55 protein-coding genes (1 of these 55 only partly in view) are annotated in these 45,570 nt (G+C 68.4%); 16 read left to right on the forward strand and 39 right to left on the reverse strand.

What is annotated here, in order from left to right:
• The 10 genes in view from AC1ROC_RS10140 to AC1ROC_RS10185 are tightly spaced (each overlapping or abutting the next) and all read right to left on the reverse strand, a layout consistent with a single transcriptional unit that may run on beyond the window.
• On the reverse strand, nt 1-581 hold the start of the coding sequence (locus tag AC1ROC_RS10140) for a flagellar hook-length control protein FliK (protein ID WP_492999935.1). It extends 997 nt beyond the left edge of the window; 581 of the gene's 1,578 nt are visible here — the first part of the coding sequence; it begins with the start codon at nt 579-581; the stop codon falls past the left edge of the window.
• Nucleotides 578-1,378 carry a C40 family peptidase gene (locus AC1ROC_RS10145; protein ID WP_492999937.1) on the reverse strand — a complete coding sequence of 267 codons (801 nt, stop codon included), beginning with the start codon at nt 1,376-1,378 and terminating at the stop codon, nt 578-580. The genes AC1ROC_RS10140 and AC1ROC_RS10145 overlap by 4 nt, the downstream gene beginning before the upstream one ends.
• Entirely contained in the window at nt 1,375-1,809 is a 435-nt protein-coding gene (locus tag AC1ROC_RS10150; protein WP_168690672.1) for a flagellar FliJ family protein, read from the reverse strand. The genes AC1ROC_RS10145 and AC1ROC_RS10150 overlap by 4 nt, the downstream gene beginning before the upstream one ends.
• Nucleotides 1,809-3,137 carry a FliI/YscN family ATPase gene (locus AC1ROC_RS10155; RefSeq protein ID WP_492999939.1) on the reverse strand — a complete coding sequence of 443 codons (1,329 nt, stop codon included), beginning with the start codon at nt 3,135-3,137 and terminating at the stop codon, nt 1,809-1,811. Before AC1ROC_RS10155 ends, AC1ROC_RS10150 begins: the two co-directional genes overlap by 1 nt.
• Nucleotides 3,134-3,730 (reverse strand): FliH/SctL family protein, encoded by a 597-nt coding sequence (locus tag AC1ROC_RS10160; RefSeq protein WP_492999941.1) that lies wholly within the window; start codon nt 3,728-3,730, stop codon nt 3,134-3,136. Before AC1ROC_RS10160 ends, AC1ROC_RS10155 begins: the two co-directional genes overlap by 4 nt.
• The gene (gene fliG / locus AC1ROC_RS10165; protein ID WP_085367388.1) at nt 3,720-4,739 is read right to left on the reverse strand and encodes a flagellar motor switch protein FliG; all 1,020 of its coding nucleotides are present in this window, start codon (nt 4,737-4,739) and stop codon (nt 3,720-3,722) included. Before fliG ends, AC1ROC_RS10160 begins: the two co-directional genes overlap by 11 nt.
• Entirely contained in the window at nt 4,736-6,331 is a 1,596-nt protein-coding gene (gene fliF, locus AC1ROC_RS10170) for a flagellar basal-body MS-ring/collar protein FliF (protein WP_085367389.1), read from the reverse strand. Before fliF ends, fliG begins: the two co-directional genes overlap by 4 nt.
• Nucleotides 6,331-6,645 (reverse strand): flagellar hook-basal body complex protein FliE, encoded by a 315-nt coding sequence (gene fliE, locus AC1ROC_RS10175; protein WP_085367390.1) that lies wholly within the window; start codon nt 6,643-6,645, stop codon nt 6,331-6,333. The genes fliF and fliE overlap by 1 nt, the downstream gene beginning before the upstream one ends.
• Entirely contained in the window at nt 6,645-7,037 is a 393-nt protein-coding gene (locus AC1ROC_RS10180; RefSeq protein WP_055897381.1) for a flagellar basal body rod protein FlgC, read from the reverse strand. The genes fliE and AC1ROC_RS10180 overlap by 1 nt, the downstream gene beginning before the upstream one ends.
• Nucleotides 7,037-7,378, reverse strand: a complete 342-nt coding sequence (locus tag AC1ROC_RS10185; protein ID WP_085367391.1) for a flagellar basal body rod protein FlgB — start codon at nt 7,376-7,378, stop codon at nt 7,037-7,039. The genes AC1ROC_RS10180 and AC1ROC_RS10185 overlap by 1 nt, the downstream gene beginning before the upstream one ends.
• 441 nt (nt 7,379-7,819) lie before the next feature.
• Here AC1ROC_RS10185 and AC1ROC_RS10190 point away from each other — a divergent pair, with 441 nt between their 5' ends.
• Nucleotides 7,820-8,245: a hypothetical protein gene (locus AC1ROC_RS10190; protein WP_492999945.1), complete on the forward strand. Its 426-nt coding sequence runs from the start codon at nt 7,820-7,822 to the stop codon at nt 8,243-8,245.
• Here AC1ROC_RS10190 and AC1ROC_RS10195 read toward each other — a convergent pair.
• Both AC1ROC_RS10195 and AC1ROC_RS10200 read right to left on the reverse strand, forming a co-directional pair.
• Nucleotides 8,232-8,621 (reverse strand): type II toxin-antitoxin system death-on-curing family toxin, encoded by a 390-nt coding sequence (locus AC1ROC_RS10195; RefSeq protein ID WP_492999947.1) that lies wholly within the window; start codon nt 8,619-8,621, stop codon nt 8,232-8,234. The two genes, AC1ROC_RS10190 and AC1ROC_RS10195, sit on opposite strands and share 14 nt — an antisense overlap.
• Entirely contained in the window at nt 8,618-8,845 is a 228-nt protein-coding gene (locus AC1ROC_RS10200) for a hypothetical protein (RefSeq protein WP_085367394.1), read from the reverse strand. Before AC1ROC_RS10200 ends, AC1ROC_RS10195 begins: the two co-directional genes overlap by 4 nt.
• Nucleotides 8,846-9,083: 238 nt before the next feature.
• Between AC1ROC_RS10200 and AC1ROC_RS10205 the strand changes: the two genes are divergently transcribed.
• The 3 genes from AC1ROC_RS10205 to AC1ROC_RS10215 all read left to right on the forward strand — a co-directional run bounded on the left by AC1ROC_RS10205 (nt 9,084) and on the right by AC1ROC_RS10215 (nt 10,797).
• Nucleotides 9,084-9,368 carry a hypothetical protein gene (locus AC1ROC_RS10205; protein ID WP_492999949.1) on the forward strand — a complete coding sequence of 95 codons (285 nt, stop codon included), beginning with the start codon at nt 9,084-9,086 and terminating at the stop codon, nt 9,366-9,368.
• A 69-nt stretch (nt 9,369-9,437) separates the two neighbouring features.
• Nucleotides 9,438-9,995: a vitamin K epoxide reductase family protein gene (locus AC1ROC_RS10210; protein WP_179150689.1), complete on the forward strand. Its 558-nt coding sequence runs from the start codon at nt 9,438-9,440 to the stop codon at nt 9,993-9,995.
• Between the two features lie 22 nt (nt 9,996-10,017).
• The gene (locus AC1ROC_RS10215) at nt 10,018-10,797 is read left to right on the forward strand and encodes a DsbA family protein (protein WP_085367396.1); all 780 of its coding nucleotides are present in this window, start codon (nt 10,018-10,020) and stop codon (nt 10,795-10,797) included.
• Here AC1ROC_RS10215 and AC1ROC_RS10220 read toward each other — a convergent pair.
• From AC1ROC_RS10220 to AC1ROC_RS10240, 5 genes are all read right to left on the reverse strand, one after another.
• Entirely contained in the window at nt 10,794-11,120 is a 327-nt protein-coding gene (locus tag AC1ROC_RS10220) for a hypothetical protein (protein ID WP_085367397.1), read from the reverse strand. The genes AC1ROC_RS10215 and AC1ROC_RS10220 overlap by 4 nt on opposite strands.
• On the reverse strand, nt 11,107-11,523 hold the full coding sequence (locus AC1ROC_RS10225) for a flagellar export chaperone FliS (protein WP_085367398.1): 417 nt from the start codon (nt 11,521-11,523) through the stop codon (nt 11,107-11,109). The genes AC1ROC_RS10220 and AC1ROC_RS10225 overlap by 14 nt, the downstream gene beginning before the upstream one ends.
• Nucleotides 11,520-12,905 (reverse strand): flagellar filament capping protein FliD, encoded by a 1,386-nt coding sequence (gene fliD / locus AC1ROC_RS10230; RefSeq protein WP_085367399.1) that lies wholly within the window; start codon nt 12,903-12,905, stop codon nt 11,520-11,522. Before fliD ends, AC1ROC_RS10225 begins: the two co-directional genes overlap by 4 nt.
• A gap of 108 nt (nt 12,906-13,013) precedes the next feature.
• Entirely contained in the window at nt 13,014-13,847 is an 834-nt protein-coding gene (locus AC1ROC_RS10235) for a flagellin N-terminal helical domain-containing protein (RefSeq protein WP_210723993.1), read from the reverse strand.
• 113 nt (nt 13,848-13,960) lie between these two features.
• Entirely contained in the window at nt 13,961-14,776 is an 816-nt protein-coding gene (locus tag AC1ROC_RS10240; protein WP_085367401.1) for a sigma-70 family RNA polymerase sigma factor, read from the reverse strand.
• Between the two features lie 394 nt (nt 14,777-15,170).
• On the opposite strand from AC1ROC_RS10240, the gene flgN reads away from it, so the two are divergent.
• Genes flgN through AC1ROC_RS10260 form a run of 4 tightly spaced genes read left to right on the forward strand, consistent with a single transcriptional unit; the run spans nt 15,171 to nt 18,369 of the window.
• Complete coding sequence (flgN, locus tag AC1ROC_RS10245; protein ID WP_085367402.1) at nt 15,171-15,665, forward strand: flagellar export chaperone FlgN; 495 nt, start codon at nt 15,171-15,173, stop codon at nt 15,663-15,665.
• A 12-nt stretch (nt 15,666-15,677) separates the two neighbouring features.
• Nucleotides 15,678-17,102, forward strand: a complete 1,425-nt coding sequence (flgK, locus tag AC1ROC_RS10250; RefSeq protein ID WP_085367403.1) for a flagellar hook-associated protein FlgK — start codon at nt 15,678-15,680, stop codon at nt 17,100-17,102.
• A gap of 2 nt (nt 17,103-17,104) precedes the next feature.
• On the forward strand, nt 17,105-17,989 hold the full coding sequence (flgL, locus tag AC1ROC_RS10255; RefSeq protein WP_168690682.1) for a flagellar hook-associated protein FlgL: 885 nt from the start codon (nt 17,105-17,107) through the stop codon (nt 17,987-17,989).
• Nucleotides 17,986-18,369 carry a flagellar assembly protein FliW gene (locus tag AC1ROC_RS10260; protein ID WP_492999956.1) on the forward strand — a complete coding sequence of 128 codons (384 nt, stop codon included), beginning with the start codon at nt 17,986-17,988 and terminating at the stop codon, nt 18,367-18,369. Before flgL ends, AC1ROC_RS10260 begins: the two co-directional genes overlap by 4 nt.
• 16 nt (nt 18,370-18,385) lie before the next feature.
• Here AC1ROC_RS10260 and AC1ROC_RS10265 read toward each other — a convergent pair whose 3' ends face one another.
• Nucleotides 18,386-19,648, reverse strand: coding sequence for a serine hydrolase domain-containing protein (locus AC1ROC_RS10265; protein ID WP_492999958.1), 1,263 nt, complete (start codon nt 19,646-19,648; stop codon nt 18,386-18,388).
• 85 nt (nt 19,649-19,733) lie between these two features.
• On the opposite strand from AC1ROC_RS10265, the gene AC1ROC_RS10270 reads away from it, so the two are divergent.
• The 4 genes from AC1ROC_RS10270 to AC1ROC_RS10285 all read left to right on the forward strand — a co-directional run bounded on the left by AC1ROC_RS10270 (nt 19,734) and on the right by AC1ROC_RS10285 (nt 21,862).
• Nucleotides 19,734-20,033 (forward strand): DUF2470 domain-containing protein, encoded by a 300-nt coding sequence (locus AC1ROC_RS10270; protein WP_492999960.1) that lies wholly within the window; start codon nt 19,734-19,736, stop codon nt 20,031-20,033.
• A gap of 82 nt (nt 20,034-20,115) precedes the next feature.
• A complete protein-coding gene (locus tag AC1ROC_RS10275; protein ID WP_085367407.1) occupies nt 20,116-20,529 on the forward strand; it encodes a DUF4383 domain-containing protein in 414 nt (137 codons plus the stop codon).
• A gap of 31 nt (nt 20,530-20,560) precedes the next feature.
• Nucleotides 20,561-21,103 (forward strand): hypothetical protein, encoded by a 543-nt coding sequence (locus AC1ROC_RS10280; RefSeq protein WP_085367408.1) that lies wholly within the window; start codon nt 20,561-20,563, stop codon nt 21,101-21,103.
• A gap of 114 nt (nt 21,104-21,217) precedes the next feature.
• Complete coding sequence (locus tag AC1ROC_RS10285) at nt 21,218-21,862, forward strand: biliverdin-producing heme oxygenase (protein ID WP_492999963.1); 645 nt, start codon at nt 21,218-21,220, stop codon at nt 21,860-21,862.
• Here AC1ROC_RS10285 and AC1ROC_RS10290 read toward each other — a convergent pair.
• On the reverse strand, nt 21,859-22,218 hold the full coding sequence (locus AC1ROC_RS10290; RefSeq protein ID WP_085367410.1) for an FHA domain-containing protein: 360 nt from the start codon (nt 22,216-22,218) through the stop codon (nt 21,859-21,861). The genes AC1ROC_RS10285 and AC1ROC_RS10290 overlap by 4 nt on opposite strands.
• Before the next feature lie 38 nt (nt 22,219-22,256).
• Nucleotides 22,257-23,546, reverse strand: coding sequence for an ATP-dependent DNA helicase (locus tag AC1ROC_RS10295; protein ID WP_085367411.1), 1,290 nt, complete (start codon nt 23,544-23,546; stop codon nt 22,257-22,259).
• A 91-nt stretch (nt 23,547-23,637) separates the two neighbouring features.
• Between AC1ROC_RS10295 and AC1ROC_RS10300 the strand changes: the two genes are divergently transcribed.
• On the forward strand, nt 23,638-24,708 hold the full coding sequence (locus AC1ROC_RS10300) for a hypothetical protein (RefSeq protein ID WP_492999966.1): 1,071 nt from the start codon (nt 23,638-23,640) through the stop codon (nt 24,706-24,708).
• A gap of 26 nt (nt 24,709-24,734) precedes the next feature.
• On the opposite strand, the gene AC1ROC_RS10305 is transcribed toward AC1ROC_RS10300, so the two are convergent.
• The 13 genes from AC1ROC_RS10305 to AC1ROC_RS10365 form a co-directional block, all read right to left on the reverse strand.
• Nucleotides 24,735-26,645: a bifunctional copper resistance protein CopD/cytochrome c oxidase assembly protein gene (locus tag AC1ROC_RS10305; protein WP_493000017.1), complete on the reverse strand. Its 1,911-nt coding sequence runs from the start codon at nt 26,643-26,645 to the stop codon at nt 24,735-24,737.
• Between the two features lie 163 nt (nt 26,646-26,808).
• Entirely contained in the window at nt 26,809-27,096 is a 288-nt protein-coding gene (locus AC1ROC_RS10310; protein ID WP_085367412.1) for an HU family DNA-binding protein, read from the reverse strand.
• A 255-nt stretch (nt 27,097-27,351) separates the two neighbouring features.
• Entirely contained in the window at nt 27,352-27,657 is a 306-nt protein-coding gene (gene rpsN / locus AC1ROC_RS10315) for a 30S ribosomal protein S14 (protein ID WP_492999968.1), read from the reverse strand.
• A gap of 4 nt (nt 27,658-27,661) precedes the next feature.
• Nucleotides 27,662-27,829: a 50S ribosomal protein L33 gene (gene rpmG, locus AC1ROC_RS10320; protein ID WP_085367414.1), complete on the reverse strand. Its 168-nt coding sequence runs from the start codon at nt 27,827-27,829 to the stop codon at nt 27,662-27,664.
• On the reverse strand, nt 27,829-28,065 hold the full coding sequence (rpmB, locus tag AC1ROC_RS10325; protein ID WP_018188988.1) for a 50S ribosomal protein L28: 237 nt from the start codon (nt 28,063-28,065) through the stop codon (nt 27,829-27,831). Before rpmB ends, rpmG begins: the two co-directional genes overlap by 1 nt.
• Nucleotides 28,066-28,246: 181 nt before the next feature.
• A complete protein-coding gene (locus tag AC1ROC_RS10330) occupies nt 28,247-28,636 on the reverse strand; it encodes a Fur family transcriptional regulator (protein ID WP_085367415.1) in 390 nt (129 codons plus the stop codon).
• Nucleotides 28,637-28,642: 6 nt separating this feature from the next.
• On the reverse strand, nt 28,643-29,524 hold the full coding sequence (locus AC1ROC_RS10335) for a metal ABC transporter permease (protein ID WP_492999972.1): 882 nt from the start codon (nt 29,522-29,524) through the stop codon (nt 28,643-28,645).
• The gene (locus tag AC1ROC_RS10340) at nt 29,521-30,393 is read right to left on the reverse strand and encodes a metal ABC transporter ATP-binding protein (protein ID WP_492999974.1); all 873 of its coding nucleotides are present in this window, start codon (nt 30,391-30,393) and stop codon (nt 29,521-29,523) included. The genes AC1ROC_RS10335 and AC1ROC_RS10340 overlap by 4 nt, the downstream gene beginning before the upstream one ends.
• The gene (locus AC1ROC_RS10345; RefSeq protein ID WP_492999976.1) at nt 30,390-31,301 is read right to left on the reverse strand and encodes a metal ABC transporter solute-binding protein, Zn/Mn family; all 912 of its coding nucleotides are present in this window, start codon (nt 31,299-31,301) and stop codon (nt 30,390-30,392) included. Before AC1ROC_RS10345 ends, AC1ROC_RS10340 begins: the two co-directional genes overlap by 4 nt.
• Nucleotides 31,302-31,398: 97 nt before the next feature.
• On the reverse strand, nt 31,399-32,871 hold the full coding sequence (locus tag AC1ROC_RS10350; protein WP_085367419.1) for a dihydrolipoamide acetyltransferase family protein: 1,473 nt from the start codon (nt 32,869-32,871) through the stop codon (nt 31,399-31,401).
• 60 nt (nt 32,872-32,931) lie between these two features.
• Complete coding sequence (locus AC1ROC_RS10355) at nt 32,932-33,891, reverse strand: alpha-ketoacid dehydrogenase subunit beta (RefSeq protein ID WP_493000019.1); 960 nt, start codon at nt 33,889-33,891, stop codon at nt 32,932-32,934.
• Nucleotides 33,892-34,283: 392 nt separating this feature from the next.
• Nucleotides 34,284-35,423 carry a pyruvate dehydrogenase (acetyl-transferring) E1 component subunit alpha gene (gene pdhA / locus AC1ROC_RS10360; protein ID WP_085367420.1) on the reverse strand — a complete coding sequence of 380 codons (1,140 nt, stop codon included), beginning with the start codon at nt 35,421-35,423 and terminating at the stop codon, nt 34,284-34,286.
• Between the two features lie 4 nt (nt 35,424-35,427).
• On the reverse strand, nt 35,428-36,537 hold the full coding sequence (locus tag AC1ROC_RS10365; protein ID WP_256921816.1) for a pyridoxal phosphate-dependent aminotransferase: 1,110 nt from the start codon (nt 36,535-36,537) through the stop codon (nt 35,428-35,430).
• A gap of 89 nt (nt 36,538-36,626) precedes the next feature.
• Here AC1ROC_RS10365 and AC1ROC_RS10370 point away from each other — a divergent pair, with 89 nt between their 5' ends.
• Nucleotides 36,627-37,013, forward strand: a complete 387-nt coding sequence (locus tag AC1ROC_RS10370) for a phage holin family protein (RefSeq protein ID WP_492999980.1) — start codon at nt 36,627-36,629, stop codon at nt 37,011-37,013.
• A 49-nt stretch (nt 37,014-37,062) separates the two neighbouring features.
• Nucleotides 37,063-38,442: an adenylosuccinate lyase gene (gene purB, locus AC1ROC_RS10375; RefSeq protein WP_085367423.1), complete on the forward strand. Its 1,380-nt coding sequence runs from the start codon at nt 37,063-37,065 to the stop codon at nt 38,440-38,442.
• Between the two features lie 82 nt (nt 38,443-38,524).
• On the opposite strand, the gene AC1ROC_RS10380 is transcribed toward purB, so the two are convergent.
• Together AC1ROC_RS10380 and AC1ROC_RS10385 are read right to left on the reverse strand one after the other, a co-directional pair.
• Nucleotides 38,525-38,845: a hypothetical protein gene (locus AC1ROC_RS10380; protein ID WP_492999982.1), complete on the reverse strand. Its 321-nt coding sequence runs from the start codon at nt 38,843-38,845 to the stop codon at nt 38,525-38,527.
• Nucleotides 38,842-39,429: an HdeD family acid-resistance protein gene (locus AC1ROC_RS10385; protein WP_492999984.1), complete on the reverse strand. Its 588-nt coding sequence runs from the start codon at nt 39,427-39,429 to the stop codon at nt 38,842-38,844. Before AC1ROC_RS10385 ends, AC1ROC_RS10380 begins: the two co-directional genes overlap by 4 nt.
• A 137-nt stretch (nt 39,430-39,566) precedes the next feature.
• On the opposite strand from AC1ROC_RS10385, the gene AC1ROC_RS10390 reads away from it, so the two are divergent.
• On the forward strand, nt 39,567-40,268 hold the full coding sequence (locus tag AC1ROC_RS10390; RefSeq protein WP_085367426.1) for a Pr6Pr family membrane protein: 702 nt from the start codon (nt 39,567-39,569) through the stop codon (nt 40,266-40,268).
• Here AC1ROC_RS10390 and AC1ROC_RS10395 read toward each other — a convergent pair.
• From AC1ROC_RS10395 to dnaB, 4 genes are all read right to left on the reverse strand, one after another.
• A complete protein-coding gene (locus tag AC1ROC_RS10395; RefSeq protein WP_492999986.1) occupies nt 40,265-40,765 on the reverse strand; it encodes a hypothetical protein in 501 nt (166 codons plus the stop codon). The genes AC1ROC_RS10390 and AC1ROC_RS10395 overlap by 4 nt on opposite strands.
• Before the next feature lie 77 nt (nt 40,766-40,842).
• Nucleotides 40,843-42,429, reverse strand: coding sequence for an MFS transporter (locus tag AC1ROC_RS10400; RefSeq protein WP_492999988.1), 1,587 nt, complete (start codon nt 42,427-42,429; stop codon nt 40,843-40,845).
• A gap of 62 nt (nt 42,430-42,491) precedes the next feature.
• Complete coding sequence (locus tag AC1ROC_RS10405; protein WP_492999990.1) at nt 42,492-43,532, reverse strand: cupin domain-containing protein; 1,041 nt, start codon at nt 43,530-43,532, stop codon at nt 42,492-42,494.
• A 137-nt stretch (nt 43,533-43,669) separates the two neighbouring features.
• The gene (gene dnaB, locus AC1ROC_RS10410) at nt 43,670-45,043 is read right to left on the reverse strand and encodes a replicative DNA helicase (RefSeq protein ID WP_085367431.1); all 1,374 of its coding nucleotides are present in this window, start codon (nt 45,041-45,043) and stop codon (nt 43,670-43,672) included.
• Nucleotides 45,044-45,570: the final 527 nt, after the last annotated feature.

Consider the following 45,570-nt stretch of genomic DNA (forward strand, 5'->3'; position numbering starts at 1 on the left):
ACGGCGCCGGTGACATTAGGCGATGTCGGAATGCGGGAGTCGGTGGTGTTCTTGCCCTTCCCGCCAGCGTTCCCCGACGCCGCGGCGGCGGCAAGCGCCTCCGGTGTCCCGGCTGTCGCCGTCGCAGCAGTAGCGTCGGCTGCGGCGACGAGCGCATCGGCGACGGCATCGCCTGCAAGGCTCGCTCCGGCGGTTGCAGCAGACTCCTGAGAACCGGCACCGCCAGCGGCAGCGGTGGCTCCGGCAGCACCGGCCGCGGAACCGGCGGCACTGGAAACGCCCACATCCCCACGCGTCACGGGAGCTGCCGCGTCCACCGGCTTCGCAGAAGCACCCGCATCCGCACCCGCGGCCTTCTCTGCGCCGCTCTTGACCGCCTTGCGGGGCCGCGCGTCGGACGACGACGGCTCGTCCCGCGATGCCGGGCGTGCATCCCGTGCATCCCGCGCATCCCGTGGGTTGGTGTTCGTGGGAGCAGCACCGGCGAGGAACTGCTGGAACGCGTCTCCACCCGTGCCGGGCTTGCGCGCGGCGGCCGGGGCGGACGGCGCCGCGGTCACCGGAGCGATGGTCGGGCTCATTCTGCGCCTCCGCCGAGCATCGAGGAGATGAGCGCCTGCAGCTGGGCCGCCTGCGCCGCGGCAGACGGAACGGAGGAGGACTGCCCGGCCAGCCCGGAGACGCCGGAAAGGGCGGAGAGCCCGGAGAGTCCAGACAACCCGGAAAGGCCAGACAACCCGGAAACACCAGACAGCCCAGAAAGACCGCCGACCCCGCCCATCCCGCTCGCGCTGAACATCGCGGGCGCGCTCGCCAGCGCCGTGCTCGCCTCGGGCACCACGCGGCGGATGGTCACGATGTCGGAGTCGTCCATCCAGTTGTCGACCAGGCTCACGTTGCGGCCTTCGCTCGGCGCGTGGATGACTTTGCCGTCTCCCGCGTAGATGACGATGTGGTCGCCGCCGTTGGTCACGATCAGGTCGCCCGGCTTGGCCTGGGCGAGCGACGGCACCTCGGTGCCGAGCGTCGACTGGCCGGAGACCAGGCGGGGGACGTCGATGCCGAGGTCTTTGAACACGCGCTGCACCAGGCCGGAGCAGTCGAGGCCGCTCGACGTCGTCCCGCCGAAGACGTACGGGACGCCGAGGTACTTCTTGGCGTCGGCCACCACGTCGGCGCCCGTCACCGACCCGCCGCCGGCCGTCCCGCCCACGGCGGACGTCTCGCCCACCGCTCCGGCGAGCGCGTTGGCGAAGTCGGTCGCCGATGCTGCGGAGGCTGCGGACGCCTTGCCCGTCGAGGTCGCCGTCGGCTGGTCGATCTGCACCAGGGTCGCCTGGATCTGGGCGATCCTCGCGAGTGCGTCGGTGACTGTCATGCGTCGTTCCCTTCCCGTTCGCGCACCCAGGCGCCGGTGGCGATCTCGTCGATGGCTGCCTGTTCTGCGCTGAGTTCTCCGGCGAGCACGCTCGCGTTGTGCCGTGCTTCGAGCTTTTCCAGACCGACCGCGCGTGCTTTCGCCTCGCCGAACGCCGTCTGCGCCTCCGCGACCTCTGCGTCGGCCTGGTCGGCGAGCGCTGCGAGGTCGGCGAGCATGCTTCGACTGGATGCGCGGGCGGCCGCCATCGCGAACAGCGTGCTTGCATCCGTCGCTTCGACGGGCACGGCGTGAAGGGCGGCGATGGCTCGGGCCTGCCGCTCCCCCGCATCCCGCCGGAAGGCGTTGGCCGCTGCGAGGTCGCTCGCCGCGTGGTCTTTCTCGATCTGCCGCAGCCGCAGCAGTCCGGCCAGTTGGAACGCCCGTGCCATCAGACACCTCCGAGCTGGTTCACCAGGATGCCGAGGCGCTGCCAGGCTTCGGCGGGGTCGGCGCTTTCGCCGAGGTTCTGGCGCAGGAAGGCGTTGATGGCGTCTTCGTGCGCGACGGCCGCATCCACTCGGGGGTTGGTGCCCGTCTTGTACGCGCCGACGTCGAGGAGGTCCTGGGCCGCGACCTTGGCGGCGAGGATGCTGCGCAGTGCGACGGCGGCTGCGCGCTGCTCCGGCGTCGTTACGCGGGAGGCGAGGCGCGAGATGGAGCCGAGAACGTCGACGGAGGGGAAGTGGCCGACGACGGCGAGGCGGCGGTCCATCACGACGTGTCCGTCGAGGATCGAGCGGGCGGCGTCTGCGATGGGCTCGTTGTGGTCGTCTCCGTCGACGAGCACGGTGTACAGCCCGGTGATCGAGCCGACCTCGCCGGTGCCTGCGCGTTCGAGGAGCTGGGCCAGCAGGGAGAACGTCGACGGCGGGTATCCGCGGGTGGCGGGCGGTTCGCCCACCGAGAGGCCGATCTCGCGCTGCGCCATCGCGACACGGGTCAGCGAGTCCATCATCAGCACCGCGTGTGCGCCTGCGTCGCGGAACGACTCGGCGATGCGGGTCGCGGTGAACGCCGCGCGGAGGCGCATCACGGCGGGCTCGTCGGAGGTCGCGACCACGACGATCGAGCGGGCGAGCCCCTCCGGGCCGAGGTCGTCTTCGAGGAACTCGCGCACCTCGCGGCCGCGCTCCCCCACCAGCGCGATCACCGAGATCTCCGCCTCCGTGCCGCGCGCGATCATCGACAGCAGCGACGACTTCCCCACACCGGAACCTGCGAACAGGCCGAGCCGCTGCCCGCGCCCGACCGTGACGAGCGTGTCCAGCACGCGCACCCCCAGGCCGAGCGGGCTCTGGATGCGCGCCCTGCGCATGGCCTCCGGCGCACGGTTGTCGATGGGGACGAACCCGTCCGGCTCGATCGGGCCCTTGCCGTCGACCGGGCGGCCGAGGGAGTCGATGACGCGGCCGAGCATCCCGCGGCCGGTCGGCACGAGCAGCGGAGCACCGAGCGCGCGGACGGGAGCACCAGCGCCGATGCCGGTCAGCCTGCCGAACGGCATCACCCGGATGCGTTCCGCAGAGGTCGCGACGACCTCCGCGTGAACGCCGGGCCGCTCCCCCACCACGACGACGTCGCCGATCGCGGCGGGAACGCCTTCCACCTCCGCGCCGAGGCCGACGATGCCGACGACGCGGCCCACCTTCTCCACGCGCGCGGCGCGCACGGCGTCGGCGATGCGCGGAAGGGTCGCGGTGTCCAGGGCTGCACTCATCCCAGCGCCTCCCGTGCACGGTCGAGCGCCGAGTGGATGCGCGCATCCAGCCAGCCGTCGGGCAGCTCGCCCACCGCATCCCCCGGCGCGAGCGTCGGATCGGCCACGAGCCGCACGGCGTCTCCGGCGGCCCCTGCGCCGATGGCGGCGAGGTCGTCCGGGTTCAGCCGCACGACGGCGACCGCCCCAGCGACGTCTCCGCCGAGAACGCGCGCCACGGCGGCGCGCGCGGCGGCCGTGCGGTCGGTCAACGCATCCCCCACCACGGCCTCAGCCAGGTGGAAAGCAGCGTTGACCAGAGATTCCTCCGCTTCGGCCAGCACCGGCACCGTCGCCTCGCGCAGCTCGATCGCCGCATTCCGCAGTGCTGTGGCGAGCACCGCGAGCCGTTCCGCCGCCGCCGCGTCGTCCGCCGCACGCTCGGCATCCGCCGCCGCGCGCCACGCCCGCTGCTCCTCCGCCGCCGTCCGCAAGCCGTCCGCGTACCCGGCGGCGTACCCGCGCGAGCGGGCGACGCCGGCCTGTGCGACGGCTTCGGCGGTCTCCGCGATCACCGGGATGGCGACGGGGGCGAACACGGCGTCATTCGACATACGCGTCCTCGTCGTTCCGCTGCACGGTGATCGCGCCCGTGGCCTCCAGGTCGCGGATCGCCCGCACGATCTCGGCGCGGGCGTCCTCCACCTGCGAGAGGCGCACAGGGCCGAGCACGCGGATCTCGTCCGCGAGGATCTCCCTGTTGCGCTCGGACAGGTTGGTCGTGATGGTCTCGATGACCTGCTCGGTCGCGCCCTTCATCGCCACGGCCAGCATGGCTGCATCGATGCCGCGCAGCACCTGCTGCACGTCGCGGTCCTCCAGCTTGACGATGTCGGCGAAGGTGAGCATCCGGGAGCGGACCTCTTCCGCCAGCTCGGGGTTGCGGCGTTCGAGGGCTTCGAGCAGAGCCTTCTCCGTGCTCGCGTCCGCACGGTTGATGATGTCGACGAGCGGCTGCACTCCCCCGACCACGTCGGACGAGTCGCGCGAGCCGACGACGGCCCCCGCGCGCTGCTTGAGCGTGTCTGCGACGACACGGACCGCATCCGGGCTGGCGCTGCCCATCGTGGCGATGGCGTGCGCGACGTCCGCGCGGGCAGTCTCGTCGAGTCCGGCGAGGATGCGGGATGCGTGGTCGGGGCGCAGGTGGGCCAGCACCAGCGCGCTGGTCTGCGGGAGTTCGCCGGTGAGCAGCATCTGCACCTGGCCGGGCTCGACGGCATCCAGGAACTCGAACTGCTTGCCGGCCATGCTCGACGCGACGCGGTTGAGCACGCCGGTGGCCTTCTCGGCGCCGAACGACGCTTCGAGGAGCCCGACCGCGATGTCCCTGCCGCCGCGGGTGCTCATCCCGCCGCGCACGGTGAGGTCGTGGAACTCGCTGATCGCCTTCTCGGCGATGGCGGGGTCGACCCTGCGCAGGCGCAGGATCTCCGCGGTGATCTCGTCTGCCTCCTCCTCGGAGAACTGCTTCATCACCTGCGCCGCACGCTGCTGATCCATGTTCATCAGCACGATGGCGGCCTTCTGCGCCCCACTCAGCGGCGCCTTGAGCTCGTTCATACGCCCTGCCGTTCATCCATCAGGCTGCGCAGGAACTCGGCCGTCTTCTGCGGGTCGCGTTCGGCGAGCGCTTCGATCTCGGCGCGGCGGCGCTCGGCCTCCAGCTCGGGAGCGGTCGGGTCCGGCACCGGATCGAGCTGCATGGGCACGGTGGGCGGCGCCTGTTCGAGGGCGATCGGGAACGCGGCAGCGTCCAGTTCGACGGTGTCGGTGCCCTCGACGGATGCGTTCTCCTCCGCGCGTTTGCGGCTGCGGCGGAAGAGCGCGAACGCGATGATGATCGCTGCGACGATGGCGGCGCCGATGATCGACGAGCGGATGATGCCGGTGAGCTGGTCCGCTGCGGCTGCGTCCTTCGCCTCCTGGATCGCCTTGGCGGCCTCGGTGGCGCTCGCCTTGCTGAAGTTGACCATCTCCACGCTCACGGAGTCGCCGCGGGCCACGTCGATCCCCGCTGCGGCGTTGACGAGGTTGCGGATCTCGTTCGTGCTCACGTCGCCGCCGACCGCATCCTTGTTGAGGGCGACGGAGACGGTCTGCTTGTTCACGGCTCCTGCCGGGATGGTGCGCTGCTCGGTGACCTTGTCGACCGCGTTGTCCTTGGTGCTCGACTGCGAGTTGAACGTGCCGTTGCCGTTGGCCCCGTTGGGCACGGCGATGTTGTCCGGGCCGAGCACGCCCGCCGCTCCTCCCCCGGAGCCGGTGTACGTCTCGGACTGCGTGGTCTCGCTGAGCGAGGGCGCGTTCGTCGGAGTCGTGTACGTCTCCTCCGTGCGCTGCGCGGACTCCGTACTCACGTCCGCGGCGACGGCGACCGTGGCGTTGCCCGGGCCGACGACCTTGTCCAGCATCGCCTGCACGGCCGTCTTCACGCGGGTCTCGTAGTCGCTGGCCTGCTTGTCCGCTCCCCCGACCGCGCCGGTGCCGACGGCACTGAGCACGGTCCCGGATGCGTCGATGACGGCGACATCGGTCGGCTTCATCCCGGTGATGGCCGCGCTGGTGAGGTGAACGATCGCCTGCACCTGGTCGGCGGACAGGGTCACGCCGTTCTGGGTCTCCACGAAGACCGAGGCCGTCGGGTCCTTCTTCTCGGACACGAACACGGTGTCCTCCGGGATCGCCAGGCGCACGGATGCGGTCTTGACGCCCTTCATGGCGCTGATCGTCGAGCCGAGCTCGCCCTCCATCGCACGCTTGTACGTGACGGACTGCTGGAACTCGGACGAGGTGACGCCCATCTTGTCGAGCAGCGAGTATCCGCCCGTCGTCGCCGTCGGCAGCCCGGCGGACGCGGCCTTGAGTCGCTCGTCGTACACCTTCTGCTGCGGCACGAGGATCGTGCCTCCGCCGTCGGTGAGCTGGTACGGGACGCCGTCGGTGCGGAGCTGGTCGACGATGCTGGACGCATCCGTCGCCTGCAGCCCGGAGAACAGCGGGGTGTACGCGGGCTGGGACGCCCACATCGCAAGCCCGGTGACGCCGAGCGCGACCACGGCCACGCCGATGATGGCGATGACGCGCTGCGCGATCGAGAACCCGCGGATCGTGTCGCCGATCCGCCGGAAGAAGCTCGTGACCTGCTGGGGCATCAGGCCTGCATCCGCATGATCTCGTTGAACGCATCCACGGCCTTGTTGCGGACGCCGGCGACGAGTTCGAGGGTGACCTGGGCGCGCGACGACGCGATGGTCGCGTCGTGGATGTCGGTGAGGTCGCCGGTGACGGCCTTGATGGCGAGGTTGTCGCTGGTGCCCTGCAGCTGCTGCAGGTTGTCGATGGCGCCGGTGAGCGAGTTCCCGAACGCCGCTCCCCCGGTGCCGGTGGCCCCGGATGCTGCGGACAGCGCACTGGTGGCGCCGGTGGTGTCGATGGCGCTGACGGCGCCGATGGCGGGAATGGGCATCAGTTGCGTCCGATCTCGAGGGCTGCCTGGTACGACTCTTTGGCGCGGTCGACGACGGCCGCGTTGGCCTGGTAGCCGCGCTGCGCCATGATGAGGGCGCCCATCTGCGACGACAGGTCGATGTCCGGATATCGCACGTAGCCGTTCTCGTCGGCGACGGGGTTGTCCGGTTCGTAGACCATCCGCCCCTCGGCGCTGCCGTATGCGGCGCCCGCGACGTAGACACCGGTGGTGCCTTCGCCCTCCTGGGCGACCACGTAGCGCGCCTGGAAGGCGGCCCCGTCGGTCGGTTTCGCCGTGTTGATGTTGGCGAGGTTGTCGGAGATGGCGTCGAGCCACTTGCGGTGCAGGGTCAGTCCCGTGCCCGCGATGCCGATCGCGTCGAATGTCATCAGCTGGTCCTCAGTGCCGCTCGGATGGACGAGAACTGGCCGCCGGCCGCCTGCGAGGCGAACTGGAAGCGCAGCACGGTGTCCACGTTGGACAGGGTCTCTGTGTCGAGGTTGACGTTGTTGCCGTCTGTCCTGGTCGGCTCGAGCGAGCGGGCGACAGTGGATGCGGCGTGCCCGTCCCCGTGCGCGACGGACCGAGCGAGGGCATCCTCGAACGACACGCGCTCTGCGGTGTATCCGGGCGTGTTGACGTTGGCGATGTTGTTGGCGATAGCGCGCTGCCGGGCGGCGAGGCCGTCGAGGGCACTCGCGAGCGCGGCACTGGTCACGGATTCGAGCACAGCTGCATCCCATCGGAGATTCGTCTGGTGTGGCGGCCGATCCGTGGCCTGATCTGCGAGCTGTCCGTGCTCACTCTCTGCTATCGGCAGGGCTCTCGCGAACGTTAGCTGCTTTGTGAAAATCGGCCTGTGGAAAGGGCTCTGTAACCGTCTTCGTGCACAGGTTCATCCACAGCTCTGCACAGTGGTCGAATTACACGGTGGTAGTTTCGAAGTCCTGTTCGAAACTGAGTCATGGCGTTCAGAAAGCCTGATCAGAGACGGTTTTGAACCTTGAGAACCTCTGAGAGTCCACACATCTCGCGCGTGTCCTCCACACGTTTCCGTACCTCATCCACCTGTTTTGCACAGAGTTATCCACAGGCTGGGGGAGGTGTGTGTGGAAACCGCTGCGGCCTCGCCGGCGCGGCCCGATTGCGGTCGACACGCTACGGTCATGGCATGTGGAATTTCTCATCGGGGCGTAGGCGACTGGCGTGCGCATGCTCGATCCTCGCCGGGCTCTCGCTCACGGCGTGCGTGGCCACCACGCCTGCTCCGTTCACACAGAAACGGGTCTCGTCCGATGCGCTGCCCCCGGCCGCTCGCTCCCTCGACGTGGATGCCGCATCATCCCGGTATCAGGGTCTGGCGAACGGGATGCGCGTCTACCTCACCCGCCAGGCCGACGGCTCAGGGGTCTGCCTCGTGGTCGTGCCCGAATCGGACGGCGCGGCCGCCGCCTGCTCCGCCACCGGTGCTGCGGTGACGCTCACCGTGCCGCAGGGGGAGTTACGGTTCCGCAACGATGGATTCGGCGAGGCGAAGGGGGCGGGGGATAAGGTCTCCGATTACGTGCGGTATTCGCCAGTGGTCAGCGGCGACTGAACCACACGGCTAGCTGCCGTGCGAGTTGCCCGATCTCCTCCATCTCGCCCGCAGATACGGCGAGGATGAAGTCGAACATCGCGTCTTCGTCGTAGCGCTCCTCGTAGCCGTTCAGGTCGAAGAACAGGGCGCACAGGAGCCAGCCCGCGCGCTTGTTCCCGTCGAGCAGCGGATGGTTCCTGGTTATCGAGTGCAGAAGGGCGGCCGCCTTCGCATAGTCGTCGGGGTATGCATCGCGGCCGAAGAGGGTGGCTTTCGGTCGTTCCAGCGCCGATTGCAGCAGCACGGTGTCCCGGATGAAGCCGAGAGGTTCGCGCCCGTGCACCACCTGAATGACGAGGAGCGCCTCGTCCAGGGTGACGAACCGGACGCTCAAGCGTCCCGCAGTCGCTCGAGGAGACCGGCGTTCTTCGTCGCCAGCCGCTCGACGATCTGCTGCGTGGTGCTGTCGTGCGCGGCGATGTACGCGTCGACGGCGTCGAGGACCGTTGCGGTGAAGTTCGAGCCGGTGTCGTCCGCAATGGAGGCGAGAGCCCGGATCTGGTCGTCGCGGAACGCGATCAGCTTCTTGCTCCGGGTCGGCAGTGTGGCGTTGCTCATCGCACTCCTCCTCAACATATATGCCTTTGTCGAGAGAGTATATACGCGTCAGCCGATCACATCGAAGTACACCATGCTCCATCTGAGTCAGCGCGTCCTCTCAGCCGGGTGGGGCAGCGTGCATCGTCTACTGCCGATTAATATATTTAATATATGTACTGTTATCTTCCTTCTGCGGGCGAAGTTGCTCAGCAGAAAGAGATGTAAAATGAATAATCTGACGCGTAGAATCGTGACATTGGCCGGTTCCCTGGCTGTCCTCGGCGGGATGGCCGTGGCTGCCGCACCGGCCGCGAGCGCTGCACCCTCGTGCAGCGGGGTGAATTACAACGGCAGCATCGCCTCAACGAGTTGCAGCGGAAGCGGCGAATTCCGTCTGGGCGTCACCTGCTACGCGGCGTGGCCGTGGGAGTCGACGTGGACGAAATACAGCGGATGGATGAAGGCCCCGCTCAGCGGCGCCCTCGCTGCTTCGTGCAACCTCACGACCAATAACGCGAAGTGGTTCGTCGAGCGCCGCTAACCACCGATCAACGACAAGGAGCGCATCATCAGCAAGCAATCGCACACGTACGGTGGTGCGCTCTTCGTCGTGCTCGGGCTCGTGGGCTTGGCCGCATCCTTTGCGCTCGTGCTCGAGAAGCTCAAGCACCTTGAATCGCCGACCGCGCAACTCACTTGCAGCGTCAACCCCTTCATCACCTGCGCGCCGGCGATGGACTCGTGGCAGGGGGCGCTGCTCGGCTTCCCCAATCCACTGATCGGCGTGGTGTGTTTCGTGGCGCCGATCGTTGTCGGGGTCAGCCTTGTGAGCGGAGCCCGGTTCCCACGATGGTTCGTTCTTGCGTTCGTCGTCGGCGTGTGCCTGGGGATGGGATTCATCGTGTGGTTGATGGTGCAGACGGTGTCGTCGATCGGCGCGCTGTGCCCCTACTGCCTTGTGGTCTGGGCCGTGATGATTCCACTGACGCTCGCCACGGCGGCGTGGGCTGCCTCCAGCGGCGCCCTCGGCGGCGCGGCAGTCCGGTCCGCCGGCGGAGCAGTGCTGCGGGTATGGCTGTGGCCCATCGCTCTCCTCTGCTATTCGGTCGTCTTCCTCGTGTTGCTCGCGAACTTCCCGCTTCTCTGGCCCTTCCTCACCAGCCTGTGACAGACATAACGAAGGAAACACGATGACAGACCTTCACCCGAAGATTCCGAAGCGGGATCGACGCGATGCGGCTCGGATCGCTGCGCGCGCTCTCCGTGAAGAGGAACGTCGCCGCTCCAAGCGGAGGCGGCTGTTCGCAGTCGGCGGTGGAACGGTCGGCATCGTTGCCATTGGGCTCGCAGTCACGATGGGGATCATGGCGGCCATCCAACCTCCACCTGCACCGCGGAACACTCAATCGGGAGCGATCGTCATCGGCGATACCACGAGCGGTGCGGTGCGTGTTGTGATCTACCAGGACTACCTCTGCCCCCACTGCGGCACCTTCGAGTCCACGAACGGACAGCAGCTGGCCTCCCGCGTCGCTGCAGGAACGGCGACGCTCGAAGTCCATCCGTTGGCCATTCTCACGACCATGTCCTCAGGCACCAAGTACTCCCTCCGGGCGGCGAACGCAGCGGTATGCGTAGCCGACCACGCGCCCGCGTCCTTCCTGGACTTCAACCAAGCTCTCTTCGCGCATCAACCGGCAGAGAACACCCCGGGACTCACCGACGCGGAGATCAAAGGCCTGCTTCCTGCGTCCATCACTGGGTCCGGCGTCGTGAACTGCATCGACGACGGCACGTTCAACAGGTGGGTACAGTCCGAAACCAATCGCGCCACGACAACACCCGTTCCTGGAACGGACCTCAAACGCATCGTGTCCACCCCGACGGTCCTCATCGACGGCACGCTTTTCAGCGGCGACATCAGTGACCCCGCAGCACTCGCCGCGCACTTCGGAGACGCGGACCGCTAACCGATCAAATCGAAGTACACCGGATGCGGCCCCACCTCGGCCGACGGCACCGAGCGCACGGCGGCCAGGTGCTTCGCCGTCGTCTGGCGCACGTCTTCCAGGTAGCGGATGGTGTGCATCTGCGCTTCCAGGATGCGCGCCGCGCGCTCCATCAGTTCCGGCGGGATCGGGCCGAGGGCGATGGGTGGGCGCCAAGGCACCGGGTCGATCGTGGCGAGTGCGCCTTGGAGGTCGTGCTCCATCTGGGTGAGCGCGTCCTCCCAGCCGGTGGGGGAGTGTGCGTCGTCTTCTTCCCACTGGGCGAAGTCGTCAGGCTGTGCCAAGGGTGCCGCCCGTCTCCGAGGGGAGGAGTGCCGCGGCTTCGTGCCAGGTCTGGCGGAGCGGCTCGATGAGGTCGATGGCTTCGCGGATCTTGTCCGGGTCGCGTTCGATGTTGCCGAAGACGATGAGGTCGGCCACATAGGTGTAGAGCTGCAGCAGGCCGTCTGCGCCGTCCCAGGCGTCGAGGCGGAGGGAGGAGGCGAGTTCGGCGACGATCTGGTCGGCGTGGCGCAGGTTCTCCCAGGCCACCGGCCAGTTGCCGTCGCGCTGTGCGGTCTCCGCGCGGGTCAGGTCGAGGACCAGCCGGTCGTAGAGCATCGTCAGGAGGCGCACGGGGGAGGCAGAGAGGATCGCATCCCTGTTGTACGCGTTGAGTTTGGCGGCCGTGCCGCTCAGGAGGCTCACGAGGAACTCGATGAGAGCGAGGCGAGCTGGCCGGTCAGCCATGAGGATTGCGATTGCAGCTGCTGCAACTGCACTTCGAGGTTCGCGTAGGTCTTCTCCAGGGTCGAGCGGCGGTCGGCGAGCCTGGAATCCCAGTCGGTGATCTGGTCGTTGAGGCCTTTCACCGTCTTCTGTTCGCCGGCGATCTTGGTGGTGATCGTGCCGTCGTACTTGTCGCTGGTCGCCGTGGCGGCGTCGGCGACGCGGCCGGCGATCGTTTGGACGACCGCCTTCACCTTCTCCGGGTCGGCCGCGAGCGCAGCCCCGAAAACGTCCTTGTCGAAGGTGAGGGTTCCGTCGCGGGTGATGGTGATGCCGTACTTGGACGGCGAGACGCCGTCGATGGGGGCGGATGCGGCGCTCAGCAGTTTCTGGTTCGCGTCCCGCACCGTCGAGTCGCCGGTGAACGCTCCGGCCGTGACGACCGTGCCGCCCGTCGCGTTGGTGGTGGTCGACACCGCCTGCTTCGAGCTGACGTAGCCGAAGATGTCGTTCAGGCTGCTGACCAGGGTGTTCGCCAGGTCGGTGATCGACTTGTCGTCGCGGGCCACTGTCAGCGTGACGGGGGTGGTGGATGCTGCGCTCACGGTGATCGAGACACCGGGGAGCACGTCGGCGAAGGAGTTGGTGGTGGAGGTGACGGCCTGCGCGGCGCCGGTGCCGCTCCAGAGGGTGAGTTGCGCATCCTGTGCTGCACGCACCTGGGCTGCGCCCGGCTCCGTGAGCAGGTTGGTGGCCGCTCCCGCCGTGACGTCGGCCGGGGTTCCGCGGTATGCGGTGAACGCCCCGGTCGAGCCGGTGGCGGTGGAGCTGAGCTGCAGCCGGTAGGTCTGCGCGCCGCTGACCGGGTCGAGGCCGGCCGCGACGCGGGTGGCGCTGACGCCGACGCCCGCCTTGTTGATCGCTGCGGCGACGTCGGCGAGGGATGAGCTCGCCGCGGTGACCTGCTTGGTCGTGCCGTCTGCGGCGACGAAGGTGAGCACGGGCGGCTCGTCCGGCCACTGGGTGAGGGGGCCGGTGACGATCACCTGGGACTGGGCAACCTTGTCCACCGTGAAGTCGATGGTGCCGTCGACGGCACCCACTCCTGCGGTGACGGTCACAGCCGTGGAACTGCTGGACGCGGTGTGCAGGTCTGTGCCTGCCGGCTTCGACGCCTTCGTCGCGGCGTCTGCGAGCGCGGCGACCTTCGTGTTGAGCGCCTGCATCGCGGTGATGTAGCTGGTGGAGTCGCTGACCTTGTTCTTCAGCAGGGTCTGCGGGATGGCTTCCGCCTGCATCAGCTGGTCGATGAGGTCGGTGGTCTTGAGACCACTGATCAGCCCGTCGATGGCCAAGCCCATGAGCGTCTCCCTTCGTGTCTTCTCGCTGTCCTGCCCGCGTGCGGGAAGGGTCAGCCGGTGGTGCGGCCGGGATGCGCTTTGGGGTTGCGCATCCCGGCCGCGGCCCTACTAGCGGAGCAGCTGCAGAACGCCCTGGCCGGACTGGTTGGCCTGCGCGAGCATCGCGGTGCCGGCCTGCGACAGGATGTTCGAGCGGGTGTACTTCACCATCTCGTCCGCCATGTCGGTGTCGGTGATACGCGAGTTCGCGGCCGACAGGTTCTCCTTGGAGACGTTGAGGCTGCGGATGGTGCTCTCGAAGCGGTTCTGGACCGCACCGAGGTTGGCGCGAGCGGTCGACACGTTCGTGATCTGGGTGTCCAGAGCAGCGATCGAGGTCAGCGCGTTCGCAGCGCTGTCGAAGGTGAGCGCGCCGACGGCGGTCGCGACGGTCGCGACGTTCGCACCGGACAGGTCCACCGCGATCTGGTCGTTGGCGGCAACGGAACCCGCACCGACCTGGAAGGTCAGCGTGGCGTTGGAGCCATCGAGCAGCTTGATGCCGTTGAAGTTCGCGTCGCCCGAGATGCGGGTGAGCTCCTTCGTGAGCTGGTCGACCTCGGTCTTGATAGCGGCGCGCGAGTCGGCGTTGTTCGAGTCGTTGCCGGCCTGGACGGCCAGGTCGCGCACGCGCTGCAGGATCGAGTGGACCTCGGTCAGCTGACCTTCAGCGGTCTGCACGACGCTGATGCCGTCCTGAGCGTTGCGGGCGGCGACCGTGAGGCCTCCGACCTGCGACTTCAGGCCCTGCGAGATCGCCAGGCCTGCCGCGTCGTCCGCCGCACGGTTGATGCGGAGGCCGCTGGACAGCTTCTCGAGCGACTTCGACAGGTCGCTCTGCGTGTTGTTCAGGTTGCGGTAGGCGTTGAGTGCCGACACGTTGGTGTTGATCTGCATACCCATGATTGCTATTCCTCCATGATTGGGTTTGTGCGGCCCGTCCGTGGGCTGCAACATCTTCTATCGGCCGTCGCGCCCATCCCGTTAGCGATGATCTGCGACGATCTGCGACGAGTTCAGGATGCGCGTGCCGAGGTGGACGACGGCGGCGGCGAGAGCCGCGCGACGTTCGCCACCGCGTGCTGCGCGAGGCGGGCGAGGTATGCGCTGCGGCGGGCCTGCGAGGTCTTCGCCTCGATGACCTCCGGGTCTCCCTCGTCCGCGTAGTGCGTGGCCATGCCCTCGCGCATGAGGCGGATCGCCTCCGAGCGCTGCTGCGACACGGCCGAGTGGGTGATGCCGAGCTCTTCCGCGACCTCCGTCACGGTGCGGTCGTCGAAGTAGATGGCCTCGACCACGTAGCGCATCCGGTCGGGGAGGGCGGAGACGGCGGCGCGCACGTATGCGGTCTGCTCTCCGGCCAGTAGCGAGTCCTCGGGGGAGACGGCGTCGGAGACGAGGATCGTCTCGACGGTCTCGTCGATGGTGGTGACGGTCCTGGATGCGTCGGACAGCGCAGCGGCCGCCGTCTCGCGGTCGACGCCCAGCGCGTTGGCGATCTCTTCGACACTGGGCGTGCGGCCGAGGCCGGCGGTGAGGCTCTCCTGCACCGCCATCGTCTCTTTGATGCGCTTGCGGGCCGAGCGGGTCGCCCAATCGCTCGCGCGCATCTCGTCGGCGAACGCGCCGACGATGCGGGTGCGGGCGTATGCCCCGAACGGGATGCCCAGTGTCGGGTCGAACGCTCCGGCGGCCTGCACGAGGGCGAGGGCGCCGGCGGAGGCCAGGTCGTCGCGCGACAGGTGCGTCGCTCGTGAACACAGGTCGGAGACGAGGTAGCCGACGAGCGGCAGATTCTCGACGACGAGCGTGTTGCGTTCTGTGCGGTTCACGCGGGCGACCCCTGTCCTGGTTTGCCGAGCGCCCGCGTCCGTCCGGCCTTCGCCGGTGGTTTCGGTGCGGGTGGTGCTCGGGCGGTTCTGTGGAATGTCCGGACTTACTTCGGGTGCCGAACAGGCGCTAGGGGTCTTGCTCGTGTTCACGGTAACAATTGCAAGTAACTCCGCGCGGGGGTGTCGCGCCCCCACTATGGGGCAGTACCTACCCCCAGTACGGGGAATACTGACATTCATGTGAAAAGCGCTAGGCGTCCCAGCCAACTCACTGGCCGCCGCCCCTAACATCGAGGCCAAACCTGCCGATGGTCTCTGGTGACGGCGCAGACCGGCGCCGCGGACACAAGGGGACCATGTGCGCACGACGACTCACGAGGAGGTTGGTAGCGACATGGCGGCGAGTGAACTCTCTGCGCAGCTCTGGAAGGAACGCGAGCTGCTCGAGCTGCTGCTCTTCAAGCTCGAGGAGGAGCAGCTACTGCTCACCGCGGGCAAGTCGCGCTGGATCTCCCACGCGACCCGCGAGGTCGAGCAGGTGATGGAGCGCATGCGCTCCGTCGGGCTCGCCCGCACCGTCGAGGTCGCCTCGCTCGCAGAGGAGTGGGGGATCAGCCCCGATTCCAGCCTCCGCGAACTCGCCACGGCCGCCCCCGACGGCATCTGGTCCGACATCTTCGCCTCGCACCTGGCCGCCATGATCGAGCTCACCGCCCAGATCGCCGAGGTGCGCGACACCAACGAGCGCCTGCTGCGCGAAGCGGCCCGCTCCACCCAGGAGACCATCAACGGCCTCGCCGGCGGCGGGGGAGACCCCGGGGTGTACGGCGCGGGCGGCGAGAGCCGGCCCGGCGCATCCACTGCCAGGCTCTTCGACACGGAAGCGTAGGACAGCGACAGGATGAGCACCTTCAGCGGACTCAACACCGCGTACACCGGGCTGGTCGCCGCCAAGGCGGGCCTGGATGTGGTCGGCCAGAACCTGGTCAACGCCAACACGCAGGGATACACCAGGCAGCGCGTCCAGACGTCCGGCGTGCCGGCGCTCAACCAGGCCGGGCTTTTCGTCGGCGGCGTCCGCCCGGGCCAGGGTGTGAGCGTCGACGGCATCCAGCGTCTCGACGATGCAGCACTGGATGCGCGGGTGCGCACCACCACGGCCCTCTCCGGATACTCGAACACCAGGGCGTCCGCCCTCTCCACGCTCGAAGCCTCCCTCAACGAGCCGGGCACGAACGGCATCTCGGCGCAGCTGCAGAAGTTCTGGTCGGCCTGGTCGGACGTGTCCAACCAGGCGGGGGAGCAGGCGCCGGCCGGCGTGCTGCTCGGCCAGGCGGGAAGCCTGGTCACCCAGATCTCGCAGGGCTACGCGTCCGTCGACAACCAGTGGAGCGCTCTGCGCACCAACGTGGACGGCATGGTCACCGACCTCAACCAGGCCGCGAGCCAGGTCGCAGAGCTCAACGGCCGCATCCGGTCGACGCTGGCCTCCGGGGGCTCGGCGAACGAGCTGATGGACCGCCGCGACGTGCTCACCACGCAGATCGCCAACCTCGCCGGCGGTGTCGTGCGCCCGCGCGACGACGGAACGGTGGATGTGCTGATCGGCGGCAACGCGATCGTCTCCGAGACCTCGTTCAATGCCGTTCAGGCCGCAGGCGCCCGGCTGATGGGGGATGCGACAGGCGACCCCGTCCGCCTTGAGTGGGCGAGCCGTCCGGGCTCCGCCATCGCGATGGAGGGCGGCGCCATCTCCGGCGCGATCTCCACGCTCGCGCCGGCAGACGCATCCGGCACCGGGGGAGTGCTGGCTGAGGCAGCGGCCGGATACAACGCCTTCGCGGTCACGCTCGCCCAGCGGGTGAACGACCTGCACCGCACGGGAGCGACCCCGAGCGGCGCGACCGGCCTCGACTTCTTCGCGATCGACGCCACCAAGCCCGCCGCGCTCGGCCTGTCCGTCGTGCCGACCACCATCGGCCAGATCGCTACCGGGACGCCGGGTGCCGGCGGAAGCGACGGCAGCCTCGCGGGGGCCATCGCCCAGCTCGGCACCGGCCCGAATGCAGTCGACAAGCAGTGGACGGCGTTCGTCGTGCGCATCGGCGTTGCGAGCAAGTCGGAGCAGCAGCAGTCCGCGCTGGCCGACCTCGCCTCCAAGGGCGCGGTGAACGCGCAGCTCTCCAACTCGTCCGTCGACCTCGACGAAGAGAACATGAACATGCTGGCGTTCCAGCATGCGTACCAGGGTGCCGCCCGCGTGATGACCGCGGTCGACGAAGCGCTCGACGTGCTCATCAACCACACCGGATTGGTCGGGAGGTAACCGTGTTCACCCGTGTGACGAACGCGACCCAGACGCTCAACGCGCAGAACAACCTGCAGGCCAGCCTGCAGCGGCAGACCGCGCTCTACGATCAGGCGACGAGCAGGCGCCTCCTGAACCGGCCGTCGGACGACCCGACCGCCACGGCGAGCGCCCTCGGCGTCCGCTCCGACCAGGCGGCCAACGCACAGTATGCGCGCAACGCGGACAACGGGGACGCCTGGCTCACCACCGCCGACTCCACGCTCACCTCCGTCGAGGCGATCATGAACAGGGTCCGCGACCTCACGGTGCAGGGCTCCAACGACGGCGCTCTGTCTCCCGAGGCGAAGGAGGCCGTGGCCACCGAGCTCGACGGCCTCAAGAAGAGCCTGCTCTCGCTCGCGAACACCACCTACCTCGGCCGAACGGTCTTCGCGGGCAACTCGAACGCCGGCGTCGCGTTCCAGCCCGACTACACGTTCACCGGCGTCGCCGGGAGTACAGTCGACCGCAGAGTCGGTCCAGACTCGACCGTGCGCGTCGACTCCGACGGTGCAGCGGTGTTCGGCACGGGGGCGAGCTCGGTGTTCGCGCTCATCGACAACACCGTGAGCGATCTGCGCTCCGGGGTGAACACGGGACCTCGCCTCGGCGAGATCGACAACCGGATGAAGGCCATCGTGGGAGAGCACGCGGAGATCGGTGGGCGCCAGACCCGCATCGACAAGGCGAAGGACACGCTCGCGGTGAACTCGAACTCGCTCGAAGGCCAGCGCGCGAGCCTCGAGGACGTCGACCTCAGCAAGGTCCTCCTCGACCTGAAGACCCAGGATGTGAACTACCAGACCGCGATCGCCGTCACGGCGAAGGTGCTCCAGCCGACGCTGATGGACTTCCTCCGATGAGCGCCGTCAGCTTCCTCGCCCCGCCTCCCGGCCTGGAGCCGCTGGTCGACTTCGAGCTCACCGCCGTCGCCGGCGCGGAGGGCCTGTACACGCTGCAGGCCGCCGAGCGCCCGGAGATCCGCCTGTTCACGATCGACGCGGCCAGGCACCTGCCCGGCTACTCGCCGGAACTCCCGGACGACAAGGCCGCCGACCTCGGCGTCAGCACGGCGGACGAGGTGCTGGCGCTCGTCGTCGTCACCCCGTCGCGCGAGGGCAGCACGGTCAACCTCGCCGCTCCCGTTCTCGTCAACAGGGCGACCGGCGCTGGACTCCAGCTGGTGCTCGACGACGACGTGTTCCCCGTGCAGGCGGAGCTCGCAGCCCTCGCGGGCGCCTGAATTCAGACCCCGCGCACTATTTGGCGGGAGGACACGGCACGGTCTTGCCGATGGCCTCCGTCATCTGCGCCTCCGACCACGGAAGCCCGGCGACGACCTTCGCGCCCTTCACCTTCGCCGGCACCTTGGAGACGATGGAGGCGAGCCGCTGCGCGAGGTACTGCGCGAACGCGGGCCCCGGCGTCGAGTTGTTGAGGGCGACCACGATGGTCAGGCCGGACGACGGGTCGCTGTACATCGCCGACATGTAGCCGGGCATCGCTCCCGCGCTACCGCGCAGCGGGCCGAGGATCTGCACGCCGAGCCCGTACTTCTGCCAGTCCGACCCGTTCGGGATGCCGGCGGCCTGCGCCTTCGCCGACTTCTCCGACACCAGCGAACCGCTGGCGAGGGCCTGCACGTACGACTTGAGGTCCGGGACGTTCGAGACCACACCGGATGCGGTCCAGCCCATCGACGGCGACAGCTGCGTCACATCCCGCATCGGCTCGCAGACCACGGCGCCCGCAGGGTCGATGCCCACCGAGTATCCGGCAGGATGCGGGCCGGGCACGGTGAGCTGCGACGGACCGGGGAACGAGCTCGACGTCATCCCGAGCCTGTCGAAGATGTAGTGGGAGTAGAGGTCCTGCCACGACTTCCCCGCCGCGTTCTCGAGCGCCATGCCGAGCAGCACGAAGTTCGTCATCGACACCCCGAGCTTCTCGCCCGGCTTGCCGAACGGCTGCGTTGCGAGGCCGTCGCTGGCGAGTTCGAGCGCCGGCCACTGCCTGGTGGGGTTGTTGAGGAAGATGTGGTTCAGCTGGCCCTGGAAGTCGCCGATGCCCGAGGTGTTCTGGCACAGCTCCCGCAGGGTGACGCCGTCGACGCCGACCAGCCCCGGCAGCCATTTGGTGAGCGGGTCGTCGAGCTCGACCGTGCCGTCGTCCACCAGGCCGAGCAGCACCGTGCACGTCATCGGCATGGTGTTCTGCGCGATCCGGAAGGTCATGCCGGCGGTGACCGGCTTCGATCCCTTGAGGGTCGTGGTGCCGATGCCGTCGGTCCAGCTGCCCGCCCACGGCGCCCACACGCCGACCATCGCTCCGGATGCGCCTGCCTGCTTCATCGCGTCCGTCACCGCGGTCTTCAGCTTGCCCGTGACCTCGGAGGAGAAGCCGCCGGCGACCTGCTTCGGCAGCGTGGAGCTCGCGCCGGCATTCGGGGTGCACGCGGCCAGAACCAGGGCGAGGACGCTCGCCAGTGCGACGGCGGTGATCCGTCTCGCTCGTCGTCGCATTGCCATCCCCCGATGGGTTCGGTGTCCCTGGTCAAAGGATTCTAACCGCTCACGGGGGACGCACCGTGCAGCATACGATCGTGGCATGCAGAGCTTCCCTCCCGAGATCGTCGACGCCGTCCTCCGCCACATGAACAGCGACCACACGGACGACAACCTCGTGATCGTGCGCGCCAACGGAGTGCCGGACGCCGCGCAGGCGACGATGACGGCTCTGGATGCGCAGGGCGGCACGTGGCGTGTCGCCACGGCCGACGACCACGCGACGGACGTGCGCATCCCGTGGACGATCCCGGTCGCCGAGCGCGCGGACATCCGCAAAGCCGTCGTGCTGCTCTACCGTTCGGCGTGCCGGACGCTGGGCATCGAGCCGCGCACCGAATAGGCGACCAATCCGTTCCCGCCCATCCTCCGAACCAGGAGATGAGGCGCAGCGCCAGCCGCGCCGCACACTAGGAGGGAACATCATGCGCACATCACCGAACCGTCTGGTCGCCACCATCTTCGGCGCCGTCTATCTCGTCGTCGGGCTTCTCGGCTTCGCTTACACCGGCGGCGTCGGCTTCGTCGCCACTAAGGGCGGGCTCATCCTCGGCATCTTCGAGGTCAACCCGCTGCACAACATCGCCCACCTGCTGATCGGCGCTGCGCTGCTCATCGCCGGGCTCACCAGGGTGGCCGCCGCCAAGGCCGTGAACACCACGGTCGGCGCCGTCTACCTGCTGCTCGGCATCGTCGGGTTCTTCCTGGTCGGCACGGGCGCGAACATCCTGGCGCTGAACACGCCCGACCACTTCCTTCACCTGGTGAGCGCCATCGTGCTCCTCGGCGTCGGCCTCGGCGCGGAGAAGACCGTCCGCCGCACGTCGGCCGTCGCCTGACCCGGCTGAGAGACGAGTCACGGTGAGCACCATGACCAGGGCAGTTCAGGGGGAGGCTGTAGGCGTGGCCGTCTCGGCGGCCACCCGCGCCTGGCTCGCCGTGGCTGCGCTGGGAGCAGGGCTGCTTCACGCGGCTCTCGCCGCCAGCGCACCCCTCCCGGCCGCGATCGTCCTCGTGGCGTTCGCGGCAGGGGAGCTCGGGTGGGCGGTCGCGGCTTTCGTCCGCGACCGTCCGCCTTTCTTCCGGGCGGCACTCGTCGCCGCGCTGGTGCCCGTGGGCGCCTGGGCGGTCGTCGCGACCGTGGGAGCGACGTCGGAGGCCGGGACCGTCCTGGCGCTGCCGCCGTTGCCGCTCGCGGTCGCCGCCCTGCTCGACGTCGCGGTCGCGGCCACCATCGCCGTGGTGCTGCGCCGCGGGAAGGCGGCCAACCCGGATGCGGGCGCCCTGCGCTTCGTGCTGGCGCTCCTGCTGAGTGCAGCAGCGGTCAGCGCGGTCACCATCCCGGCGCTCGGTGTCACGGACGCGGGTGTGGCGGCAGTGGATGTGCACCTGCAGCACTCCGGGCACCACTGAGCCGCGCTTCGTCGGACCGGCTTTCGACACCCTGGCGTTTCCCAGCCTCGCTGCTACACTTAGGGCACCCTTCCTTAGGTAACCCTAACTAGCAAGCAGAACGGCTGGAGCATCGTGGCAGCAATCATCCCCTTCTCCGAAGCCCTTCGTGAGCGGACCCGAACCGATCACGGGTCCAGCGAGGGTGCCGGCTTCATGCAGGACCTGATGACCGGGAAGGGCTGCCGCGAGGACTACATCGCCCTGGTGGCCCAGCACTACTTCATCTACGAGGCCCTGGAGGCGGTCGCCGGCCGGATGAGCGACGACCCGGTGGCCGCCGCCTTCATCACCCCGAAGCTGACCCGCCTTCCCGCGATCGAGGCCGACCTGGCGTTCCTGCTCGGCGCGGACTGGCGCGACCGCATCGCCCCCGTTCCCACGACGGTGCGCTACGTCGACCGCATCCACGAGGTCGCCGACTGGCCGGGCGGCTTCATCGCCCACCACTACACGCGCTACCTCGGCGACCTGTCCGGCGGCCAGATCATCCGCACCCTCATGCAGCGCCAGTTCGGGTTCGAGACGAACGGCGTCGGCTTCTACCTGTTCGCGGAGATCGCGAAGCCGCGCGAGTTCAAGGACGTCTACCGCGCCCAGCTGGACGCCGTCGACTGGGACGACGCGGAGCGCGAGCGCGTCATCGACGAGGTCATCGTCGCATACGCCTTCAACACGTCGCTGTTCGAAGACCTGGCCGCGGCCAAAGCCGCCGCCTAGACGCCCGCGCGCCGCAGCACGAACGAGCCGTTCCCGAACCGCACCGTCGACCCGGGATCGACCTCGTGCCGGGTGTTCGGGTCGCACGCGTACGCGCCGTCGCCCGGATACACGATCGTGGTGCCGTTCGCCGACCCGAGGTCGAGCACCCAGAAGATCCCGTCGTACTGCCCGAACGCCAGGTGCGCCCGCGAGATGGACTTGGCGTCGTCCGCCACAGTGATCAGCTCGGCGTGCGCCGGATCGTCCAGCTCGGTCCCCGGCGTGTGCGCGGCCGGGTTGCGCCCGATCACGCCGTTCCCGCTCGTCTCCACGTGCTGCCCGTCACTGAAGTCGAGCACGAAGGTCACCGCCATCTGAGTCTCCTGTCGCGTGTGTTCGGCGTGTGCGCGCCTCAGCCCTCGCGGGGCCGGGTGCGCATGAATCGTTCGACGTCCGCATCCACCATGATGTCGCTCGGCCGCAGGGGGCGGGACAGGTAGAGCCCGTCGAGCGAGGTGATGCGGCTCAGGGCCACGTAGGTCTGGCCGGGGCTGAACGCCCGCTGGCCGAGGTCGACGACCGCGGAGTCGTACGTCTTGCCCTGGGACTTGTGGATGGTGACCGCCCACGCCAGCCGCAGCGGGAACTGCGTGAACTCGGCGACGACGTCTTTGGTGAGCTTCTTGGTGGCGGGGGAGTACGAGTACTTGAACTTCTCCCAGATGGCCGGCTCGACCTCGTGGATCTCGCCGTCCACGTCCACGTAGACGTTGGAGTCGATGCGGGTGACCGTGCCGATGGTGCCGTTGACCCAGCGCGGCCCCTCGCCGCCCTGGCCGACGTCGTTGCGCAGGAACATGACCTGCGCCCCCACCTTGAGCTCGAGCGTCTCGTCTGCCGGGTACGTGCGGCCGCCGAAGTCGCCGCTGACCTCCGCCTTGGCAGTGAGCGCGCGGCCGGGCAGGCGGCGCAGCGCCTCCGCGTTGATGCGGTTGACGGAGTCGTTGCGGGTCGCCAGCGTGATCGTGCCGTCATCCGGTGCCGGGCGGGCGCCCATCTCGTTGAGCCGGTCGGCGATCTCCTTGGTGACCTGGCCGTGCCGCACCGCGTTGAGCATGTATTTGAAGTCGGACTCGTGCTGGCGGTGCACCTCGACGAGTTCCACGATCTTGAGGTCGGCCTCCTGCCACACCTTGGCGTCGAAGAACCACATCGACCGGTACGTGTCGCCGAAGTACGCCCGCTCCTCCGGATCGCCCGGCACGGGAGCCAGCTGGTACGGGTCGCCGAACAGCACCACCTGCACGCCGCCGAACGGCTCCTTGTTGCGCTGCCTGGCCTGGCGCAGGCTGCGGTCGACCGCATCCATCAGGTCGGCGTTGACCATCGAGACCTCGTCGATCACGAGGGTGTCGATGCTGTTGAGCAGCTTGCGCAGCTCGGCGCTCTGCTCGATGTCGTGGTCGGCGATGACCCCGATCGGCAGCCGGAACAGCGAGTGGATGGTCTGCCCGCCGACGTTCAGCGCCGCGACCCCGGTGGGCGCGGAGATGACGAGCGACTTCTCCGTGTTCCAGGAGAGATGGTTGAGCAGCGTGGATTTCCCTGTGCCGGCGCGACCGGTGACGAACACGTGCTCGCGGGTGTGCTCGATCAGCTCGAACACCCGCTGTTGTTCGGGCGTGAGGGAGAGTCGGCCCATCCGATTCCCTTCCGTCGCGCGACCTGCCGAACTACTCTAACGCGGCACCGGGCTCGGGCGGCGGTTCTCCACAGGCCCATAGGATGGCGGCATGAGTGGGGACGAGTCGGAGGGTGCACCCGCGCATCCGCTCGCCGCTCTCAGCCCCCGCACGCGTGTCCTGCTGATCTGGTCCGGAGTGGCCGTGCTGCTCGTCCTGGCGTTCGTCGCCGCGGTCGGCGCCGTGCAGCGCGCGTTCTACAGCCCGGCCGGTTTCGCCACCTCCTACGTGGATGCGCTGGCCGCCAGGGACGTGCGCGCCGCGATGGCGATGCCGGGCGCAGACCCGACCCCCGCATCCCTGTCGGCGCAGGGCCTGCCCGAGAAGCCGTCACGCGAACTGCTCCGACCGGATGTGCTCCCTCACCTCACCGCCATCCGGGTGGTCAGCGACGACCAGCTGGCGTCCGGCGCGCACCTGGTGGAGGTCGCAGCCCGCGCGGACGGGCATCCGGTGACGGCGAAGTTCACCGTGCGGCAGACCGGGTCGGTGCTCGGGGTCCTCCCGCTGTGGGAGTTCGCGAAGACGCCGCTGACGGTCGCGCACATCCAGGTGCAGCACGCGGACACGTTCACGATCGCCGGCCACACCCTCGAACCCCGCGCGGCGGAGAAGCAGCCCGCCGACGCGTTCTCCGTCGCAGCCGACTACCTCCTGTTCGCCCCCGCCCGGTATTCGCTGGGGCATCACTCCCGCTACCTCACGGCCGAGACGGTCGCGTTCCCCGCCGCGGCAGGGCAGCGGGTGCCGGTGGCAGTGGATGCGCAGCCGAACAATGCGTTCGTCTCCGTCGTGCAGACGCAGCTCCACGACTTCCTCGACGACTGCGCCAAGCAAGAGGTGCTGCAACCGGCGGGCTGCCCGTTCGGAGCGGTCATCGACGACAGGGTGCAGGGACTGCCGGCCTGGTCGATCGTGCGCTACCCGCCGGTGACCATCCAGGCCGGGGAGACCGGATGGGTGATGCCGCGCTCCGAGGGCGCCGCGCACCTGTCCGTGACGGTGCAATCGCTGTTCGACGGGTCGGTGTCGCAGCGCGAGACCGACGAGCCGTTCGCGATGTCCGTGTCGAAGATCACCCTCCGCGACGACGGCGGGATCGACCTGGTGGTGGCGGACTAGGGCTGCTCGGCCCTACCGGCTCGCCCCTACCGCCGCGCTCCATCCCGCGACGCCAGCTTCTGCAGCCGCTCGTTGTACGCGTTCAGCTCCGCCTCGCCCGTGCGGTCGGCGTTGCGGTCGCGGCGCTTGGTCTCGCGGTCGTCGCTGCGGCTCCACTGGATGGCCACCACGATCGCCAGGATGACGGTGGGGATCTCGCCGACGCTCCAGGCGATGCCGCCTCCCGTCTGCTGGTCGACGAGCGGGCTGTCGCCCCAGGTGCGGCCCATCGAGCCGAACCAGTCGGCGAGGAGCAGACCGGTGCTCTGCATGATCGAGAGGCCGAAGAAGGCGTGGAAGGCCATCGTCCCGAGCAGGAGCAGCAGTCGGAACGCGTACGGCAGGCGGTACTTCACGGGGTCGATGCCGATCAGCGACTGCACGAAGAGGTAGCCGGTGATGAGGAAGTGGATGATCATCCACTCGTGCCCGATGTGGTCGGTGGTGGCCCAGCGGAACAGCGGCGTGTAGTAGAACGCCCAGAGCGACCCGGCGAACAGCACGGCGGCCACCACCGGGTTCGAGATGACGTTCGCGAAGCGGGAGTGCACCGCCAGCAGGATCCACTCCCGACCGCCGCGGGAGCCGTCCGTGCGCTTCTTGATCGACCGCAGCGCGAGGGTGACCGGCGCTCCGGGCACAAGCAGCAGCGGCACCATCATCGTCAGCACCATGTGGGCGAGCATGTGGGTGGAGAAGAGGTACTTCTCGTACACGTTGACGCCGCCGGACGTGATGTAGAACAGCAGCACGATGCCGAGGATCCAGAACACCGTGCGATGGATGGGCCAGGCGTCTCCGCGCTTGCGCAGCCGCCAGACGCCCGCGAGGTAGAAGAAGATCGCGAAGCCGCACGCGAGCACCCAGAGCAGGTCGAAGTTCCAGCTCGTGAACAGCCGGCCCCAGGTGAGTTCGGGCGGCAGCTTCTCTCCGGTGAGGATCTGGGCGGGCGTCGGAGACTGTCCGAGCTTCTCCGCCACGGGCGTCGCGGTGCGGGCGAGCGCGGCGGCGACACCGGATGCGATCCCCATGAACGCGAGTTCGGCCGTGACGATCCACCAGAAGGTGCTGCGCTTGCCGCCCGCCTTGAGCCTGCCGATCAGGATGCGCCGCTGCATCACGCCGAAGACGCCGAGCGCTCCGAGCGCCGCCACCTTGACCAGCACCAGGATGCCGTACGGCGTGGCCAGCTGCGCCAGGGTGCCGACGCGCAGCTCCGCGTTCACGTAGCCGGAGGCCGCGACGACGATGAAGGCGATCAGGGCGAGCGACGAATACCGTTCAAGCACGGGAACGAGGCGGCCGCTGTCGAGCGTGCGCCTGGCGACGATGAGGGTGACGAGCCCGCCGAGCCAGATCGCGGCGAAGAGCACGTGCAGGCCGAACGAGGTGACCGCCGCGTCGTGACCGGCGGCATCCGCACTGTGGCCCTGCTGCGCCATCGGGACGATCGACGCGATGGCGAGAGCGGTGACGAATATGAGGGCCGTGTGGTTGCGGACCGCGAAGCAGAGCACCGTGACGGCGGCGGCGATGAGCGTGATGCCCAGCCAGGCCTGCCCGATGGAGACGCTGGTGACGAACGAGCTGAGGCCGTTGCTGAACGCCTCGTCGAACGACCACGGCACGTTCGAGACGCTCACGAACGTGAACAGGCCGGTGGCCGCGCTCGCGACCGTCATCACCGCGGCAGAGCCTGCGGCGAAGTCGAGGGACTTGCCGAACTCGTCCTTCTCCGGGCTGAACGCGAAACAGGCGAGTACCAGCGCGCCGATCGTGCCTGCGGCACTCAGGTTCACGATGAGGGTCGCCGTTGGCAGACCCCACCGCACGAGCGCCCCCGGGTCGGCCAGGAGGGGTGCCGCAGCGCCTCCGCCGAACGCGAGGGCCGCGATCATGGAGACGATCGCGACGATCAGCAGGACGGCAGGACCGATGATGCGGACGAGTCGGGGCACCGGACAAGCCTACGTCTCACGCGCTGAGAGCCCGCACACAGGTGCGGACAGACGACGAGGGCGGCACCGCCGTGCGGTGCCGCCCTCGATCAAGCCGGTGAGACTACTTGACGGCAGCCTTGAGCTTCGAGCCGGCGGTCAGCTTGACGCGGTGACCGGCCGGGATGGCGATCTCGGCGCCGGTCTGCGGGTTGCGGCCGGTGCGGGCAGCGGTCTCGGTGCGCTCTGCAGCGAGCCATCCCGGGATGGTGACCTTGCCACCGTTGGCGACGGTCTCCGCGATGGTGGCGAAGAATGCGTCGAGCACGCCACCGACGGCAGCCTGGCTCTGACCCGACGACGCGGCGACGGCGGCAACGAGCTCGGTCTTGTTCAGCGACTTGTCAGCCATTGAGTGTCCTCCTCGGACCTTGTGCTGGATATACAGCTTTTATGTGGAACGGTTGAGGCCAAACTGGCCGTTACGTTTGGTCGGTTGACCGCCTCGAATGTATCAGAAACCCGCGAAAACACGCGGATTCTCGGCGTTTTTCACAAAGTAGGGAGCATTTGGGCAGGCGCGGGGACCGCATCCACCTCCCGGCGGGAACGACGAAGGGGTGCCCGGCCGAAGCCGGACACCCCTTCGAGGATGCTGTCTCGCTGTTTACCAGCTGGACTTGGTGATACCGGGCAGCTCGCCACGGTGCGCCATGTCGCGGAAGCGAACGCGCGAGATGCCGAACTTGCTGAGGTTTCCGCGGGGACGGCCGTCGACGGCGTCGCGGTTGCGAACGCGGATCGGGGAGGCGTCGCGCGGGATCTTCTGCAGGCCCTTGCGAGCCGCTTCGCGCGACTCGTCGGTGCCGTTGGGGTCGATCAGGGCCTTCTTGAGCTCGAGACGACGTGCCGCATAGCGGTCAACGATCACCTTGCGCTGCTCGTTCTTGGCGATCTTGGACTTCTTAGCCATGTGTTTAGCGCTCCTCTCGGAAGTCGACGTGCTTGCGCACTACGGGGTCGTACTTCTTGAGCACGAGACGGTCGGGGTTGTTGCGACGGTTCTTCTTGGTCACGTAGGTGTAACCGGTTCCAGCCGTCGAACGAAGCTTGATGATCGGACGAACGTCCTGCTGCTTTGCCATTAGATCTTCTCCCCACGGGCCAGGAGGTCCTTGACCACGGACTCGATGCCACGGGCGTCGATGACCTTGATGCCCTTGGCGCTCAGGGTCAGGGTGACGTTACGGCGAAGCGACGGCACGTAGTACGTCTTCTTCTGAATGTTCGGGTCGAAACGACGCTTGGTGCGTCGGTGCGAGTGCGAGATGTTGTGTCCGAAGCCGGGAACGGCTCCAGTCACCTGGCACACTGCTGCCATTGTCTTTTCTCCAATACCGCGGAGCCGGATGCTCCGCCCAAGGTCACTTGTCGGCACGGTTCACCCCAGAAATCCGGAGATGTTGGGGTTCACGTACGATCTGAGCAGGAGAGGCCCACTCAGCCAAACATCAATAGTACGTCACATCCGTGCATCCCGCCAATCGCCCGGGATGCGCTGCTCACGCCAGGCGGGAGCAGGAGGCGCACAGACCGAAGATGTCGACCACGTGCTGGGGCTGTGTGAAGCCGTGCGCCGCCGCAGCGGCCTGGGCCCACTGCTCGACGGCGTCCGCCTCGATCTCGACCGTGAGGCCGCAGTTGCGGCAGATCAGGTGGTGGTGATGGCCGGTCGTGCACGCGCGGTAGAGGGCTTCACCCTCCGGCGACTGCAGCGAATCGGCCTCACCCTCGGAGGCGAGGTCGGCGAGCGCTCTGTACACCGTGGCGAGCCCGATGGGTGACCCCGTCTCGTGCAGGCTGAGGTGGAGTCCCTGCGCGCTGATGAAGCCCTCCGTGGAGGTCAATGCCTCTCGGACGGCTTCGCGCTGCCAGGTGTTCCGCTTCACCACGCCAGGTTATCCGTTCTGCCTCACGAGTCGCCGTGAACCCTGGCGTCCGCCGATCAGGCGGCAGACCACGTAGATGACGAACGAGATGGTGGTGACGTACGGGCTGATCGGCAGGGCGCTGCCGATCGCGAGCATGATGCCTCCGACGACGGAGACGAGCGCGAAGCCGACGCTGAGCAGGGGAACGACGAGCGGCGACGACGAGACGCGCATCGCGGCGGCGGCCGGGGTCACCAGCAGCGACAGCACGAGCAGCGCTCCGACGATCTGCACGGACACGGCTACGGCGAGCCCGAGGAGCACCATGAACGCCAGGGCGACGAACCGCACGGGCACCCCGCGGGAGGCGGCGACATCCGCATCCAGGCTGTCGAAGGTCAGAGGGCGCCAGATCACCAGGAGCCCGATCAGCACCACGGCGCCGATCCCGAGCAGCCAGCCGAGCTGGGGGTCGTCGACGGAGACGATCTGCCCGGTGAGCAGCCCGAACTTGTTGGCACTCCTGCCCGGGTACAACGCGAGGAACAGGATGCCGAGACCGAGCCCGAACGGCATCAGCACCGCGATGATCGAGTTCCTGTCCCTCGCCTTCGCGCCGAGCAGGCCGATCAGCACGGCCGCGATGAGCGACCCGGCCACCGAACCGATCACGACGTTCGCCCCGAACAGCAGGGCGGCGGCCGCGCCGGCGAAGGAGAGCTCGCTGATCCCGTGCACGGCGAACGCCATGTCCCGCTGCATCACGAACACGCCGATCAGTCCGCCGACGACGCCGAGCACGGCTCCCGCGAAGATCGAGTTCTTCACCAGCGCGAGCAGTTCTCCGTAGTTGGCGAAGTCGAACAGCTGCGACCACAGGTCGGTGCTGGTTGCCAGGTGCGCGATCATGCCGCAGGCTCCGGATGCGCGGTGTGCCCGTGATGGTGGTGGTCGTGGGTCTCGGAGTCCGGGATCCCGACCACCACGATGCGCCCGCGGCTGCGGATCACGTCGATCGGCGTGCCGTACAGCTCGGTGAGCACGTCGCTGCGTAGCACGTCGTCCGGGGTGCCCTCGCGGAACCGGCCGCCGGCCAGATAGAGCACCTTGTCGACCATCCCGAGCACGGGGTTCACGTCGTGGGTGACGAAGACGACGGCGCTGTCGTGGTCGCGCCTGCGCTTGTCGATCAGTTCGCTGACGCCGCGCTGGTGCTGCAGGTCGAGGGAGAGGAGCGGTTCGTCGCAGAGCAGCAGCGACGGGTCCCCGGCGAGCGCCTGGGCGACGCGGAGCCGCTGCTGCTCGCCGCCGGAGAGGCTGCCGACGGGCACGTTGGCGTATCGGCGTGCTCCGACGGAGTCGATCAGCTGCTCCACCTGCGCCTTGTCGGCCTTGGTGGGGATGGGCAGCCCCCAGCGGTGCCCGTTGACGCCGAGTGCGACGAGGTCGCGGGCGCGCATCGGGGTGCCGGAGGCGATGATCTTCTGCTGCGGGATGTACCCGATCCGCCTGTCGCCGCGACGCACGTCGTGACCGTCGAACTGGATCGTGCCGGAGTCGAGCTGCTGCTGGCCGAGGATCGTCTTCAGCAGGCTGGTCTTGCCGGAGCCGTTCGGACCGAGCACGGCGACGAACTCGCCGGCGTGCACATCCAGGTCGAGGCCGCTCCACAGGGTGCGGTCGCCGAAGCCGAGGTTCGCGTCCCTGAGCCGCAGCACCACGGGCCGCTGGTCGGGGGATGGAACGCGCTCCAGCGGCTCGACCGCTTCGGCGGTCATTCGCCGAGGGCCTTGGCCACGGCGTCGACGTTGCTCGTCATCCAGCTGATGTAGTCCTTGCCTGCCGGCAGGGTCTCTGTCACAGGGACGACGGGAACGTCTGCGCTCTTCGCCGCCGCGAGGACCTTCTCGGTCTCCGGGCCGCTGGTCTGCTCATTGTATGCAAAGACCTTCACGGCGTTGTCGCTGAACAGGTGCAGCATCTCGTTGAGCACGGAGGGCGACACGTCGGTGCCCTCCTCGATGGCCGAGCTGAACGCCTCCGGGGTCTTGTTGACGAGCCCCATGGCGTCGAGGAGGTAGAGCGGAACGGGCTCGGTGATGGCGGCGCCCTCGCCCGCGTACTTCTTCTTGAGGTCGGCCGTGCGCTGTTCCAGATCGCCGAGGTCTGCGGTGAAGGCTGCGGCGTTCTTGTTGAACGTCGACGCCTGCGACGGGTCGGCCTTCGTCAGCGCATCCACTAGCTTCCCAGTGAACTTCTGGATGGTGGGGAAGTCGTACCAGACGTGCTCGTTGAGGTGGTCGCCCGCCGTCGCCTTCTTGCCGGAGATGTCGACGACGTTGAGCACGGCCGCCTTGTCGCCCGCCGACTTCCTCAGCGTGTCCATGAAGTCGTCGTAGCCTCCGCCGTTCTCGATGATGATGTCGGCTTTGGAGACGGCGAGCTGGTTCTGGGCGCTGGCCTCGAACGAGTGCGGGTCCTGGGCCGGGTTGTCCATCAGGGAGGTGACCTGGACGGCGTCGCCCGCGATGGTCTTGGCGATGTCGCCGTACACGTTGGTGCTGGCGACGACGGAGACGGTCTTGTCGGAGTCCGCTGCTCCGGATGCGCCGGCCGAGCATCCCGTGAGGGCGAGGGCGGCGGCGAGCGGAAGGGTGAGAAGTGTGGCGATGGAGCGCGACTTCATGTGGGGGCCTGTCTAATTCGGCTGGTCGATGGATGCGCGCCGGTGAGCGGCACCCCCACACACTAATCCTTATTGATAATGATTGTCAAAACCATCATCAGTCGAGCAGCAGCGCGGGCTCCTCGATGATCGAAGCCACATCCGCCAGGAACCGGGATGCGACGTCGCCGTCCACCACGCGATGGTCGAACGACGCGCCCAGCGTTGTGACGAACCGCGGCCGCACCTCGCCGTCGACGACCCACGGCTTCTGCTTGATCGTGCCGAGGGCGACGATGCCGACCTCGCCCGGGTTCAGGATGGGCGTGCCGGTGTCCATCCCGAACACGCCGATGTTGGTGATCGTGATGGTGCCGCCTGACATCTCGGCCGGGGTCGTCTTGCCGTCGCGGGCGGTGAGGGTGAGCTGTTCGAGCGCCGTGGCGAGTTCGAGCAGGGACATCTCCTGCGCCTCTTTGATGTTCGGCACGATGAGGCCGCGCGGGGTCGCCGCCGCGATGCCGAGGTTCACGTAGTGGCGCACGATGATCTCCTCGTCGGTCCACGACGAGTTCACGGTGGGGTTGCGGCGAACGGCCCAGATGATCGCCTTCGCCATGATGAGCAGCGGGGAGACCTTCACGCCGATGAAGTCCGGCGAGTTCTTGAGGCGCTTGACGAACTCCATCGTGCGGGTCGCATCCACGTCGACGAACAGGCTGACGTGCGGAGCGCTGAACGCACTGGACACCATCGCGTTCGCGATCGTCTTGCGCACGCCCTTGACCGGGATGCGGTCCTCGCGGTCGTTCGGCCACTCCGGGGTCTGGATGTTGCGGAACACGCTCGCCTGCGTCGCCTCGCGCAGCACGTCCTCGCGGGTGACCTCGCCGATCGGACCGGTGGGGGTCACCAGCGTCAGGTCGACGCCGAGGTCTTTGGCGAGCTTCCGGATGGGCGGCTTGGCGATCACCGGGATGGTCGGGGTCACGTGCACCTCGGAGCGCACGGTGAGCGACGGTGCGGCGGGGGCGGGTTGCGTCGCCGCCGTGGCCGGGGCGGCGGCCGCCTGGCTCGCTGTGGCCGCCGGCGCTGCCGCGGCAGCGGGCGCAGGCGCGGCTGCGCCGCTCGTCGCGACCGGGATGGCCGACGTGCCGGGATGGGTGACCCTGCGGCGCCTGCTGGCGCCGTGTCCGGCCGCGCCGTAGCCGACGAGCACTGCTCCCGGCTTCTCGGCGGGCGCATCCACTTCGTGGGAGACGCTGGCCGCGGTGTCGGCGGCGGCTTCGGCCACCTCGCTTTGCGGCTCCGCCGCCTGCGGTTCGCCGGCGTCGGCCGAGCCTGCTCCGGCGTCGCTCGAAACGGTGATGATGGGCGTGCCCACATCCACTGTCTGTCCTTCGGACACCAGCAACTCGCCGACGACGCCCTCGAACGGCGACGGCAGCTCGACGAGCGACTTGGCCGTCTCGATCTCGACGATCACCTGGTTGACCGCCACCGGGTCGCCGGGCGCGACCTTCCAGGCGACGATCTCGGCCTCGGTCAGACCCTCGCCGACATCGGGAAGAAGGAACTTCGATTCGCTCATGTGCGACTTCTTTCGGTAAGCGGGATCAGGTGACGACGCGGACGCGCTGCGGCGGCCGGATCAGTACGCGAGCGCCCTGTCGACGGCTTCGAGGATGCGGTCGGCGTCGGGGAGGTAGATGTCCTCGAGCTTCGCGGGAGGGAACGGGGTGTCGAATCCGGCCACCCGCAGCACGGGGGACTCGAGGGAGTAGAACGCCTTCTCGGTGACGGTCGCGGCGATCTCCGAGCCGACGCTGACGTTGCCGGGCGCCTCCTGGGCGACCACGAGCCTGCCGGTCTTCCGCACGGACTCCACGATCGGCGTGTAGTCGATCGGCGAGAGCGAGCGCACGTCGATGACCTCGATGCTGCGGCCCTCCTCGGCGGCGAGCTCTGCAGCGCGCATCGCGACACTGACCATCCCGGCCCACGCCACGACGGTGGCGTCCGTGCCGGTGCGGACGACGCGGCTGGCGTGCAGCGGCGTCTCGTTCTCGGCCAGGTCGACCTCGCCCTTGGGCCAGTAGCGGCTCATCGGCTCGAAGAAGAGCACGGGGTCGTTCGACTGGATGGCCTCCTGGATCATCCAGTACGCGTCGTGCGGGGTCGACGGTGCGACGATGCGCAGGCCGGCCGTGTGCGCGAAGTACGCCTCGGGGGCTTCCTGGTGGTGCTCGACAGCGCCGATGTGACCGCCGTGCGGCACCCGGATGACGATCGGCATGCTGATCTTGCCGTCGTGCCGGTTGGTGAGCTTGGCCAGCTGGGTGGTGATCTGGTCGAAGCCGGGGAAGATGAAGCCGTTGAACTGGATCTCCAGCACGGGACGGTACCCGCGCATCGCGAGACCGATGGCCGTTCCGACGATGCCCGCTTCGGCGAGCGGCGTGTCGATGACGCGCTGCGGACCGAACTCCTTCTGCAGGCCCTCCGTCACGCGGAAGACACCGCCGAGCGGGCCGACGTCCTCGCCCAGGATGAGCACGCGGTCGTCGTCGGCGAGCGCCTTCCTCAGTCCGGCGTTGAGCGCCTTGACCATCGGCAGCGACTGGATGCGCGGCTCCGGCTCGGCGGGCGCGGAAGGCTGAGCGGGCTCTGCGGCTTCGGCGGGCTCAGACGACTCCGACGACTCGGCGGCTTCGGACGACTCTGCGGCCTCGGCCTGCTCGCCATCCTCGGCGCGCGCATCCTGAGCCGTCTCGGTGCCCGTGGGGGTGGGAGCCGCGTCCTCGATCGTGAACTCGCGCGACCACTCCTGCTCGGCGACGTGCTCTTCGAGCACGATGGAGCCCGGCTCGCTCTCGATGATCTCGACCACGTCGATGGCCTGGGTGTCCTCGCCGACCGGTGCGTCGGAGTGCTCCGGCGTCTCCACCAGTTCAGCCTCGACGATCTCGCCCTCCGTCTCGGGCGCTTCGCTTCTCACGTCGCTCATGCGTCACCTCCGAACGATGCTTCGTAATCGGTGAGCCACTGCTTCTGCTCGTCCATCAGCGGGTGCGGCTCACTGTAGACGTTGTCGAACATCGACGCGATGGGCGGCACCTCCAGTTCGAGGGTGCGCCTGCGGACGTCGGCGGCCAGGTCGGCCCCCTCCTCGTCCGCGCTGTCGAAGAACGCCTGACCGACGCCCTGCTGTTCGAGGAACGTCCTGAACCGCACGATCGGATCGCGCTCGCCCCAGTACGCCGTCTCTTCGTCCGTGCGGTACTTGCTCGGGTCGTCGCTGGAGGTGTGGGCGCCCATCCGGTAGGTGAGGGCTTCGATCATGCTCGGGCCTTCGCCGTTGCGGGCGTCGTCGAGGTGCTTGGCGGTGACCGCGTACGAGGCGAGCACGTCGTTTCCGTCGATCTGAACGCCGGGGATGCCGAATCCGCTGGATCGCAGGTAGAGCGGCGATCGCGACTGGGTGGTGACGGGCACCGAGATGGCCCACTGGTTGTTCTGCAGGAAGAAGACCTGCGGGGTCTGGTAGCTGGCGGCGAAGACGAACGCCTCGCTCACGTCGCCTTGGCTGGTGGCGCCGTCGCCGAAGTAGACGATGGCGGCCTCGTCGGTCTCCGGGTTGCCCGTGCCGACCTTGCCGTCGAACTTGATGCCCATCGCGTATCCGGTGGCGTGCAGCGTGTGCGAGCCGATCACCAGCGTGTAGAGGTGGAAGTTCTGCACAGCGGGGTCCGTCGGGTCCCAGCCGCCGTGCGTCGTGCCGCGGAGGAGCCCCATGATGCCGACGGGGTCGATGCCGCGGATCATGCCGACGACGTGCTCGCGGTAGGAGGGGAAGAGGTGGTCCTGCGGGCGGGCGGCGTGGGCGGAGCCCACCTGCGCACCCTCCTGGCCCATGCTCGGCACCCAGAGCCCGAGCTGGCCCTGGCGCTGCAGGTTCGCGGCTTCGTGGTCGAAGGCGCGGACCTTGACCATGTCGCGGTACAGCCGCCGGTAGTCGTCCTCGTCCAGTCGTTCGAGGTAGGGCAGGTATTCCGCTGCGAGTTCGCTGGGCTGGAAACGGCCGTCTGCTGTCAGCAGCTGGACCGTGTTCGCCGGGCGCGGGGTATCGTTCGTGGCAACCACCTGTCTAACCTAACCGCTTGGCGGGGTGCCCATTTGGTAGGTTCCGCACAATATCTGCGGCCACCTCAAGGAGTTTGTCCACAGACTCCTGCTCCCCGACACTGATCCGGATGCCCTCGGGCACGAACGCGCGGACCGTCAGTCCCGCGTCGAAGAACGCGTCGTTCGCCTCGGCGGTCTGGTCGCCGGTGGCGAGCCAGACGAAGTTGCCCTGCGCCTCCGGCACCGCCCAGCCCTGCGCGATCAGCGCATCCCGCAGCTGGTCGCGGCGCATCGCGATGCGGGCGACGCGCTCCATCAGCTCGTCCTCCGCCTCGATGGAGGCGAGCGCGGCGATGCGCGCGGCGTCGGTGACGGACAGCGGGATCGCCGCAGAGCGGGCGGCGTCGAGTACGTGCGCCGGACCGACCGCGTATCCGATCCGCAGCGCGGCCAGACCGTAGGCCTTGGAGAAGGTGCGCAGCACCACGAGGTTGGGATATCGGCCGAGAAGGGGGATGCCGTCGACGGCGTCGTCGTCGGTGACGAACTCGTAGTACGCCTCGTCGAGGAGCACCAGCAGGTCGGAGGGCACGGCGGCCATGAAGCGCTCGAAGTCCGCCGCGGTGACGATCGTGCCCGTCGGGTTGTTCGGGGTGCAGACGATGACGGCACGGGTGCGGTCGGTGATGGCCGCCGCCAGCGCATCCAGGTCGTGGCTGCCGTCCGCGCGGTTTGGGACCTGCACGCTGGTCGCGCCGGCGACCGTCACGAGCCCGGGGTACGCCTCGAACGAACGCCACGAATAGACGACCTCGTCGCCGACGCCCGCCGCGGCGGAGATGAGCTGCGAGAGCAGGGAGACGGAGCCGTTTCCGAGGTGCACCTGCTCGACGTCGACGCCGTGCCGGTCGGCGAGACGCTGCCGAAGGTCGCCGCCGCCCGCGTTCGGGTAGCGGTTGAGGTCGCTGAGGACGCGGGTGACCGCATCCACCACCGACGGAAGGGGAGGGAACGGGTTCTCGTTGCTGGACAGCTTGAAGCCGTCGGCCGGGGCCGGCCTTCCCTGCTTGTATGCGGGAACAGCCACGATCTCGGGGCGCAGCCTCACGCCACGGGTGTGTTCGGTACTCACGCCCCTAACTTACCCGCGGCCGCATACCGCCGCGGGAATTCTCGCTCCACCCCTCGCTTCCTGGATGCGCCACCTGGGATCATGGACGCATGAGATTCCTCGTCAAGCTCATCATCAACGCTCTCGCCCTCTGGTTCACGACCCTCATCGTGTCCGGCGTCACCGTCCGCCCATACGCAGAGGGCACGCTGCCGACGATCCTCACCTATCTGCTGATCGCGCTGATCTTCGGTGTGGTCAACGCGATCGTCGGCACCGCCATCCGGATCGTCGCGTTCCCGATCTACATCCTGACGCTCGGGCTCATCTCGTTCATCGTGAACGGGCTGCTCCTGCTGCTCGTGGCGTGGATCAGCGGACTGATGGGCTTCGGGCTCTACATCGCGGGCTTCTGGTGGGGTGTGCTCGGCGCCCTGGTGCTCGCGCTCATCGCCTGGCTCATGGGCCTGATCCTGCGCCCGCTCACGCGACGCTGACAGCGTGGATGCGGGAGAATAGGTCAGACCCCACCACGCAAGGAGACCCATGACCGCGCTGCCTCCCCAGCCGCTGAGCCCACTCGACGGCCGTTACCGCTCGGCGGTGCTCGGCCTCGGCGACCACCTCTCGGAGGCCGGCCTCAACCGGGCCCGCGTCCAGGTCGAGGTCGAATGGCTCATCTACCTGACGAGCCACCGGATGTTCGGGTCCACCCCGCTCACGGAGGAGCAGGTGCGCTCGCTGCGCGCGCTCGTCGACGACTTCGGCCAGCCGGAGATCGACAGGCTCGCGGAGCTCGAAGCCACCACCAAGCACGACGTGAAGGCCGTGGAGTACCTGGTGCGCGAGCGCCTGCACGCTCTCGGGCTCGACAGCATCGCCGAGCTGACCCACTTCGCGGCCACCAGCGAGGACATCAACAACCTCTCCTATGCGCTCACGGTGAGCGCGGCCGTGAACGAGGTGTGGCTGCCCAAGCTGCGCGCCGTGATCGGCGAGCTGCGCGCTCAGGCGTTCGAGTACCGCGACGACGCCATGCTGGCGCGTACGCACGGTCAGCCGGCGACGCCGACGACGATGGGCAAAGAGCTCGCCGTCTTCGTCTACCGCCTCGAGCGCATCGCGAAGCAGATCGACCACAACGAATACCTCGGCAAGTTCAGCGGCGCGACCGGCACCTTCGCCGCGCACCTCGTGGCGGATGCGGACGCCGACTGGCCGCGCATCTCGGAGGAGTTCGTCACCAGTCTCGGGCTCGACTGGAACCCGCTGACCACGCAGATCGAGTCGCACGACTGGCAGGCGGAGCTGTACGCGAAGATCTCGCACGCCAACCGGGTGCTGCACAACCTGGCGACGGACATCTGGACGTACATCTCGCTCGGCTACTTCCGGCAGACGCCGGAGCCCGGCGCGACGGGCTCGTCGACGATGCCGCACAAGGTCAACCCGATCCGGTTCGAGAACGCGGAGGCCAATCTCGAACTGAGCTCGGCCGTGCTCGACTCGCTCGCTGCGACGCTGGTGACAAGCCGCCTGCAGCGCGACCTCACCGACTCCACCACGCAGCGCAACATCGGCGTGGGCCTCGGGCACTCCCTGCTGGCCCTGGACAACATCCAGCGCGGCCTCGGTCAGATCGCCCTCGACCGCGACCTGCTCGCTGCCGACCTCGACGCCAACTGGGAGGTGCTCGCGGAGGCGATCCAGACGGTCATCCGCGCCGAGGTCACGGCGGGGCGGTCGCAGATCACCGACCCGTACGCAATGCTCAAGGAGCTCACCCGCGGCAAGCGCGTCGACCACCAGGGCCTCACCGACTTCGTCAACACCCTCGACATCGGCCAGGCCGCCAAGAACCGTCTGCTCGCGCTCACGCCGCACACGTACACGGGCCTCGCCTCGGCTCTCGTCGACCGGCTCTGACCCCAAAGACAATCGAGTCCGAAGTTACTCACGGTCACGCTCGGCGTGTCGCGTGAAGAGCTTCGGACTCGATTGTTTTGGGCTAGTGCGCGGAGGGCTTGGGGGAGTCAGGAGAGTCGGGGGACTCGCCGTTCTGCTCCTGGAGGTCGTGGACCTCGGCGGCGTTCGGCTTGAAGGCGAGCGCGAAGAGCGCCATCAGGACGAGCGCGACGATGAACGCGATGCCGAAGCTCACGCCGGCGAGCAGGAACTCGCGGGTCGCGATCAGCACGATCAGGCCGACGAAGACGGCGAGCGCCGCCGAGATGCCGAGCAGTTCCGCGGGCAGGAACCGGTCTTTGCGGGTGGGCTGGAGTTTCGAGTCGGAGGTCACGCTCTGGTCTTTCTTGTCACGCTTGGTCACGATCCGTTCCCCGCGTTCTGCTCGGCGGCTACGGCACGGGATGCGCTCCTCAGCGACACGGCGCCGATCGCCTGGAAGACGCCCACGATCACGGCCCACGCCCCGAACAGACCGATCGAGAGCAGCGCATCCACCGGGATGAGCAGGAAGGCGATGGCGAGCACGGCGGTCAGCGCGCCGGTGATGAGCCAGTCGCGGGCGGCCGCATCCCTGCCCCGGTTGCGGATGCCGTTGTAGAGCTCGAGGAAGCCGGTGAGCGCCGCCCACACGGTCACGAGATAGAGGTAGAGGCCGAGGCCGCTGGTCATCAGCGTGAGGGCGAGCACACCGGCGATGACGCCGATGGCGCCCTGCACGATGAAGAGGGTGCGCGTGTTGCCGCGGAGGCCGCTGGTGGCTGTGAGGACCGCCGTGGCGAGTCCGTCGAGGATGGCGAACACCCCGAAGACGATCAGTCCGAACTCGGCGGTGTGCGCATCCCTGGTGAAGGTGATGACGGCGGTCGCCGCGAGCGCGACGACGGCGCGGACAGCGGGGACCACCCAGTACCGGTTGGACTTCGGGGCAGGAACAGCGGGTGCCACTCGGCGACCTCTCTCGTACGGGTTTCCCCGCTAGTTTAGTCGCGGTGCGCCTGCGCGTTTGCCGCGTGCGCGCGCGGGCGCTCGGTATGCTCGGGCTGTCTCCTGTCCGAGCACCACCCGACCACGAAGGGCTCCGGATGCGGATCGGTTTCGGAATCGTCCGAGCGGCGATGTGCCTGCTCACCATCGTGGCGATCGTCGCCCAGTTCGCGACGAGTGTGAACTTCATCTCGGGCAAGGGCGGCAACATCGCCGGCTACGTTGTGAACTTCTTCAGCTTCTTCACGATCGACTCGAACATCGGCTACGTCGTGGTGCTGGGCATCGGCGCCGTCTTCCTCTTCACCCGCACCGGCGACGACCCCGGCTGGTTCACCGGGCTGCGGGCGGCGGTGACGACGTACATGGTCACGACCGGCGTGGTCTACAACCTGCTGCTGCGCAACATTCCGCTGCCGCAGGGCCAGACGGTGGAGTGGTCGAACGAGGTGCTGCACGTCGTCGGCCCCGTCTACCTGCTGATCGACTGGCTGTTCGCGCCGGGACGTGCCGCGCTGCGCAACTCGGTCCTGTGGTGGATCGTCGGGTTCCCGATCGTCTGGGCGGTCTACACGCTCATCCGGGCGCCGTTCGGAGCGGACCCGGTGACGGGAAAGCAGCCGTGGTACCCGTACCCGTTCCTCAACCCGCACACCTCGCCGAACGGATACCTGTCTGTCTCGTTCTACGTGCTGCTGATCGCCGCGGTGATCCTGTGCGTCGGGTTCGGGGTGGTGTGGGTGTCGCGGCGGTGGGCGCGGGATGCGCCAACCCGTGGAGGTGTGGCCAGGCCCTCCTAGGCCCGCGCCATCCTGTCCACGCTGTTCGACCAGAAGACCACCCCGGCGACCGCCGTCAGGGCGAGCAGGAACGCGCCGGTCGGCGTGATCGTGTCCGCGATCCTGTGCTGCGCGCAGAGCGCGGAGGCGACCCCCGCGGCGAGCCCGCTGACGGAAACGACGGCGAACGAGTACGAGATGACCCTGGCGGCCCCGTCGAGCAGCATCCCGCGCACGATCAGCGCGATGGCGGCGATCACCCAGGTGGCCCCGAGCGGGAACGAGATCAGCAGCGCGAGCTCGTCCCGCAGCAGCAGCCCGGGCACCAGGTAGAGCAGCGCGGCGGAGGCGAGCATGGCGAGCCCCAGCCCGACGAACCCGAGGAGCCGGACGCGCTCGGACCGGAACGCCTGGATGGTGCCGACCACAGACGGCCAGGTGAGTGCGAACGAGAACGCCACGACGGCCAGCGCGACCGCGCCGGCGCCCTGGACGAGCGGAAGCAGGTTGACGTTCATACCGATATTCAACGCCGATGGGGATGCGTTCGCATCATTCCGGAGAATGACTCTTTCGCCGCTGCGATAGCACCCGGTCAGGCGGCGAAGTAGTGCCGTTCGGTGGCAGGGCCGTCGCAGTAGCGGAGGGCATCCGCCAACAGCTCGCGATCCCTGCCCGTGAGCCGCTGCGACTGCTGCCGCCGGAACTCGCCCCACGACGGCACGACGAACGCCTCCAGCATCCTGTTCTCGTCCTCCCCGCTGCGGTAGAGCCTCCACCGCGATGCACCTGTCCGGCGGCGCGAGTCCTCGACGTGCTCCATCGCCGCGCGGAACTCCGACGTCTCACCGGCCCGTACCGGGTACGTGACCTCGACGAGCACCGGCCCGTCCGTCGGATCCGGCTCGAACACCAGCATCGGCGTCGCCCAGGTGAGCGAGATGGTGCGGTCGATCTCTCCGGTCCCCGGCAGGAGCGGCAGCAGCCGCACGCTCGCGGCCACGAGTAGGAGCAGCAGCGCGGCGAGGGCGAGCGCGTTCGTGGTGCCGAACAGCTGCGCGATCAGTCCCCAGAGGAACGAGCCGATCGCCATCGTGCCCATGAAGACCAGGATGTAGACCGCGGCACCGCGCGAGCGCACCCACTGCGGCAGGGTCAGCTGCAGGGCGGCGTTGAGGACCGTGAGGGTCCCGATCCAGGCGAGCCCGGCGAGGACGAGAAGGAGGAGCGTCGGGATGTACGGCAGGTAGGCGGCCGCGACAGTCCCGACGGCGAACAGCACGGCGCTGACCGCCACCACCACGTTGTCCGAGAACCGTTTGCGCACCACGGGCAGGGCGAAGATCCCGAGCACAGCGCCCACCCCGAGCGCGCCGAGGAGCAGGCCGTAGCCGCTGGAGTCGAGTTCGAGTCGTTTCGCCGTGACGGGCAGGAGCGCCCACAGAGCACTGGCCGGCGCCGCGAACAGGGCCGACCGCAACAGGATGCGCCGCACCAGGTGGGCGGACGCGACGTACCGCACACCCGCCCGCAGCGCGGGACCGAACCGCTCCCTGTCGTCGAGTCCGTCCTGCGGCGGCCGCTTCCACCAGACCAGCGCTACGGCTGCGGCGATGAAACTCAGCGCGTTGATGCCGAACACGACGGGCGCGCCCGTCAGCGACAGGATCGCTCCGGCGAGCGCCGGCCCGACCGCTCTCGCCCCGTTCACCGTCACGCCGCCGAGGGCCGACGACGCCCCGATCTGCTCGCGCGGGACGAGTTCGGGCTGGATGGCCTGCCAGGCGGGCGAGGTGAGCGTGGAAGTGACGCCCAACAGGAAGGTGAATGCAAGCAGGCTCAGCGGGGTGAGGTCGTTCAGCAGCGCGACCACGGTGAGCGCGGCCGCGATGACGGCGTTCGCGACCATCCCCCAGATCAGCAGCTTGCGCCGGTCGAGCGAGTCGGCCAGCACTCCCGCGGGAAGCGAGAACAGCATCGCGGGGGCAAGACTCGCGGTCTGCACGAGGGCGATCACGGTCGCGCCGGCCGCCGCATCCACCAGGAACCACTGGGCGCCGACGGTCTGCATCCAGGTGCCGATGTTGCTGCCGAGCTGCGCGAACCACAGCACGCGGAAGGCCGGGATGGCCATCGGCGCCCACGCGGACACGATGGAGGGGGCGGCAGCGGTCTTCGACATGCTTGCATTATGCGGCGAGCGCGTTACGGCCGTGTGTCCGGAGCATCCCGGACAGTGCCCGCTCAGGCCACAGGGTCGAGCGGGTTGTTGCGTGACACGATCAGCGGGTCGACCGGCGTCGGCGGGAACTGCGGCAGCTGCCGCTCCGGCACCCCGAAGGAGGCCGCCAGCACCTCCCGCGAGAACGCGGACGCCGTGGCCCGGTAACCGACATCGCCGGGCGTCGGCTGGTCGAAGAAGATCAGGAAGTGGATGCCCTCCTCGCCGAGCGCCTCGATGTGGTGCGGGTACGCGCGCGGGATGAAGTACGCGTGCCCCGGCTCCAGCTCGTAGGTGTCCAGGCTGCCGTCCGGGTCGAGCACGGTCATCCGCGCATGCCCGCTCTGCACGTAACCGAGTTCGGCGGTTACAGGATGCCAGTGCGGTTCGCGCATCCCGGTGCTCGCGACGTTCAGCGAGTACATCGACAGGTCGTCGAGGGCGGCCCAGAACTGCTTGCGGCCCAGCCTCGCCGAGCCGTAGCTGTACGACAGCGGCGGGTTCTGCGCTTCGATGTCGAACAGGTGCGCGTTAGGCAGCCCCGCCGAATCCGGGATGCGCGCCGCCCCGTCGCGCCGCACGATCTGCGCAGCATCCTGCCGCCCGAACACCTCGAACGCGGAGGCGGGAAGGTCGTAGGTGTTGCCGAGCACCGCATCCGACATGGCGTTGAAGCTGTTCTGCAGTGAGAAGTGCGCCGGCCGGTCGGAGCGCAGCGAGGCGATGATCTCGGCAGTCCCCTCCCCGACATTCTCGATGTGATAGACCGCGCCGGAGGCGACGTGGTACATCTGCCCCGGCTTCACGACGAAGGTCGAGAACTCGTCACCGTCCCCCAGCATCGACACGAGCACGGTACCGGCCACCACGTATGCGATCTGGTTGGCATTGACGTTCCACTGCGGCTCCCGGATCGCACCCGGCTCGAGCACGATGCGCTTGAGCGACATGCCACTCAGGATGGGAAAGTCCTCCGCGGTCAGCTCGGAGATGCTGCCGAGCTCGGTGCGGTACGTGTCGCCGGCCCCGATGAGGGATGCGACGTGGCGGGATTCGGTGGCCATGCTGGGTCTCCTTCTCGTCTCGGAACGCGGAAGGCAGCCCGCGGCCGGGGAGGCCGGAGCGCATCCGGGTCACGGTCGCGAGGCTACCGACGCGGGACGGGGCGAGGCAAGGAGTTTGCGCTGGTGGGGTGGCCCGCCTACACCGGCGCCATATCCGTGAACCGGGAGAAGTGGCCTTGGAAGGCGACCGTCACGGTGCGGGTGGGGCCGTTTCGGTGCTTGGCGACGATGAGGTCGGCCTCTCCGGCGCGGGGGTTGTCCTTCTCGTAGGCGGATTCGCGGTGGAGGAGGATGACCATGTCGGCGTCCTGCTCGATCGAGCCGGACTCGCGGAGGTCGCTCAGGGCGGGGAGCTTGTCTGCTCGCTGCTCCGGGCCACGGTTCAGCTGGGAGAGGGCGATCACGGGCACCTGGAGCTCTTTGGCGAGCAGCTTGAGGGCTCGGGAGAACTCGCTGACCTCCTGCTGGCGGCTTTCGACGCGCTTGCCGCTCGTCATCAGCTGCAGGTAGTCGATGATGACCATCTTGAGGCCGACGCGCTGCTTGAGGCGGCGGCACTTGGCCCGGATCTCGACGAGGGTCATGTTGGGGCTGTCGTCGATGTAGAGGGGGGCGTCGTTGATGCGGCCCCGAGTGGATGCGAGGGTCGTCCAGTCGCGGCTCTCCACCATTCCCTTGCGCATGCTCTGCAGCGGGATGGATGCCTCGGCGGAGAGGAGACGCATCGCGATCTCGCTCCTACCCATTTCGAGGGAGAAGAAGATCGTGGCCATGTCGTGCTTGATGGCGGCGGCCCTGGCGAAGTCGAGGGCGAGCGTCGACTTTCCGAGGGCGGGTCGGGCGGCGACGATGATCATCTGGCCGGGGTGGAGGCCGTTGGTGAGTTCGTCCAGCTCGGCGAAGCCGGTCGGAACGCCCGTCATCGAGCCGTCCTTGTGCTTCGCGGCCTCGATCTCGTCGATGGCGACGGTGACGGCGTCGGAGAGGGGGACGTAGTCCTCGGTCTCCTGCGAACCGGTGACGGAGTAGATCTCGGCCTGCGCGTTGTTGACGAGGTCGAGGACTTCGCCCTCGGCCTTGTAGCCCATCTGCGTGATGCGGGTGCCGGCCTCGACCAGGCGGCGCAGCAGAGCCTTCTCGGCGACGATGTTCGCGTAGTACCCGGCGTTCGCCGCCGTCGGCACGAGGCTGGTGAGCGTGTGCAGGTATTCGGCGCCGCCCGCGCGGGAGAGCTCGCCGACTTTGGTGAGTTCGTCGGTGACGGTGATGACGTCGGTCGGCTCTCCGTGCGAGTAGAGGGAGAGGATCGCGTCGTAGATGATCTCGTGCTTGGGGATGTAGAAGTCGGGTCCGCGGACGACCTCGACGACGTCGGCGACCGCATCCTTGCTGAGCAGCATTCCGCCGAGGGCGCTCTGCTCGGCCAGGAGGTCGTGCGGCGGTGTCCGTTCCGAGGTGCGCGCTTCGCCCGGTTCGCGTTGGTCTGCGAGACCCAGGTGGGCGATCGACACGTTTTCTCCTCTTTCGTTCCGTCACGTCTGTCCGGGCAGGGCGACCGGCGCGGGCCTTTCACGGCGCGCATCCCGAGCAGCCTGAATACCAGTGAAACTCGCTCACGCCACACTGCGTGGCACGGCTCGCTGACTATCAGGATCTTGCGGGTGACCACCGACATCGCCGGTTCCCTGCGACCGGCTTCCGCCGACCTCGCTCCACCCTATGGAGCACATCCACAGGCCACAACTCGCCCTGTGGATAACGTTGGGGAGAATCTGCGCGAAACGCCGCGCTGCTTGTGCACAACCTGTGTGGAAAGGTGTGGACTAAAAATGAATCTCGCGAGTTATTTTACGCTTGACCAGGGATTTTTCTTTCCACACCCTGTGTGTAGAAAACAGTTTCATTCTTGTGGTGAAACCCGCATGCGGGGCGGTCCGACCTGTGTACAAAGCTGCGGATATTGCCCGTTAACAGGTGTAGCGGGGGGGGGGGGGGGGGGGGGGGGGGGGGGGGGGGGGGGGGGGGGGGGGGGGGGGGG

Source organism: Leifsonia sp. GW821-FHT13C05 (assembly GCF_058806515.1).

What these genes read in the sequence shown, in the direction of transcription:
- AC1ROC_RS10145 (WP_492999937.1), bottom strand. Translation starts at nt 1,378, where the DNA reads ATGACAGTCACCGACGCACTCGCGAGGATCGCCCAGATCCAGGCGACC.
- AC1ROC_RS10150 (WP_168690672.1), bottom strand. Translation starts at nt 1,809, where the DNA reads ATGGCACGGGCGTTCCAACTGGCCGGACTGCTGCGGCTGCGGCAGATC.
- AC1ROC_RS10155 (WP_492999939.1), bottom strand. Translation starts at nt 3,137, where the DNA reads ATGAGTGCAGCCCTGGACACCGCGACCCTTCCGCGCATCGCCGACGCC.
- AC1ROC_RS10160 (WP_492999941.1), bottom strand. Translation starts at nt 3,730, where the DNA reads ATGTCGAATGACGCCGTGTTCGCCCCCGTCGCCATCCCGGTGATCGCG.
- fliG (WP_085367388.1), bottom strand. Translation starts at nt 4,739, where the DNA reads ATGAACGAGCTCAAGGCGCCGCTGAGTGGGGCGCAGAAGGCCGCCATC.
- fliF (WP_085367389.1), bottom strand. Translation starts at nt 6,331, where the DNA reads ATGCCCCAGCAGGTCACGAGCTTCTTCCGGCGGATCGGCGACACGATC.
- fliE (WP_085367390.1), bottom strand. Translation starts at nt 6,645, where the DNA reads ATGCCCATTCCCGCCATCGGCGCCGTCAGCGCCATCGACACCACCGGC.
- AC1ROC_RS10180 (WP_055897381.1), bottom strand. Translation starts at nt 7,037, where the DNA reads ATGACATTCGACGCGATCGGCATCGCGGGCACGGGACTGACCCTGCAC.
- AC1ROC_RS10190 (WP_492999945.1), top strand. Translation starts at nt 7,820, where the DNA reads ATGTGGAATTTCTCATCGGGGCGTAGGCGACTGGCGTGCGCATGCTCG.
- AC1ROC_RS10200 (WP_085367394.1), bottom strand. Translation starts at nt 8,845, where the DNA reads ATGAGCAACGCCACACTGCCGACCCGGAGCAAGAAGCTGATCGCGTTC.
- AC1ROC_RS10215 (WP_085367396.1), top strand. Translation starts at nt 10,018, where the DNA reads ATGACAGACCTTCACCCGAAGATTCCGAAGCGGGATCGACGCGATGCG.
- fliD (WP_085367399.1), bottom strand. Translation starts at nt 12,905, where the DNA reads ATGGGCTTGGCCATCGACGGGCTGATCAGTGGTCTCAAGACCACCGAC.
- AC1ROC_RS10235 (WP_210723993.1), bottom strand. Translation starts at nt 13,847, where the DNA reads ATGGGTATGCAGATCAACACCAACGTGTCGGCACTCAACGCCTACCGC.
- flgN (WP_085367402.1), top strand. Translation starts at nt 15,171, where the DNA reads ATGGCGGCGAGTGAACTCTCTGCGCAGCTCTGGAAGGAACGCGAGCTG.
- flgK (WP_085367403.1), top strand. Translation starts at nt 15,678, where the DNA reads ATGAGCACCTTCAGCGGACTCAACACCGCGTACACCGGGCTGGTCGCC.
- AC1ROC_RS10260 (WP_492999956.1), top strand. Translation starts at nt 17,986, where the DNA reads ATGAGCGCCGTCAGCTTCCTCGCCCCGCCTCCCGGCCTGGAGCCGCTG.
- AC1ROC_RS10265 (WP_492999958.1), bottom strand. Translation starts at nt 19,648, where the DNA reads ATGCGACGACGAGCGAGACGGATCACCGCCGTCGCACTGGCGAGCGTC.
- AC1ROC_RS10270 (WP_492999960.1), top strand. Translation starts at nt 19,734, where the DNA reads ATGCAGAGCTTCCCTCCCGAGATCGTCGACGCCGTCCTCCGCCACATG.
- AC1ROC_RS10275 (WP_085367407.1), top strand. Translation starts at nt 20,116, where the DNA reads ATGCGCACATCACCGAACCGTCTGGTCGCCACCATCTTCGGCGCCGTC.
- AC1ROC_RS10280 (WP_085367408.1), top strand. Translation starts at nt 20,561, where the DNA reads ATGACCAGGGCAGTTCAGGGGGAGGCTGTAGGCGTGGCCGTCTCGGCG.
- AC1ROC_RS10290 (WP_085367410.1), bottom strand. Translation starts at nt 22,218, where the DNA reads ATGGCGGTGACCTTCGTGCTCGACTTCAGTGACGGGCAGCACGTGGAG.
- AC1ROC_RS10295 (WP_085367411.1), bottom strand. Translation starts at nt 23,546, where the DNA reads ATGGGCCGACTCTCCCTCACGCCCGAACAACAGCGGGTGTTCGAGCTG.
- AC1ROC_RS10300 (WP_492999966.1), top strand. Translation starts at nt 23,638, where the DNA reads ATGAGTGGGGACGAGTCGGAGGGTGCACCCGCGCATCCGCTCGCCGCT.
- AC1ROC_RS10305 (WP_493000017.1), bottom strand. Translation starts at nt 26,645, where the DNA reads ATGATCGCGGCCCTCGCGTTCGGCGGAGGCGCTGCGGCACCCCTCCTG.
- AC1ROC_RS10310 (WP_085367412.1), bottom strand. Translation starts at nt 27,096, where the DNA reads ATGGCTGACAAGTCGCTGAACAAGACCGAGCTCGTTGCCGCCGTCGCC.
- rpsN (WP_492999968.1), bottom strand. Translation starts at nt 27,657, where the DNA reads ATGGCTAAGAAGTCCAAGATCGCCAAGAACGAGCAGCGCAAGGTGATC.
- rpmG (WP_085367414.1), bottom strand. Translation starts at nt 27,829, where the DNA reads ATGGCAAAGCAGCAGGACGTTCGTCCGATCATCAAGCTTCGTTCGACG.
- rpmB (WP_018188988.1), bottom strand. Translation starts at nt 28,065, where the DNA reads ATGGCAGCAGTGTGCCAGGTGACTGGAGCCGTTCCCGGCTTCGGACAC.
- AC1ROC_RS10335 (WP_492999972.1), bottom strand. Translation starts at nt 29,524, where the DNA reads ATGATCGCGCACCTGGCAACCAGCACCGACCTGTGGTCGCAGCTGTTC.
- AC1ROC_RS10340 (WP_492999974.1), bottom strand. Translation starts at nt 30,393, where the DNA reads ATGACCGCCGAAGCGGTCGAGCCGCTGGAGCGCGTTCCATCCCCCGAC.
- AC1ROC_RS10345 (WP_492999976.1), bottom strand. Translation starts at nt 31,301, where the DNA reads ATGAAGTCGCGCTCCATCGCCACACTTCTCACCCTTCCGCTCGCCGCC.
- AC1ROC_RS10350 (WP_085367419.1), bottom strand. Translation starts at nt 32,871, where the DNA reads ATGAGCGAATCGAAGTTCCTTCTTCCCGATGTCGGCGAGGGTCTGACC.
- AC1ROC_RS10355 (WP_493000019.1), bottom strand. Translation starts at nt 33,891, where the DNA reads ATGGTCAAGGCGCTCAACGCCGGACTGAGGAAGGCGCTCGCCGACGAC.
- AC1ROC_RS10370 (WP_492999980.1), top strand. Translation starts at nt 36,627, where the DNA reads ATGAGATTCCTCGTCAAGCTCATCATCAACGCTCTCGCCCTCTGGTTC.
- purB (WP_085367423.1), top strand. Translation starts at nt 37,063, where the DNA reads ATGACCGCGCTGCCTCCCCAGCCGCTGAGCCCACTCGACGGCCGTTAC.
- AC1ROC_RS10390 (WP_085367426.1), top strand. Translation starts at nt 39,567, where the DNA reads ATGCGGATCGGTTTCGGAATCGTCCGAGCGGCGATGTGCCTGCTCACC.
- AC1ROC_RS10395 (WP_492999986.1), bottom strand. Translation starts at nt 40,765, where the DNA reads ATGAACGTCAACCTGCTTCCGCTCGTCCAGGGCGCCGGCGCGGTCGCG.
- AC1ROC_RS10400 (WP_492999988.1), bottom strand. Translation starts at nt 42,429, where the DNA reads ATGTCGAAGACCGCTGCCGCCCCCTCCATCGTGTCCGCGTGGGCGCCG.
- AC1ROC_RS10405 (WP_492999990.1), bottom strand. Translation starts at nt 43,532, where the DNA reads ATGGCCACCGAATCCCGCCACGTCGCATCCCTCATCGGGGCCGGCGAC.